61 protein-coding genes and 1 pseudogene (2 of these 62 cut by a window edge) are annotated in these 54,359 nt (G+C 69.2%); 23 read left to right on the forward strand and 39 right to left on the reverse strand.

Annotation, left to right across the window (positions count from 1 at the left end):
- Positions 1–139, forward strand: the end of a protein-coding gene (locus LWF15_RS08005) for a YciI family protein (RefSeq protein ID WP_232809753.1). The gene continues 422 nt to the left of window position 1, outside the view; 139 of the gene's 561 nt are visible here — the last part of the coding sequence; the start codon falls outside the window, past its left edge; its stop codon occupies positions 137–139.
- Positions 140–143: 4 nt separating this feature from the next.
- On the opposite strand, the gene LWF15_RS08010 is transcribed toward LWF15_RS08005, so the two are convergent.
- Positions 144–983 (reverse strand): SDR family oxidoreductase, encoded by an 840-nt coding sequence (locus LWF15_RS08010; RefSeq protein WP_232809754.1) that lies wholly within the window; start codon positions 981–983, stop codon positions 144–146.
- A 151-nt stretch (positions 984–1,134) separates the two neighbouring features.
- Here LWF15_RS08010 and LWF15_RS08015 point away from each other — a divergent pair, with 151 nt between their 5' ends.
- Positions 1,135–1,992, forward strand: coding sequence for a helix-turn-helix transcriptional regulator (locus LWF15_RS08015; protein ID WP_232809755.1), 858 nt, complete (start codon positions 1,135–1,137; stop codon positions 1,990–1,992).
- On the opposite strand, the gene LWF15_RS08020 is transcribed toward LWF15_RS08015, so the two are convergent.
- From LWF15_RS08020 to LWF15_RS08055, 8 genes are all read right to left on the reverse strand, one after another.
- Positions 1,964–2,959 carry an inorganic phosphate transporter gene (locus LWF15_RS08020; protein ID WP_269809828.1) on the reverse strand — a complete coding sequence of 332 codons (996 nt, stop codon included), beginning with the start codon at positions 2,957–2,959 and terminating at the stop codon, positions 1,964–1,966. The two genes, LWF15_RS08015 and LWF15_RS08020, sit on opposite strands and share 29 nt — an antisense overlap.
- 9 nt (positions 2,960–2,968) lie before the next feature.
- Positions 2,969–3,589, reverse strand: a complete 621-nt coding sequence (locus tag LWF15_RS08025) for a DUF47 domain-containing protein (protein WP_232809757.1) — start codon at positions 3,587–3,589, stop codon at positions 2,969–2,971.
- A 208-nt stretch (positions 3,590–3,797) separates the two neighbouring features.
- Entirely contained in the window at positions 3,798–5,192 is a 1,395-nt protein-coding gene (locus tag LWF15_RS08030; protein ID WP_232809758.1) for a hypothetical protein, read from the reverse strand.
- Positions 5,192–5,725: a SigE family RNA polymerase sigma factor gene (locus tag LWF15_RS08035; protein WP_232809759.1), complete on the reverse strand. Its 534-nt coding sequence runs from the start codon at positions 5,723–5,725 to the stop codon at positions 5,192–5,194. Before LWF15_RS08035 ends, LWF15_RS08030 begins: the two co-directional genes overlap by 1 nt.
- A gap of 115 nt (positions 5,726–5,840) precedes the next feature.
- The gene (locus LWF15_RS08040; RefSeq protein WP_232809760.1) at positions 5,841–6,245 is read right to left on the reverse strand and encodes a DUF6228 family protein; all 405 of its coding nucleotides are present in this window, start codon (positions 6,243–6,245) and stop codon (positions 5,841–5,843) included.
- Between the two features lie 4 nt (positions 6,246–6,249).
- Entirely contained in the window at positions 6,250–6,558 is a 309-nt protein-coding gene (locus LWF15_RS08045; RefSeq protein ID WP_232809761.1) for a YciI family protein, read from the reverse strand.
- A gap of 39 nt (positions 6,559–6,597) precedes the next feature.
- Positions 6,598–6,969, reverse strand: coding sequence for a hypothetical protein (locus LWF15_RS08050; RefSeq protein ID WP_232809762.1), 372 nt, complete (start codon positions 6,967–6,969; stop codon positions 6,598–6,600).
- A 1-nt stretch (position 6,970) separates the two neighbouring features.
- A complete protein-coding gene (locus LWF15_RS08055) occupies positions 6,971–7,312 on the reverse strand; it encodes a hypothetical protein (protein ID WP_232809763.1) in 342 nt (113 codons plus the stop codon).
- A gap of 160 nt (positions 7,313–7,472) precedes the next feature.
- Between LWF15_RS08055 and LWF15_RS08060 the strand changes: the two genes are divergently transcribed.
- The 3 genes from LWF15_RS08060 (at position 7,473) to LWF15_RS08070 (ending at position 9,664) form a co-directional block, all read left to right on the forward strand.
- Positions 7,473–7,880, forward strand: a complete 408-nt coding sequence (locus LWF15_RS08060) for a hypothetical protein (RefSeq protein WP_232809764.1) — start codon at positions 7,473–7,475, stop codon at positions 7,878–7,880.
- 108 nt (positions 7,881–7,988) lie between these two features.
- Positions 7,989–9,116 carry a GDSL-type esterase/lipase family protein gene (locus tag LWF15_RS08065; protein ID WP_232809765.1) on the forward strand — a complete coding sequence of 376 codons (1,128 nt, stop codon included), beginning with the start codon at positions 7,989–7,991 and terminating at the stop codon, positions 9,114–9,116.
- Positions 9,098–9,664, forward strand: coding sequence for a TetR/AcrR family transcriptional regulator (locus LWF15_RS08070; protein WP_232809766.1), 567 nt, complete (start codon positions 9,098–9,100; stop codon positions 9,662–9,664). The genes LWF15_RS08065 and LWF15_RS08070 overlap by 19 nt, the downstream gene beginning before the upstream one ends.
- A gap of 140 nt (positions 9,665–9,804) precedes the next feature.
- Here the strand turns inward: LWF15_RS08070 and LWF15_RS08075 are convergent, their stop codons facing one another.
- The 3 genes from LWF15_RS08075 to arsM form a co-directional block, all read right to left on the reverse strand.
- Positions 9,805–10,224: a nuclear transport factor 2-like protein gene (locus LWF15_RS08075; RefSeq protein WP_232809767.1), complete on the reverse strand. Its 420-nt coding sequence runs from the start codon at positions 10,222–10,224 to the stop codon at positions 9,805–9,807.
- A gap of 283 nt (positions 10,225–10,507) precedes the next feature.
- Positions 10,508–10,966 (reverse strand): arsenate-mycothiol transferase ArsC, encoded by a 459-nt coding sequence (locus tag LWF15_RS08080; protein ID WP_232809768.1) that lies wholly within the window; start codon positions 10,964–10,966, stop codon positions 10,508–10,510.
- A gap of 76 nt (positions 10,967–11,042) precedes the next feature.
- On the reverse strand, positions 11,043–11,924 hold the full coding sequence (gene arsM / locus LWF15_RS08085) for an arsenite methyltransferase (RefSeq protein WP_232809769.1): 882 nt from the start codon (positions 11,922–11,924) through the stop codon (positions 11,043–11,045).
- Between the two features lie 96 nt (positions 11,925–12,020).
- Here arsM and LWF15_RS08090 point away from each other — a divergent pair, with 96 nt between their 5' ends.
- Together LWF15_RS08090 and LWF15_RS08095 are read left to right on the forward strand one after the other, a co-directional pair.
- Positions 12,021–12,452 (forward strand): ArsR/SmtB family transcription factor, encoded by a 432-nt coding sequence (locus LWF15_RS08090; RefSeq protein WP_232809770.1) that lies wholly within the window; start codon positions 12,021–12,023, stop codon positions 12,450–12,452.
- A gap of 8 nt (positions 12,453–12,460) precedes the next feature.
- Positions 12,461–12,931: a GNAT family N-acetyltransferase gene (locus LWF15_RS08095; protein ID WP_232809771.1), complete on the forward strand. Its 471-nt coding sequence runs from the start codon at positions 12,461–12,463 to the stop codon at positions 12,929–12,931.
- A gap of 259 nt (positions 12,932–13,190) precedes the next feature.
- On the opposite strand, the gene LWF15_RS08100 is transcribed toward LWF15_RS08095, so the two are convergent.
- Positions 13,191–14,081: an alpha/beta fold hydrolase gene (locus LWF15_RS08100; RefSeq protein ID WP_232809772.1), complete on the reverse strand. Its 891-nt coding sequence runs from the start codon at positions 14,079–14,081 to the stop codon at positions 13,191–13,193.
- Positions 14,082–14,167: 86 nt separating this feature from the next.
- On the opposite strand from LWF15_RS08100, the gene LWF15_RS08105 reads away from it, so the two are divergent.
- Positions 14,168–14,644, forward strand: a complete 477-nt coding sequence (locus tag LWF15_RS08105) for a MarR family winged helix-turn-helix transcriptional regulator (RefSeq protein ID WP_232809773.1) — start codon at positions 14,168–14,170, stop codon at positions 14,642–14,644.
- A 205-nt stretch (positions 14,645–14,849) separates the two neighbouring features.
- Here LWF15_RS08105 and ligA read toward each other — a convergent pair whose 3' ends face one another.
- Positions 14,850–16,988: an NAD-dependent DNA ligase LigA gene (ligA, locus tag LWF15_RS08110; protein ID WP_232809774.1), complete on the reverse strand. Its 2,139-nt coding sequence runs from the start codon at positions 16,986–16,988 to the stop codon at positions 14,850–14,852.
- 198 nt (positions 16,989–17,186) lie between these two features.
- On the opposite strand from ligA, the gene LWF15_RS08115 reads away from it, so the two are divergent.
- Complete coding sequence (locus tag LWF15_RS08115) at positions 17,187–17,783, forward strand: dihydrofolate reductase family protein (RefSeq protein WP_232809775.1); 597 nt, start codon at positions 17,187–17,189, stop codon at positions 17,781–17,783.
- 351 nt (positions 17,784–18,134) lie between these two features.
- Positions 18,135–18,299 (forward strand): annotated as a pseudogene (locus LWF15_RS38080) (IS1380 family transposase); the annotation flags it as partial.
- A 149-nt stretch (positions 18,300–18,448) separates the two neighbouring features.
- Here the strand turns inward: LWF15_RS38080 and LWF15_RS08120 are convergent.
- The 5 genes from LWF15_RS08120 to LWF15_RS08140 form a co-directional block, all read right to left on the reverse strand.
- A complete protein-coding gene (locus LWF15_RS08120) occupies positions 18,449–19,012 on the reverse strand; it encodes a 2'-5' RNA ligase family protein (protein WP_232809776.1) in 564 nt (187 codons plus the stop codon).
- Positions 19,013–19,034: 22 nt separating this feature from the next.
- Positions 19,035–19,274: a hypothetical protein gene (locus LWF15_RS08125; protein WP_232809777.1), complete on the reverse strand. Its 240-nt coding sequence runs from the start codon at positions 19,272–19,274 to the stop codon at positions 19,035–19,037.
- A 119-nt stretch (positions 19,275–19,393) separates the two neighbouring features.
- Positions 19,394–19,741 (reverse strand): lipoyl domain-containing protein, encoded by a 348-nt coding sequence (locus tag LWF15_RS08130; protein WP_232809778.1) that lies wholly within the window; start codon positions 19,739–19,741, stop codon positions 19,394–19,396.
- 63 nt (positions 19,742–19,804) lie between these two features.
- Positions 19,805–20,617 (reverse strand): mycofactocin-coupled SDR family oxidoreductase, encoded by an 813-nt coding sequence (locus LWF15_RS08135; protein WP_232809779.1) that lies wholly within the window; start codon positions 20,615–20,617, stop codon positions 19,805–19,807.
- Complete coding sequence (locus LWF15_RS08140) at positions 20,614–21,471, reverse strand: SDR family NAD(P)-dependent oxidoreductase (RefSeq protein WP_232809780.1); 858 nt, start codon at positions 21,469–21,471, stop codon at positions 20,614–20,616. The genes LWF15_RS08135 and LWF15_RS08140 overlap by 4 nt, the downstream gene beginning before the upstream one ends.
- Positions 21,472–21,589: 118 nt before the next feature.
- On the opposite strand from LWF15_RS08140, the gene LWF15_RS08145 reads away from it, so the two are divergent.
- Both LWF15_RS08145 and LWF15_RS08150 read left to right on the forward strand, forming a co-directional pair.
- On the forward strand, positions 21,590–22,189 hold the full coding sequence (locus tag LWF15_RS08145) for a TetR family transcriptional regulator (protein WP_232809781.1): 600 nt from the start codon (positions 21,590–21,592) through the stop codon (positions 22,187–22,189).
- Between the two features lie 23 nt (positions 22,190–22,212).
- Positions 22,213–23,619, forward strand: a complete 1,407-nt coding sequence (locus LWF15_RS08150) for an amidase (protein WP_232809782.1) — start codon at positions 22,213–22,215, stop codon at positions 23,617–23,619.
- Between the two features lie 36 nt (positions 23,620–23,655).
- Here the strand turns inward: LWF15_RS08150 and LWF15_RS08155 are convergent, their stop codons facing one another.
- The 3 genes from LWF15_RS08155 to LWF15_RS08165 all read right to left on the reverse strand — a co-directional run bounded on the left by LWF15_RS08155 (position 23,656) and on the right by LWF15_RS08165 (position 26,489).
- Complete coding sequence (locus tag LWF15_RS08155; protein ID WP_232809783.1) at positions 23,656–24,534, reverse strand: calcium-binding protein; 879 nt, start codon at positions 24,532–24,534, stop codon at positions 23,656–23,658.
- 120 nt (positions 24,535–24,654) lie between these two features.
- Positions 24,655–25,914 (reverse strand): MFS transporter, encoded by a 1,260-nt coding sequence (locus LWF15_RS08160; RefSeq protein ID WP_232809784.1) that lies wholly within the window; start codon positions 25,912–25,914, stop codon positions 24,655–24,657.
- Positions 25,911–26,489, reverse strand: coding sequence for a TetR/AcrR family transcriptional regulator (locus tag LWF15_RS08165; RefSeq protein ID WP_232809785.1), 579 nt, complete (start codon positions 26,487–26,489; stop codon positions 25,911–25,913). The genes LWF15_RS08160 and LWF15_RS08165 overlap by 4 nt, the downstream gene beginning before the upstream one ends.
- A gap of 102 nt (positions 26,490–26,591) precedes the next feature.
- On the opposite strand from LWF15_RS08165, the gene LWF15_RS08170 reads away from it, so the two are divergent.
- From LWF15_RS08170 to LWF15_RS08190, 5 genes are all read left to right on the forward strand, one after another.
- Complete coding sequence (locus LWF15_RS08170; RefSeq protein ID WP_232809786.1) at positions 26,592–26,978, forward strand: nuclear transport factor 2 family protein; 387 nt, start codon at positions 26,592–26,594, stop codon at positions 26,976–26,978.
- Between the two features lie 38 nt (positions 26,979–27,016).
- Positions 27,017–27,802 (forward strand): helix-turn-helix domain-containing protein, encoded by a 786-nt coding sequence (locus LWF15_RS08175; protein ID WP_232809787.1) that lies wholly within the window; start codon positions 27,017–27,019, stop codon positions 27,800–27,802.
- Positions 27,803–27,861: 59 nt separating this feature from the next.
- On the forward strand, positions 27,862–28,374 hold the full coding sequence (locus LWF15_RS08180) for an NUDIX domain-containing protein (protein WP_232809788.1): 513 nt from the start codon (positions 27,862–27,864) through the stop codon (positions 28,372–28,374).
- A gap of 112 nt (positions 28,375–28,486) precedes the next feature.
- Positions 28,487–28,948, forward strand: a complete 462-nt coding sequence (locus tag LWF15_RS08185; protein WP_232809789.1) for an NUDIX domain-containing protein — start codon at positions 28,487–28,489, stop codon at positions 28,946–28,948.
- A gap of 49 nt (positions 28,949–28,997) precedes the next feature.
- Complete coding sequence (locus LWF15_RS08190) at positions 28,998–29,276, forward strand: hypothetical protein (protein WP_232809790.1); 279 nt, start codon at positions 28,998–29,000, stop codon at positions 29,274–29,276.
- 11 nt (positions 29,277–29,287) lie between these two features.
- Here the strand turns inward: LWF15_RS08190 and LWF15_RS08195 are convergent, their stop codons facing one another.
- Positions 29,288–29,614 (reverse strand): hypothetical protein, encoded by a 327-nt coding sequence (locus LWF15_RS08195; protein ID WP_232809791.1) that lies wholly within the window; start codon positions 29,612–29,614, stop codon positions 29,288–29,290.
- 413 nt (positions 29,615–30,027) lie between these two features.
- On the opposite strand from LWF15_RS08195, the gene LWF15_RS08200 reads away from it, so the two are divergent.
- Positions 30,028–30,207, forward strand: a complete 180-nt coding sequence (locus LWF15_RS08200; RefSeq protein ID WP_232809792.1) for a hypothetical protein — start codon at positions 30,028–30,030, stop codon at positions 30,205–30,207.
- Between the two features lie 52 nt (positions 30,208–30,259).
- Positions 30,260–30,553: a hypothetical protein gene (locus tag LWF15_RS08205; protein WP_232809793.1), complete on the forward strand. Its 294-nt coding sequence runs from the start codon at positions 30,260–30,262 to the stop codon at positions 30,551–30,553.
- Positions 30,554–30,596: 43 nt separating this feature from the next.
- Here LWF15_RS08205 and LWF15_RS08210 read toward each other — a convergent pair whose 3' ends face one another.
- On the reverse strand, positions 30,597–30,992 hold the full coding sequence (locus LWF15_RS08210) for a (R)-mandelonitrile lyase (RefSeq protein ID WP_232809794.1): 396 nt from the start codon (positions 30,990–30,992) through the stop codon (positions 30,597–30,599).
- A 107-nt stretch (positions 30,993–31,099) separates the two neighbouring features.
- Between LWF15_RS08210 and LWF15_RS08215 the strand changes: the two genes are divergently transcribed.
- On the forward strand, positions 31,100–31,759 hold the full coding sequence (locus LWF15_RS08215) for a TetR/AcrR family transcriptional regulator (protein ID WP_232809795.1): 660 nt from the start codon (positions 31,100–31,102) through the stop codon (positions 31,757–31,759).
- Between the two features lie 31 nt (positions 31,760–31,790).
- On the opposite strand, the gene LWF15_RS08220 is transcribed toward LWF15_RS08215, so the two are convergent.
- Complete coding sequence (locus LWF15_RS08220) at positions 31,791–33,542, reverse strand: sigma-70 family RNA polymerase sigma factor (protein ID WP_232809796.1); 1,752 nt, start codon at positions 33,540–33,542, stop codon at positions 31,791–31,793.
- Between the two features lie 252 nt (positions 33,543–33,794).
- Between LWF15_RS08220 and LWF15_RS08225 the strand changes: the two genes are divergently transcribed.
- Complete coding sequence (locus LWF15_RS08225) at positions 33,795–35,147, forward strand: alginate lyase family protein (protein WP_232809797.1); 1,353 nt, start codon at positions 33,795–33,797, stop codon at positions 35,145–35,147.
- An 89-nt stretch (positions 35,148–35,236) separates the two neighbouring features.
- On the opposite strand, the gene LWF15_RS08230 is transcribed toward LWF15_RS08225, so the two are convergent.
- The 6 genes from LWF15_RS08230 to LWF15_RS08255 all read right to left on the reverse strand — a co-directional run bounded on the left by LWF15_RS08230 (position 35,237) and on the right by LWF15_RS08255 (position 42,171).
- A complete protein-coding gene (locus tag LWF15_RS08230; protein ID WP_232809798.1) occupies positions 35,237–35,905 on the reverse strand; it encodes a LacI family DNA-binding transcriptional regulator in 669 nt (222 codons plus the stop codon).
- A complete protein-coding gene (locus LWF15_RS08235; RefSeq protein ID WP_232809799.1) occupies positions 35,902–37,965 on the reverse strand; it encodes a hypothetical protein in 2,064 nt (687 codons plus the stop codon). The genes LWF15_RS08230 and LWF15_RS08235 overlap by 4 nt, the downstream gene beginning before the upstream one ends.
- The gene (locus tag LWF15_RS08240) at positions 37,958–38,989 is read right to left on the reverse strand and encodes a hydroxyacid dehydrogenase (RefSeq protein WP_232809800.1); all 1,032 of its coding nucleotides are present in this window, start codon (positions 38,987–38,989) and stop codon (positions 37,958–37,960) included. The genes LWF15_RS08235 and LWF15_RS08240 overlap by 8 nt, the downstream gene beginning before the upstream one ends.
- On the reverse strand, positions 38,986–39,843 hold the full coding sequence (locus LWF15_RS08245) for a carbohydrate ABC transporter permease (protein ID WP_232809801.1): 858 nt from the start codon (positions 39,841–39,843) through the stop codon (positions 38,986–38,988). The genes LWF15_RS08240 and LWF15_RS08245 overlap by 4 nt, the downstream gene beginning before the upstream one ends.
- The gene (locus tag LWF15_RS08250) at positions 39,840–40,697 is read right to left on the reverse strand and encodes a carbohydrate ABC transporter permease (protein WP_408622842.1); all 858 of its coding nucleotides are present in this window, start codon (positions 40,695–40,697) and stop codon (positions 39,840–39,842) included. The genes LWF15_RS08245 and LWF15_RS08250 overlap by 4 nt, the downstream gene beginning before the upstream one ends.
- A gap of 136 nt (positions 40,698–40,833) precedes the next feature.
- On the reverse strand, positions 40,834–42,171 hold the full coding sequence (locus tag LWF15_RS08255) for an ABC transporter substrate-binding protein (protein ID WP_232809803.1): 1,338 nt from the start codon (positions 42,169–42,171) through the stop codon (positions 40,834–40,836).
- A 224-nt stretch (positions 42,172–42,395) separates the two neighbouring features.
- On the opposite strand from LWF15_RS08255, the gene LWF15_RS08260 reads away from it, so the two are divergent.
- A complete protein-coding gene (locus LWF15_RS08260; protein ID WP_232809804.1) occupies positions 42,396–43,472 on the forward strand; it encodes a LacI family DNA-binding transcriptional regulator in 1,077 nt (358 codons plus the stop codon).
- 3 nt (positions 43,473–43,475) lie between these two features.
- Here LWF15_RS08260 and LWF15_RS08265 read toward each other — a convergent pair whose 3' ends face one another.
- Both LWF15_RS08265 and LWF15_RS08270 read right to left on the reverse strand, forming a co-directional pair.
- Entirely contained in the window at positions 43,476–45,092 is a 1,617-nt protein-coding gene (locus LWF15_RS08265; protein WP_232809805.1) for a glycoside hydrolase family 43 protein, read from the reverse strand.
- On the reverse strand, positions 45,089–45,976 hold the full coding sequence (locus tag LWF15_RS08270; protein WP_232809806.1) for a sugar phosphate isomerase/epimerase family protein: 888 nt from the start codon (positions 45,974–45,976) through the stop codon (positions 45,089–45,091). Before LWF15_RS08270 ends, LWF15_RS08265 begins: the two co-directional genes overlap by 4 nt.
- Positions 45,977–46,113: 137 nt before the next feature.
- Here LWF15_RS08270 and LWF15_RS08275 point away from each other — a divergent pair, with 137 nt between their 5' ends.
- Positions 46,114–48,849, forward strand: a complete 2,736-nt coding sequence (locus LWF15_RS08275; RefSeq protein ID WP_232809807.1) for a putative Ig domain-containing protein — start codon at positions 46,114–46,116, stop codon at positions 48,847–48,849.
- A 73-nt stretch (positions 48,850–48,922) separates the two neighbouring features.
- Here the strand turns inward: LWF15_RS08275 and LWF15_RS08280 are convergent, their stop codons facing one another.
- From LWF15_RS08280 to LWF15_RS08305, 6 genes are all read right to left on the reverse strand, one after another.
- Complete coding sequence (locus LWF15_RS08280; RefSeq protein WP_232809808.1) at positions 48,923–49,315, reverse strand: PPOX class F420-dependent oxidoreductase; 393 nt, start codon at positions 49,313–49,315, stop codon at positions 48,923–48,925.
- Positions 49,315–49,956, reverse strand: coding sequence for a TetR/AcrR family transcriptional regulator (locus LWF15_RS08285; protein ID WP_232809809.1), 642 nt, complete (start codon positions 49,954–49,956; stop codon positions 49,315–49,317). The genes LWF15_RS08280 and LWF15_RS08285 overlap by 1 nt, the downstream gene beginning before the upstream one ends.
- Before the next feature lie 5 nt (positions 49,957–49,961).
- Positions 49,962–51,146, reverse strand: a complete 1,185-nt coding sequence (locus tag LWF15_RS08290; RefSeq protein ID WP_232809810.1) for an epoxide hydrolase family protein — start codon at positions 51,144–51,146, stop codon at positions 49,962–49,964.
- Positions 51,147–51,300: 154 nt separating this feature from the next.
- A complete protein-coding gene (locus tag LWF15_RS08295) occupies positions 51,301–52,740 on the reverse strand; it encodes a PepSY-associated TM helix domain-containing protein (RefSeq protein WP_232809811.1) in 1,440 nt (479 codons plus the stop codon).
- Positions 52,741–52,895: 155 nt separating this feature from the next.
- Complete coding sequence (locus tag LWF15_RS08300) at positions 52,896–53,579, reverse strand: hypothetical protein (protein WP_232809812.1); 684 nt, start codon at positions 53,577–53,579, stop codon at positions 52,896–52,898.
- A gap of 46 nt (positions 53,580–53,625) precedes the next feature.
- Positions 53,626–54,359, reverse strand: partial view of an alpha/beta fold hydrolase gene (locus LWF15_RS08305; protein ID WP_232809813.1) — the 3' portion only. 70 nt of this gene lie beyond the right edge of the window; 734 of the gene's 804 nt are visible here — the last part of the coding sequence; its start codon lies off the right edge, out of view; its stop codon occupies positions 53,626–53,628.

Genomic DNA, 54,359 nt, shown 5'->3' on the forward strand with positions numbered 1-54,359 from the left:
GTCGGATGACGGGGTGGCCCGGTTGGGTACGGCGCTCCTGGTGCAGGCGCCGGATGCCGATGCGGCGCTGGCTGTTCTGCCCGCTCAGGGGTACGCCGCGACCGAGGTGCACTCCTGGCGTTTCGGTGGGCGCCCCTAGGGTCTCAGCTCTCGCTGTTCCAGTCGGTGGAGGCGGCCAGGGTTTCCTGCGGTTCGATCTGGGCCAGGCGCTCGCGCAGGGCGCCGGTGACGAAACGGTAGGAGTCGCTGCCCAGGACCAGGCGCAGCGGTGCGGGTTCCTGGCCGGCGCTGTCGATGATCCGGGCGGCCATCTTCGCCGGGTCGCCCAGCGGGGGACGGCTGCGGTCCTTCGCGCCGCGGACCATGGCCGCGGGGGTGTCGTCGTAGGCCGTCATTGGCTCGGCCAGCTGCAGGCTGTCGAAGCGGAACTCGGTGCGCGCCCCGCCGGGCTCGACGATGCTCACGCCGATCCCGAAGGGCGCGACGTCGCGGGCCGTGCCTTCCATGAAGCCCTCGATGCCCCACTTCGCGGCGTGGTACAGCGAGGCGCCCGGGTTGGTGGCCAGGCCGCCGTAGCTGGAGATCTGGATCAGGCGGCCGCCGCCCTGGGCCCGCAGGTGCGGCAGCGCCGCCCGCACCACCTGGATCGAGCCCAGCAGGTTGGTGTTCAGCTGGGCCACCACCTGCTCGTCGGTCAGTTCCTCGGCCGCCCCGAACAGGCCGTACCCGGCGTTGTTGACCACCACATCGATGCGGCCCAGCTCGGCGAACGCCCGGTCCACGACGGCCCGCACGTTGGGGGTGTCGGTGACGTCCAGGTGCCCGACCCAGAACTGCTCGCCGTAGGTGCGCCGCAGGTCGTCCACCGATCCGGGCCGGCGCACGGTGCCGGCGACGCGCTCACCGCGCTCCAGCAGTTGTTCGGTCATCCGGCGGCCGAAGCCGCTGTTGACGCCGGTGATGAACCAGGTGCGAGATGCCATGTCGCTCGTTCTTCCTCTTCTGGCGCCCGCCGCCTCGGCGTGCGCTCGTGCCTTCACTCTGCAACCGGGCCGCCGGCGTCGGCAGATCCCTGTTGTTCCTGGTAGAAGCAGGGACAGGCAGGCCGCACGGTGATCGCCTACGGTGAGGGCCATGGCGACCAAGAGTGCTCTGGGGGACTTCCTGCGGGCCCGCCGCGAGCTGGTGCAGCCGGCCGACGTGGGCCTGCCCGGTGGCGGCCTGCGGCGCACGCCGGGCCTGCGCCGCGAAGAGGTGGCCATGCTGGCGGGGATCAGTGCCGAGTACTACCTGCGCCTGGAACAGGGCCGTGACCGCACTCCCTCGCCGCAGGTGGTGGAGGCGCTGGCCCGGGTGCTGCAGCTGGACGCGGCGGGTACCGAGCACCTGACCGGGCTGGCCCGCCCCAAGACCCGCAGGCGCCCGGCCGCCTCGGCCGATCGGGTGCCGGCCGGTCTCGAGATGCTCATCGGCACCCTGAACGTGCCGGCGTTCGTGGTCAACCGGTACCGCGACGTCCTGGCCGCCAACCGGCTGGCGGTGAGCCTGTCGCCGCTGATGCGCCCAGGCACCAACCGCCTTCTCACCTTGTTCACCGACCCGCAGGCGCGCGAGTACCACCCTGACCTGGACGAGAACGCGGCCAGCGTGGTGGCCCAGCTGCGCGCCGAGGTCGGCGCCGACACCGAGGACCCGCGGCTGCAGTCGCTGATCGGTGAGCTGTCCCTGAAGAGCCAGCAGTTCCGCCGGCTCTGGGCCCGGCACGACATCCGCAGGGGAGGCTCCGAGGTCAGCCTGATCCGCCATCCGCAGGTCGGTGAACTACGGTTGCGGCGCGAGAAACTGGCGGTGGTGGGTGCGGAGGGCATGCAGCTCGTCCTCTACCACGCCGAGCCGGGTAGCCCGACCGCCGACGCTCTCACCCTGCTCGCCACGCTGGAGGCCGCAGACCCGGCGCAGGTGCTCAGGCCAAGGGGTGCAGAAGCAGGCTGAGGCCCCCGGCCACCAGCGCCGAGGCCGGCAGCGTCAGGACCCAGGCGGTGAGGATGTCGCCCGCCACCCCCCAGCGCACGGCCGAACGCCGTTTCGTGGCGCCCACTCCCATGATGGCCGCGGTGATGGTGTGGGTGGTGGAGATCGGCGCGTGGAAGGCGTACGCGGTGGTGTAGAGCACCGACGAGGCCACGGTCTCGGCGACGAAGCCGCGCGCCGGGTCGAGCTCGATCACGCCGCGCCCGAGCGTGCGCATGATCCGCCAGCCGCCCGAGGCCGTGCCCAGGCTGATCGCGATAGCGGCCGAGAGTGTCACCCACAGCGGGATTCCCGCGCCCTCGGCGTGGTACCCGCCGGCCACCAGGGCCAGCGTCATCACACCCATGGTCTTCTGCGCGTCCTGCAGGCCGTGCCCGAACGACATGGCCGCGGCGGAAAAGATCTGGCCGGTACGGAAACCCCGCATCACGGGCGTGGGCCGGGCCTTACGGAAGGCCCACAGCACGCCGACCATGGCCAGGTAGGCCAGCCCGAACCCGACCAGGGGCGAGAGGATCATCGGGATCACGACCTTGTCCAGGATCACCGACCAGTGCACGGGGGAGGAGACCACCACCGCGGCGCCGGCCAGGCCCCCGATCAGGGCGTGCGAGGAGGACGAGGGCAACCCCAGCGCCCAGGTGAAGATGTTCCAGGTGATCGCCCCGACCAGGCCGGCCAGCACGATCAGCAGACCTGCGTGACCGTCGGGCGGGCTGATGATGCCGCTGCCGACGGTCTGGGCCACGCCGTGCCCCATCAGCGCCCCGACCACGTTGAACACGGCGGCCATGGCCAGGGCCTTGCGCGGGGTCAGGGCCCGGGTGGAGACGGCGGTGGCGATCGCGTTGGCCGCGTCGTGGAAACCGTTGGTGTAGTCGAACACCAGGGCCACGGACACGACCAGCACCACCAGGGTGAGGGTCAGTGACACCGGTCAGGACTCCTTGACCGCGATGGTCTCGACGTGGTGGGAGACCAGTTCGAAGGCGTCGGCCGCGTCCTCCAGGGCGTCGATGACCTCGCGCACCTTCAGCAGTTCCAGCGGCTCGTAGGCCCCGGAGTACAGCTCGGCCAGCATGTCCCGCCAGGCGTCGTCACCGACGTTCTCCAGGCGGTTGATCTCGACCCAGTACTCCTCCAGGCCCTCCATCGTGTGCAGACGGGGCAGGGCCCGGGCGGTGACCCGGGCCTGTTCCTGCAGGACCGCCAGCTGGGTCTCCACTCCGTCGGGCAGGCGGGCCGGGTTGGCCAGGACGAGCATGTCGGCGGCGGCCTCCATGTTGTCCATGCAGTCGTCCAGGGCCGAGGCCAGGGAGAAGATGTCCTCCCGGTCGAAGGGCGTGACGAACGTGCTGTTCAGCTTGCGCTTGGTGGCGTGGACGATGTCGTCGCAGGCGTGCTCGGCGTCGCGCATCCGCACCAGCAGGTCGGGCCGGTCGTCCGGCCCGGCATTGATCACGGCCTGCAGCAGCTCCGCCCCCTCGACCAGGGCGTTACCCGCCTGCACGAGCAGGTCGATGATCGTCGTGTCTCTCGGCGTGAGTCTGAACCGCATCTGCGCATCTCCTGTGTCCACCCGTGTCCGCGCTGACTGTAGCCAGAAACCGGACACAGTGGTCACTCGAAAGACGCGCCCCCATCAATCGTCGTTCATCCCCTGGTCACCTTGCCCGGTTCGGTGCCCGACTGTCCGGAAGATCCGGTGGCGGCCACCCGACCGAGGTGACCACCACCGTCCTTCAATTCAGCCCGAACTCGGGACGTCACGGAACCACGCGGGTCTCCGGTGTGTCCCCGATGTTCGCCCGGGAGCCCGCCAGGCTCCGCACCGGCGTGGAGCCCATCTCGGAACCGTCCGGCGCGTAGGCGGTTGCGATGGCCTCCTTGGCCGGGTCGGCGTCCACCGCGCCGATCCCCGCCTTCAGGTCGACCTCGATCGGGTCTTCTCCCTCGACCGTCACCGTGACCCGCTCGGCGCCCTCGGGGGCCACCACGATCGTCTCCTCGCTGGGACCGTGCTGTTCCTGGGGGTGGTAGGCGATCGGCCGGGAGTCGATCCCCTCGGCCGGAAGCAGCAGTCGCAGGCTGACCCCGCTGCCCTCGGAGCTCCAGTAGTAGGCGAAGGCCAGCACTCCCTGACCGGGCTGCTGCAGGGTGAAGACGTTCAGGTCCTGGCCCCGGAACGTCCCGGCGTAGCGCACTTTCAGGTCAGTACCCTCCAGGGGCAGGGCGGCCGTGTCCAGCGCGTCCTTCAGGCGGGCCCCAAGAGCCGCCGGGTCGGAAGAGTTGTCCCCGAGCGCTGCTTCGGCCTTGGCGGTGTAGGCGTCCATGTCCACGCCGCTCTCGCCCCAGGCCATGCCTTCGGACTCGATCGGAAGAGTCTTGCCGTCCTTGGTCAGGGTGGCCGTGATGGAGGGCGGGACTGCGTGCGGGGCGAGCACCTCCTCGACGAGCCCGCTGTCCTTCTTGCTGCTGGCGAAGACGCCGCCCTGCTCGACCGTGCCCTCGGCGGTGTAGCGGGCCTGGGTGCTGTTGGTCAGTTCGACGGTGTAGCCCACCGGGCCGACCATGACCGCCAGTCCTTCGGCGTCGTTGCTGACATCCGTCACTCCGCTGGCCGGCCGGGTGCCCTCGGCGCCCTGGCTCTTGGTGAGCCGTTTCGCGGAGGCTCCGCGCGGCCCGGTGAACCACGACAGGCTCGAGGCCTCGCTGGGCTGGTCCTCCAGCGACGCCGACGGGGCGGCGACATAGGCCAGTACCAGTCGCTGGTTGCCCACGTCCGAGGCGTACAGCAGCTTCGCCTCGCGGTTCTCGTGCGCGACGACCTTCGGCAGCATGGCATTCAGGAACTTCTCGTTCGTGGCCAGGGAGCCGCGCAGCGGGCTGTCGACGAGAGCCCGGCTGGGGACGACCAGGCTCGGCTTCTCCTGCTCGGAGGCGGGCGCCGAACGATCGGCCTGACCCGAGCCCAGGGCCTGCATACCGGCGGCCGCCCCGACCACGGCGACCACGGCCGCGACCGAGGTCGCCACCCGGATCCGCCGCGCCCGCTGGTTCTTTCGCTCGCGCTGCAGGAACGCAGGGTAGGGCTGCACCTCGTCGCCGGCGAAGGTGGCCTCGTCGGCGAGGGCCGCCCGCAGTTCGGTCTCGATGTTCATCACGGCCTCCGCAGAGCAGGGGTTGTCTTCACGGACGGGGTAGCGCCGGCCGGGCCGGCCGCCATCGTGCTGCGCAGGCGCTCCAGGCCCCGCGAGACCTGGCTCTTGACCGTGCCCACCGAACAGCCCATGGCTGCGGCGACCTCGGCCTCGGACAGGTCCTCGAAGTAGCGCAGGACCAGGGCCGCGCGCATCTTGACCGGCAAACGGCGCAGGGCGGCGATGAGTTGCTGACGCTGATCGATCCGCTCGTAGGGGTCGTGGTGACCCGGATCCACCGACAGGCTCGGGATCTCCCCGAAGCTGCGCCGGCGGCGCCACGAGATCGCCGTGGTCACCATCGCCCGGCGCACGTACTCCAGCGGGGCATCCATGCGCGAGACCTTGGGCCAGTGCCGGTGCACCTTCTCCAGGGCGCTCTGCACCAGGTCCTCGGCCCGGTCGCGGTCCCCGGTGAGCAGGAACGCGGTCCGGTTCAGCGAGCGCCAGTACTGCTGCACGAAGACCTGGAACCCGTCTTCGTCACTCGTCACGGTCGGCACCGTAAAGCACTCTCCAACCGTCATCGTGGGTACGCATCACCTCCTAAGAAACGTGCGTTGACCCAGGAAAGGTTGAGAGCCGATCCGCCGAAATCTTCAGCGCCCCTCAGGCGGGCCAGTCGAGCGTCTCGTCGAAGACCTCGGCCAGGCGGCGCATGTCCTCTCCGGCCGCGTGCTGCGACGTGGCCTGGAACGACCAGACCGGCTCACCGAGCACCACGTGCGACAGAGCCCAGGCCAACTGCACCCACCCGGTGTGCGTCGCGGTGATCTGCAGGCCGCCGCCGTGCGGGCTCCAGGTGCGCTCGCCGTCCCAGCCGCGGAAGTCCTCGTAGAGCGAGCGCAGGAAGGACGACGGTCCCTCTCCCTGCAGCAGCACGACCTGCACGTCGACCTGCACGAACGGACCGCTCGCGCGGACCCGCAGGCCGGCCACGGCGGGGTCGTCCGGACCCCAGGGGTAGTCCTTCTCGAAGTGCAGGACGACGTCGCCCTCGGCGCGGATCTGCATGGGCTCAGACGGTCGGCCGGAAGATCCGCATCGGCCGGATGCTCACATCACGCCAGACGTCGCCGGTCACGTACGGCTCGGCGTCGTACCAGGCCCGGAAGGCCGCCTCGTCGGCGAAGGCCACGTGCATGGACGAGCCGATCATGCGCCCGTCGTCATCGAGGATGGCGCCACCGCTGAGCAGTTCGCCCCGCTCGCTGAGGACCTGGGCGCCCGCGAGGTGTGCCTCCCGCACCGCCAGACGCCGCTCCAGCGCGTGCTCGTCCGTGCCGTCCCAGGCGGTGATCAGGTATTCGACCGACTTGGTGCTCATGGGCGCCAGCGTATTCGAGACGGAGCCTGACGAAAGTCCTCAGAAGTCCTGCCCGAGGATCGTCACCGCCATCCCCAGGGCCATCGCGCTGGTGGCAGCGGCGAACACCCGGTAGAAGGGCGGCGAGATGGTGGGCATGCCCTGCTCGCGCATGGCGTCGTTCACCCCAGCGGCGTTATCCCGAATGTTCAGGGCCACGACCAGCCCGCCGGTTGCCCCGGTGAGTAGGAACGGCAGAACGAACCATTTCAGCAACGACACGTCGAGATCGAAAATGAAACCGCTCAGGAAACCGATGATGGCGAAGAGCCAGGCCAGCGGAAGGGCGTAAGACAGTGCCCGGCTCGGCTGGGGCATGGCCCGGATCGAGCGCAGGTATGAGGCCGGCGTCAGGGTCTGGGTGGGCGGCATGTCAGAACCGTCCCGACAGGATGAGCCAGACGAACATGATCCCGACGGCCATGATGCCCACACCCAGCAGTCGGACGGCGATCAGGGGGAACACCACCGCCCCTTCCTGCTTCGACAGCTCGATCATCCGGGAGGCGTTACCCCGGAAGTCCAGGGCGTAGACCAGCCCGGCCAGGAACATCACGACGGTGAAAGGCAGCATGGACCACTGGATTCCGCCGTCAGTGGGCGTCGCAAAGCCGATGACGGAGATCACCCAGGTGGCCATGGCCAGCCAGAACAACGTCCTGATGGGTTGCGGCAGGCGAAGAACCATCCGGAAAGGGGCAAAGAACGTCTGCATGCCCGCAGACGCTAATCGGGCAATCTCCCCTCGCAACTCAAGATCGTCAACGTCCAGGTCGGTGAACTTCGGTCAAGCTCATCACTTCAGTTGGGCGGAAGGTGATCCGATGTCATGAGGTGACCGTGACCTCGTCGATGCAGTGGTCGAGGAGTACACCGTGGACGATCTCCCTGCAGGCGGCACCGTTCTTAGTGCCGAGGCAGTCCCCGTCTCCCCGCGTCGTCGCTGGCTGATCGTGACGGGCGCCGGGGTGGTGGCGGTCGGAGCGCTGATGGCCGGCCCGGCCACTGCTGCCGAACTGGTCTCCTTCATCGACCGGGCCCCGCGGAACGCGCAGGAGGTCGAGCGGATGGAGGTCTTCTACCAAGGTCGCTCCTACACCTGGGCTCAGATCTACAAGCTGCAGAAACAGGGCAAGGCCGGATACACGGTGGAGGAGCCGACCACCTACAACAAGGGTCAGGCCTTTGCCTTCGACTCCGCCACAGAGGCCGATGCCTGGGCCTGCGCCAACATCGCCGGCCTGGCGGCGCGACCGGTGTGCCAGTCACAGCCACCGGGCTGAGCAGTCCTAAGACCGCCCGGCCCTGCCTCGATCACTTCCTACGAGGTGTAGGATAAATCCATGAGTTCGATGGATACGTGGTCGCAGCTGGTCATCGGAGCTGCCGAAGTGGAGCGCACCGAGCGCGGTCTGCGGCTGCACCGCCTGCCCGCGTGGGTCCGGCGGCAGTTCGCAGACGGCCAGCTCATGGCCATGCAGGCTCAGCCCTCCGGCGTGCGTCTGGCCTTCACCACCACCGCCACCCGCATCGACCTGGTCACCCATCCGGTGCGCCTGGCCTACCGGGGGCTGGATCGCCCCCGCGGCAACATCGACGTCTGCATCGACGGCGAGCTCGTCCTGCGCGACCCTCTGACCGACGGGGACGTCAACGAGGTCGACCTGCAGACCGGCCAGACCACCCATCAGCCCGGACAGCCGCATCACACGCACCTGCGCGGCCTGTCCGCCGGCGACAAACGGGTGGAGATCTGGCTGCCGCACAACGAGAGCGTGGACCTCGTCGACCTGAGCGCCGACGCGCAGCTGCACCCGCTGACCACGCCGGCGCTGCGATGGGTGCACCACGGCAGCTCGATCAGCCAGGGCTCCAACGCCGCCGCCCCCACCCAGATCTGGCCAGTGGTCGCCGCCCAGCAGCTCGGCCTGAACCTGCGCAACCTGGGCTTCGGCGGCAGCGCGCTCGTGGACCCCTTCATGGCCCGCGTGATCCGCGACAGTCCCGCCGACCTGATCAGCGTCAAGCTCGGCATTAACGTCGTTAATCTCGACGGGATGCGCAGCCGCACCTTCGTCCCCGCCGTCCACGGCTTCCTCGACACGATCCGCGAAGGCCACCCTGACGTCCCCCTGCTCGTGATGTCACCGATCTACTGCGGCATCCACGAGAACACGCCCGGGCCGGGCGCTATCGATCCGGCGAGCCTGGGCACCGGCCAGGTGCGTTTCCTGGCGACCGGCCGGGAAGGCGACACTGAACTCGGGCGCCTGACACTGTCGGTGATCCGAAAACTGCTCGAGGACGTCGTCAAGTCTCGTTCGGATCGCAATCTGCACTACCTCGACGGGACGCAGTTGTACGGCGAGAAAGACGCAGTGCAGCTGCCTTTGCCCGACGCCCTGCACCCAGACGTCGCCACGCATCGCCTGATCGGCGAGCGTTTCGCCAAGCACGTGCGCTCTGAGCGTCCGGACGGTTCGCAGGAGGGGCAGCGGTCATGGCTCGCGCAGGCCTGAACCAGGAGATCGTCGAGGCGACCGCCGCCCAACTGGCCGACCAGGAAGGACTGGCCGGGCTGTCCCTGAGCGCGGTGGCCCGCCAGCTGAAGGTTCAGCCGGCGAGCCTCTACGTGCACGTGGCCAACCGGCCCGCCCTGCTGGCCGCTCTGCACCGCCGCGCCCTGGGCGACCTCGCCACCCGGATCAGCCACGAGATCGCCGGAAGGTCTGGGCTGGAAGCGCTTCAGGGACTGGCCGAGGCCCACCGCAGCCTGGCCCAGGAACACCCGGGGGCGTGGGCCGCACTGCAGCAGATCGCCGACGCCGACACCGCCACCTCGAAAGAGGCGGCCGAGGTGGTCCGGCTCAACATGGCCGTCCTTCGCCAGTACGACATCGCAGCAGACGAAACCGTTCACGCCACCCGGGTGATCGGTTCAGCCATCAACGGTTTCGTCTCCCTCGAACTCCAGCACGCTTTCGGCCACCGTGACGTCGATGCCGAAGCATCGTTCCAGCGGATGGTCAGTGCCCTGGACCGTGCGCTGCGCAGCTGGCCGTCGTGATGGCTTGCGGTACCACTTGAGGACGCTTGTGGGCCTGCATGTTTCGCTCTCACCAGTGCGTGGGAGGACTTCCGCGGCAGATCGCGCACCGATTGCCCGGGATCGCGGGGGAGCGGCTCACTCGCATCCGGACGTGTGAGTCACAAGGCGCGGACCGCCTCGACCAGCGGCCGCATGCGCTCGGCGTCGAAAGCGCTGAGCATGGCCACGATCCGCCCCTCCCGCACGGTGAGGCGATCGCGGCCGGGGATGTCGATCCGGCTGCCGTCCGACAAGGTGCCGCGGATCACGAGGTCTACCACGATCTGCGCGCCCTCGGACGTCACCACGGCGGACTCGGAGTAGTCCGGCATCAGCCTGGTGAAGAGGGCAAGACGCTGAGACAACGCCTGCAGCAACACGTCTGCGGGATAGAACCCGTCCGCCGGTTCGGCCGGCTCGTGCCGCAGCTCCACCTCCGGCCCCAGCCACTGACGCATAGCCTCCTGCGTCGCCGCCGGCCCCTGCGCAAAGGCCTGCTCCAGCTCGCCCGCGACCTCGGCCGCCATGGCTTCCTTCATTGCTGCTCCTCCGCCTCGCTGGAGGTCCAGCCTCGGGCCGGCGCCTGCGCCCGGGCAAGCTCCAGCGATCTGCTGAGCGCAGATGCAAGGTCGAACACTGAGACGGTCGCCCGAGCGCCGGCTTGAACGCTCGCAGGCCCGGCCTGCTCGGCATCAGTAAGGCTGCTACTGGGACGCCGATGGCGATCGAGTTGGTTGCGACGCTGGGGCGGGTCATGGGCGGGGCGAACCGGCTCCTGGTGCGCAGGCGCTGTACGAAGTGGTCCTGAGCGTGGCCAAAGGCTCAGACCCAAGGGGCGGCGCTGCCGCCCGCGGGCCCGGCTGCCGGGCTGCTTCCAGCCCCGGAGTCCAGCTGTGCTGCCAGGTCTTTCACGCGGGTGGTGATGTCGTCGCGGATCAGGCGCATGCGTTCCATGCCTTCGATGCCGCGCTGCGAGGGCTCGTCGGTCTCCCAGGTGATCACCGGCGTGCCGCCCACGGGTTCGACGCGGGCCTCGCTGCCCAGGACCACCACCAGGTCGGCGGCGGCGACCATGTCCGAGGTCAGGGCCTTGGGTGCCTGGCCGCTCATGTCGACGCCGACCTCGGCCAGCGACTGCACGGACTGGGCATTGAGTTTGGTGCCAGCATCGGTTCCGGCGGAGTCCACCTCGATGCCGGCACCGGCGTGCTGGCGCATCAGGGCGGCGGCCATCTGGGACTTGCCGCCGTTGCGGACGCAGACGAACAGGACTTTGCTCACGGCTGGAACTGCCTTCCGAGGAGGTGAGGGGCCGACGTCGCCTGGACGGGGGTGATGGCCATGGGTGGGGTGAGGCTCAGCAGCAACCGGTTGGTCCGCAGGCGGCCGACTCGTCTTGGCCGCTGCGATCGTTCTGGCTGATAAGCGTCAGCAGCTGGGGCGCGTCGCTGGGCTTGGTCGCGCGGATGATGGCGCCGTGCATGCCCGGGACCGCCTCGTGCGTGAATTCCACCGCGGCGTCGGTGAAACCGGCCGCAGCCAGTCCGTCGAGGTATTCGCTGCGGGACAGGGCGCCGGCGATGCAGCCGACGTAGCTGCCGCGTTCGGCCCGCTCGGCCGGGCTGAGGTGGTCCTCGGCCACGACGTCGCTGATCCCGATCCGCCCGCCCGGGACCAGGACCCGGAACATCTCGGCCAGCACCGCGCTCTTGTCGGTGGACAGGTTCACCACGCAGTTGCTGATCACCACGTCGATCGAGGCGGCCGGCAGCGGGATGGCCTCGATCTGGCCCTTGAGAAACTCCACGTTCGTGGCGTCGGCCTTCGCGGCGTTGGCGCGGGCCAGGGCCAGCATCTCCTCGGTCATGTCCAGCCCGAACGCCCGGCCGGTCGGGCCGACCCGCTTCGCCGACAGCAGCACGTCGATCCCACCGCCCGAGCCTAGGTCGAGCACCCGGTCGCCCGGCTGCAGGGAAGCCACCGCCATTGGGTTCCCGCAGCCCAGCGACGCGGCCAGTGCCTCAGCCGGCAGACCCTCCACGTCCTCACCCGCGTACAGGCCCGCCCCGAAGGAGCCGTCCAGGGCCATGGAGCCGGCCGCAACGTCCGGGCCACAACACGAGGCAGACGCCCCCTGCGCACCCGTGCTGGACACGGCGATCGCGGCTGCGGCGTACCCGGCCCGGACCTGCTCGCGCAGGTCCCCGGCACCATCGGCCCGGTTGATCGGTGTCGTCATGATCCCCACTCCTCGAAACGAGAGATAGACGCTTGTCGATGTCTGATCGTGGCTCAGGGATCGACAATCGTCAATGTCTTGACGCAGACTGGCTGCATGACGTCCGCGCAGACCGCCCGACCGCGCATCAACCTCCAGCCCTCGGCGGCCGCGGCCACGACCAAGGTCCAGGACGCGTCGTGCTGCACCCCCACCGGAACCGGGCCGATCCCCGGCGTCGAGGAAGCACAGAAGCTCGCGACCCTGCTCAAGGCCCTGGCCGAGCCCACCCGCCTGCAACTGCTGTCCTTGGTCGCGGCCCATGAAGGCGGCGAGGCGTGCGTGTGCGACCTGACCGCACCGGTCGGGCTGTCCCAGCCCACGGTCTCCCACCACCTGAAGATCCTGGTCGACGCAGGCCTGCTCACCCGCGAAAAGCGCGGCGTCTGGGCGTACTACACCCTCGTGCCCGAACGCCTGACTCAGATCACCGCGGCCCTGGGTGACTTCACCACGCCCCAGGCGCCGACGCCGCAGGCCGCCCAGTGATCGCTCCCATGACGTCCCAGCACGCCGGGCCGGTGCTGGCGATCTACCAAGCCGGGATCGACGAGGGCAACGCCACCTTCGAGACCACCGCGCCGGACTGGCCCGCCTTCGACGAGGCCAGACTGCCCGAGCACCGATTCGTCGCCCTCGAAGACGACACCGTCCTGGGCTGGGTCGCCGCCAGCAAGGTCTCCGACCGCTGCGTCTACGGCGGCGTGGTCGAGCACTCCGTCTACGTGGCCCCCGACGCCCGCGGCCGCGGCGTAGCCACCAGCCTCCTGGCAGCCCTGATCGACTCCACCGAAGCCGCCGGCATCTGGACCATCCAATCCGGCATCTTCCCCGAGAACACCGCCAGCCTGACCCTGCACCGGCGCCTCGGCTTCCGCACCATCGGCACCAGAGAACGCATCGGACGCCACCACGGCACCTGGCGCGACGTCATCCTCCTGGAACGCCGCAGCCCGCACATCACCTGAACCCGAAGTCGGCAAGGCGCTCGGCGAACTGTTCCGGCGTCTCGATCGTGATGCCCAATGCCTCGGCCCTTCGCGAAGGACTGTGCCGGTTCGGTCGCGACCTGTGCCGGCGTAGCCGTCGTCATGCTTGTCCTTCGCATCGCCAAAGGTCCAGCCCCAGGCTGCTGGCCGGGGCCGGGCAAGCTCGGCGCACGACACGGAGCCCCACCTACCCGCCCGAGGACCAGCGCGCCGGAGGTGGCGGTGCAAAGACGATCGTTCAGCGGCCGCCGTCGACGCGGTCGATGAAGTCGCCGACAGTGCTGGCAAAGGCAGCGGGCGCCTCCTGCGCGACGAAGTGCCCGACGTCGGGGATCGTGACCGCGGTGACGTCCTCGGCGACCTGGCGCATCGTCTGCTCGGTGAAGGGGGCGTTGATGCCGTCGACCGCGAGCACCGGAACGGTCAGTGGACGTGACCCGGCCAGGGTCCGCATCTGGTCCCCGCCGGTCAGGGAGGAGCGGTACAGCTCCTGGGTGCCGAGCCATCCGCCCGGCCGGGCATAGGTACGGGCGAACTCGTCGAGGTCGGCCTCGGTGACTGCGCCCGGCACCGTCGTCATCGCCGAGACGGCCCAGTCGAGCATCGTTCGCTCGTGGCCGGACAGGAACAGCTCCGCAACTCCCGGGGCGGCCAGGAAGCCCACGTGCCAGGAGCCGCCGTTCCTCACGTCTGCCAGCATCTCCCAGCCGTAGCCGGGCAGTGTGGTCTCGACGCCGGTGAGACTAAGAACGTCGTCGGGGTGCGTGGCCGCGAATGCGAAGACCGGCCCGCCGCTGATGTCCTGGCAGGTCACGTGCACGGGCCCGACGCCGAGGTGGGCGATCAGCTGGTGCAGGTCCTCCGCCATGGTGGTCAGGTCGTGCGCGCCGTCGGCGACGGCGGAGTCGCCGAAGCCGCGCAGGTCGACGGCGAAGACCCGGTGGGTGGTGGCGAGCAGCGGGATGACGTCGTGAAAGGCCCACCAGGACTCCGGCCAGCCGTGCACCAGCAGGATCGGGGAGCCGGTGTCGCCGGCCGAGACGTAGTGCAGCGTGGTGCCGTTGACGTCGGCGCTGTGGTGCGTGACGCCCGCCACCGAGGGGGAGGCGGTCGTGAAAGAGCTGGACATGCGGTGACTCCCATAATGGACAACCAGGTTGACTTCAGTGTTGGTCAACCAGGTTGTCCATGTCAAGGGAGATCTAGACTGCGGTCATGTCCTCAGGATCCGGCGCCGATCTCGCCCTGCTGCTCCTGGGCAGCTATCGCAATCTGGTGGACGAAGTGGTCCGGGAACTGGCGACCCGGGGATACCCCGACGCCCGGCCCTCGCACGAGTACGCGATCCGGGCCATCCGGGCCGGCGCCAACAGTGCCTCGGACCTGGCTCGCAGGCTGGCCGTCACCAAGCAGGCCGCGGCGAAGACGATCGCCGCGCTGGTCGAACGCGGATACGTCACCACCGAGACCGACCCCGCCGACGTCCGCCGCAAGAACATCCGGATCACCGATCACGGGATGGGGCTGATCGCCGAGGGCACCGCGATCTTCGACGAGGTGCGGGCCCGCTGGGAAGCGCGTCTGGGCGCCGACGAACTGGCCCGGCTGGAGTCGCAACTCGCACAGTTCGTCGGTGACTCGCCGATCAACCTCGACGCCCCGGGCTGGGCGGCGGGACAGGAACTGCGCTAAAAAGCGTTCTGCCAGCCGCTGGCGTCGCGAGGCGATGTCGGACGGCCATAACGAGCGCTCAGGTGTGCCCCCGGCATAGGCGATTAAACCGGCGGTCGCCTCGGATGCTGAGCTGACATCGCTGCCTGCGCGTCCTTTGCCGTGCACGGCCGGACCGATCCTGCGGTCGATCCGGCCGGTCCACAACGTTGCTCCGAGCTGCTCGCTATTCGTCCAGTGCCAGGAAGTCGGCCACGCGCTCGGCGAACTCGTCCGGGGTCTCGATCGTGATACCCAGTGCCTCGGCCTTGGTGTACTTGCTGGAGCCGCTCTCGGAGGCGACCAGCAGGCCGGTGGTCTTGGACACCGAGCCGCTGGACTTGCCCCCGGCCCGCTCGATCAGCTCGTTCATCTCGTTGCGGGACAACTCGGCCAGCGGGCCGGTCATCTTCCCGGTGACCACCACCGTCATCGGTTTGCCGTTCTCACCGGTCAGCGGCAGCAGGGCGGCTGCCTCAGCGCTGCTCTCGGCCGCCCGGGCCGCCGCCTCACGGCCGGACAGGCCCGGCTCGGTCATGTTCACCCCGGCCTCGCGCAGCTTCTGCACGACCGGCGCCAGCTCGGCCAGCTCCTCGACGATGACCGGGGCCTTCTCCGGGCCGATACCGTCGACCTCCTCGAGGTCGGCGGCGGTGGCGGCCTGGATGGCTTCCATGGTGCCGAACCAGCGGGCGATGCGGCGGCTCATCGAGCGGCCGGTGCCGCGCACGCCGAGGGCGGTCAGCGTGCGGGCCAGCGGCTTGGCCTTGGCCCCCTCGATCTCGCTCAGGACCTTGGCGGCCGAGGCCTCACCGATCCGGTCGAGTTCGAGCAGCTGCTCCTGGGTGAGGGTGAACAGGTCGGCGACGTCGGTGACCAGGCCGGTGTCGACGAGTTGGCGCACGAGCTTCTCGCCGACGGACTCGATGTCCCAGCAGTCGCGGGCCACGGCGTAACGCACGGCCTGGGGCAGGGCGCAGATGCGGCCCTGCTTGCAGCGCCAGCGTTCCTGGGAGCGGTCGATCTCGCCGCCGCAGTTCGGGCAGACCTGCGGCACCTCGATCTCGGTCTCGTTACCGGTGCGGGCGGCCGCGACGAAGCCCTCGATGCGGGGAATGACCTCGCCCGCGCGCAGGACCATCACGGTGTCGCCGATCATCAGGCCCTGGCGGGCCAGATCGTTGGGGTTGTGCAGGGTGGCGTAGCTGACCGTGACCCCGCCGACGAACACCGGTGCGACCCGCCCGCGGGGTGTGATGACCCCGGTGCGGCCGACCTGCCAGATGACCTCTTCGAGGGTGGTCAGGCGCGAGTCGGACGGGTACTTGTAGGCCGTGCCCCAGCGCGGCGCCCGCGAGGACGAGCCCGCGGCCTCACGGTCGGCGTACGCGTCGGCCTTGATTACCGCACCGTCGATACCGAAGCCCAGATCCGCCCGGGCCGCCAGCAGAGCGTCGATGTACTCCTGAGCCTGCGGCAGGGTGTCGACCACCGCGATGCCCGCCCTCGTGGTGGCGGCGGTGTGCACACCCAGCTCGCCCAGCAGCTCGATCGCCGCCGAATAAGCAATGTCTGCATTGGGTTTGGGGCCGGAGTAGGTGTCGGGCAGGGGAAGCACCTGGTAGGCGAAGAACGTCATGGGGATGATGTAGGTGCGGTCGCGTGAGCCGCGCAGAGCACCGGCGACCCCGTTACGCGGGTTGACGAAAGCCTTGTCACCGTTGGCCAGCCGCAGCTCGTTCGCCGCCTCGAACTGGGTGTCGGTGAGCATGACCTCCCCACGCACCTCCAGCGTCAGAGGCCGGGCCAGCGTGGCCGGCAGCCCGACGATGGCCGCGACAGCGAAGGTCACGTCTTCACCGTGCAGACCATCACCGCGGGTGATGATCTGCACCAGGGAACCGTTCTCGTACCGCGCCGCCAGCGCCAGACCGTCCAGCTTGGGCTCGACCACGTACCGCGGCTCGTGCCCCAGCCGCTTGGCCAGACCTGCGTGCCACTCCAGCAGATCGGCAGCCGAGAACACGTTGTCCAGCGACAGCATGGGCACGGTGTGCTCGACGTCGCCCGCCGCCCCGGCCACCACCTGTGTGGGGGAGTTCTCGACCTGCCACTGCGGGTGCGCGGCCTCGGTCGCGGCGATGTCGCGCACCAGTTGGTCGTAGGTGGCATCGTCCAGCACGGTGACGCCCGCGCCGCTCGGTGCGTCTGCTGCGACCTCGGTGGTGGCGTAGTACACGCCCGCCGCCGCACGAACCGTCTCAACCGCCTGCAGGTACTCGTCCCGCCCGAGCACCGTGCCCGCACCGATCGCCGTATCGCTCATCGCGACTCACCGCCCAGCAGCACAGCCGGGTGGTGAGGTGCCCGGGCGTCAGCACGAGCACAAGGACCAGCGGGGAGAGGCACGCGGAAGTTCATGACCCAGAACATAGAGGCACCCACCGACAAGATCGGCCAGGCCGCCCGCCGAGGTGCGTCGCCCCACCGATGAGATCCGTCGGGCCGGCCGGTCCAACCCACCATGACCCGGATCATCGCCGACATCTCCGTTTCCCTCGACGGCTTCGTCACCGGACCCGACGCCGGCCCGGACAACGGCCTCGGCACCGGAGGCCGACCCATCCACGCCTGGGCGTTCTCCGACGACCCGGACGACGCCCGCATCATGCGCGAGAGTACCGAACGCTCCGGTGCCGTCATCCTCGGCCGCAACCTGTTCGACGTCGTCGACGGCCCACAGGGCTGGAACGACGAGGTCGGCTACGGCGCCCGCGAAGCCGGCCGACCAGCCTTCTTCGTCGTCACCAGCACCCCACCCGCGTCCGTCCGGCTCACCGATCTGGACTGGACCTTCGTCACCACCGGCCTTCCCGACGCCATCGCCGCCGCCCGCCCCCACGCCGAGAAGGCGGGCGGCGACGTCGTCCTCATGGGCGGCGGCCGGCTCATCGGCTCCGCGCTCGCCGCCGGGCTGCTCGACACACTGGTCCTGCACCTCTCGCCGGTCGTGCTCGGATCAGGCACCCCGCTGTTCCTCAGCGGGCCGACCCGTCAGCTCACCCAGCGCAGTACCGTCGTCACCTCGACAGCCACCCACCTCACCTACGACGTCGGCTGAGGTGCCCACGAACGTCCAAAAACACCTACGCTCTAACACCTGAGAGAAGGATGAACTCTGGCCAGATCGGCATGGCTGGGCCGCATTCCGCGAACCTTCATGACCCTCAGCTCGGTCAGATTGGGCAGGTCGAGCAGTGGCGTGTAGTCGCGGTCCTGGGCCGCCAGCGTGTGTATCCACAGGTACTGCAGTCGCGGCAGGTCGCGCAGGAAGGCGAGGGAATCGATCTGCGCTCTCCAGTCGCAAACCCTCCACCGCCCAGCGTCAAGTCTCCGGAGACCCTTCGTCCGCCCGAGCGCTCCGGCTCCTTCGCCGCCAACGCCGCCTGGATGCTCCCCCACCACCACTGCAGCCCGAGCCCGCGACACGACCCTACGCCGTCAGATCGTCCACATCCCCGCCCGACTAACCCGCCCCCAACGACGCCCTGTCCTGCACCTACCCACCCACTGGCCCACCGCCACACCCTGGAACCGACTCTGGAGAACGTCTTCCAGACCTGACCCACACTCCACGGCCCGCCAGCACCCGACCCTGCCCCGGGAACCCCAAGACCGTCACGAGCAGACCACCGGAAAAGCTGGACAGACCAGCGACTCAGCTGTGCCCAGCCAACTACTCCTATCCCAAGATCAGCCCTCAGGGCCGATCCCGCGGATCGAGGCTTAGGGGCCAGACCCCTGAGGTTGCCAGGAGGCCCGGGGGCGGCCGGTGAGCGGAAACCGTGCCAGCACCCGTCGGGTACTGGCATCGGTCTCCGTCCACAGCAGTTCCCGCACCGTGAAAGACATGTCCAGAGCGGCGCCGCGTAGTCGTGCCCAACAGGCAGCCCCGGCGGCTGATGTCCGGGGGTGCACAACGGTGGAGTGAAACGGATACCCACTGCACCGCTGGGGCGGCAGAAGCAACTGGGCCCGAAGCGTCTCCAATTGGCCTTCTGTGTCGTCGATCATGACGATGACGCCTGCGCGACCTTCGTCCAAGCCGGAGAAGGCGCCGAGTCGGATCGGGAAAGGTGCTGTTAATGAGGTTGTCTGGGCGGCTCGATCGAGCAGAAGATCTGTGTCGAACGTCTCCTCGGGATAGGTGACGCTCACGTGGGCGGGCGCGATCCGGTACATCACCGGATCCCAGATCGAACGATGCTCGTCGACGGCACGCTGGGCCGGGCCGTCGAGGTGTACCGAAAGATGTCGCCGGGGAACGTCAGCCCCACGCTTGGCACCCATCGGGCAATTCTACGTGTTGTGGTCAGTCCCTGAGCCGAAGGGGCCCGCCAAATCCCATCCGCCTGACGAAGGCTTCCCGGGTGAGGTCCGAGAAGGCCATGACGTGCTCGACACCCGCGCCGGTGAAGTCGACCCCGGTGCGGAAGGGCTTCTGCCCACGGGGCTTGGCGATCACTGCGGCAAGCTCATCGGCCACCACTTGGGGATTCTGCTCCACCCCGGGTTGCGTGAGGCTGGGGTTGGCCTCCTCGTTGCTGGCCACGAGCGGGTCCAGGAACAAGTAGACCGCAGCAACCTCGGTGTCGGAGGCGTGAGAGGCTCGAGGGAAATGCTGTGCAGCTCTCGCAGAGTCGTCACGCGAAGTCCTTCGGGTCTGGGCGCTCACCGTGATCGGACGACCGCCAGAGCGGCACCGACCTTCACCGTCTCGTTCTCGCGCACCAGGATCTCCCGGATGACCCCGGTGACCGGCGACGGGATCTCAGTGTCGACCTTGTCGGTCGAGACTTCCAGCAGCGGCTCGCCCGCCCGCACCGAATCGCCCGGCTGTCTCAGCCAGCGAGCCACCGTGCACTCCGTGATGCTCTCGCCCAGAGTCGGCATCCGGACGGTGGTGCCCTCGCCGCCGCCGGTCAGGGGCTGTTCGGCGGCGGCAGGGGGCACTTCGGGCCGGCGGGTGGCCGGGGCAGGATCGGCGGAGCGACGCCGGAAGAATCCGAACAGAGCCATGGCAGCAGTCTGTCGTGCAGGCGACGCAATTGTCCCCATTCGAGGGGACTCATGATGAGCGTGCTAGATCTTCGTGGCTCCGTGATCCAGGGTGAGCTGCGCGCCCGTCATGGTCCGGGAGTCGTCGCTGGCCAGGAACAGCACACCGGCGGCGATGTCTTCGGGCTCGGAGATTGGCGGGTCGAAGAGGACCTGGCCCATGGCGTTCGCATAGGAGGGGTTGTCGGCGAACACCTTCTGGGCCTCGGCGCCCATCTCGCCCATGGGAGTGCGCACACCCCAGGGGTGCACGGAGTTCACCCTGATGCGGTAGGGCGCTAGCTCGAGAGCAGCGGACTTCACCAGTCCTACGACACCGGCCTTGGCCGCGCTGTAGTGCGACTGGCCGGGCAGGGACTTGATGCCTGCGACGGAGCTGGTCGCGATGATGGAGCCGCCGTTGTTGGCCTCGATCATCGCCGGTACCGCGGCACGCATGGTGTTGAAGACGCCGGTGAGGTTGATGTCGATCATGTCCTGCCAGCGCTGCGGGGACATTTCCCAGAACCGGCCCCAGGTGACGATTCCCGCGTTGGCGACCACGACGTCCAGGCGGCCCAGCTGGCTGACGCCGTCGCTCACCAGGGCTTCCAGGGCGGACAGATCCCGGACATCCGCGATGGCGTGGACGACTCGCCGGTCCAGCTTCTCAACGAGGGCCACGGTCTCGGCCAGGTCGTCAGGCGTGGGGGCGGGGTAGTCGGTGGCGGTGGGGGAGGCGCACAGGTCGGTGAGGATCAGGTCGGCACCTTCCCGGGCGAAAGCCAGCGCCTCAGCGCGGCCCTGGCCTCGTGCGGCGCCGGTGACGAAGGCGACCTTGCCCTGCAGCTTGCTCATGACGTGACTCCAGTCCCCAGGCCGCTACCGCCCAGGTCTTCGGGGAAAATGATGGCGACGCGGGAGAGGGTGCCGCCGTCGGTGGCCGGCAGACAGACGCCGGACATGTAGCCCGACTCGTCGCTGGCCAGGAAGAGAGCGACGTTGGCGTTGTCGCGTAGGACGGGTGGGCGGTCCAGGCGCAGGGGCATGGCGGCATTGGCCTTGTCCCAGGGCTGCAATTCTTCGTAGGACTTGCCCAGCACCGGTGCGTCGGGGGCCATGGCCAGGTTGGCGGACATGCCGTGGGTCGGGCAGAGCGCGTTGACCCGGATCCCGAACCGGCCGAGTTCGAACGCGAGCACCTTCACCAGGCCGTTCACACCGTGCTTGGAGGCGGTGTAGCTGATGAAGTGCGGGTAGGCCGCGTAGGACGAGGCCGAGCTGGTGACCACGATGTTCCCGCTGCCCTGGGCCTTCATCACCGGGGCGGCAGCCTTTGCGGCCAGGAACACTCCGGTCAGGTTGGTGGCCTGGACGGCGTTCCAGTTCTCCAGCGTCAGATCCTCGAAGGCAACGCTGCCGAAACCGATCTCGGCGATACCGGCGTTCGCGAACATGACGTCCAGCCGCCCCCAGGTGTCGGTGGCCAGCGCGACCGCCGCCTGCATGTCGGCCTCGACGCGTACGTCTGCCTGTCGCCAGACGGCCTGGCCGCCGGCTTCGCTCACCTCGCCGGTCACCTTCTCCGCGCGGTCGGCGATCAGGTCGGTGACGACCACCCGGGCACCTTCGGCGGCGAACAGCAGCGCCGACTCCCGGCCCAGGCCCGAGCCCGCGCCGGTGATCACCACCACCTTGTCCTGCATGCGCATGCCGACCTCCTTGTCGTTGCGTGCGGGGCCTTGGGGCCTCGCTTGACCAGGGACCATACACCTCAATGTCAGATACAGACAGTGTGGCAGAATCTGACATGTAGGTACGATCGGTGCTGTGAATGTGAGTCGCGAGAAGCTGTCCCTGGCCGAGCGCCGGCGCCAGGCCACCCTGCTGGAGCTCTCCGACATCGCCGCGGACCTGTTCGTGAACAGGGGAGTGGCGGCCACGACGGTGCAGGACATCGCCGACACCGCCGGCGTCTCCGCCCGCACCTTCCACCGGTACTTCCCGTCCAAGGCCGATGCCCTGGGCCCGTTCATCGAGCAAGGGCTGCTGCAGTACGTGACCCGGGTCGAGGCGCTGCCGGTGGGCACTGCCCTGGTGGAGGGCCTGTGCGATGCCCTGGCGGGCTCACTGGCCAGCCCGAGAAGCCCTCTGGATCTCGAAGTGACCCGCCTCGTGGTCTCCACACCGGAACTGAAACCTGCCTGGCTGCGCGCTCATGAGGAATGCGCGCTGGCCCTGGGGCCGATCCTGGCCCCGCACCTCGACCCGGGCACCGATGCCATCGCCCTGCGGTATGCCAGTGCGAGCGTGGTCACCGCGAACCGGCTGGCCGTGGAAAGCTGGATCGATCAGGGCGGCGAGCCCCGGGCCTTCCTGGAGCGGTGCCTGCGCCTGCTGACCCAAGGGGTACTTCTGCCCACGCGCTGAACGCGATGAGGTCTGATAGTGCCATGGACGACACCGACATCATCTGGGCCGATGCCGCCGAGCTGACCGCCGGCGCCCGCGACGGGCGGCTCACGGTCGCCCAGATCGCCGAGGCCATGATCGGGCGGATCCGGGCCGTGAACCCCGCGATCAACGCCCTGGTCCATCTCGACGAGGACCGGATCCACCGCGAGGCCGCAGCCCTTGATGCCAAACGTGCGTCCGGACGTCCTCTGGGTGCTCTTTTCGGTGTTCCCTACACCCACAAAGAACTGACGCCCGTGGCCGGAGTGCCCCACACGCTCGGCTTCGCATTCCTGAAAGACCGCTTAGCGCAACACGACGCAATCGTGGTCGAACGCATGCGCGCCGCCGACGGACTGTACCTGGGGCAGACCAACAGCAGCGAAGGTGGCTACAGCGCCATCAGTCACAACCGGTTGTTCGGCGCGACTCGCAACCCCTGGAACCTTGAGCTGAGCCCCGGTGGTTCAAGCGGCGGCGCCGCCGCGGCGGTTGCGGCGGGCATCGGGCCTATTGCTGAAGGTACGGACGCCGGTGGGTCTGTTCGCGTGCCAGCGGCTTTCAGCGGGGTGGTCGGCTTCAAACCCACCACGGGCACGATCCCGCACACGCTGCTGCCGCAGCGATTCGTCAGCAATCTCAGTCACGGGGTGCTGGCGCGATCGGTGGCCGACGTGGTCACAACAATGGACGTCTGTGCTGGCTACGACGCTCGCGATCCTTTGTCTCGCAACGGTTTGGGTGAACCTGCCGGAGCGGGCCCAGAGGGGTGGAAGATTGCCTATTCGCCGGATCTGGGGTTTGCGGAGGTGGACGAGGAGGTCGCGGCGATCTGTCGTTCGGCTGTTGATGCTTTCACCGAACTGGGCGCGGAAGTCGTCGAGGCGACGCCGGACTGGGAGCGTCTGCAGGAGGCAATCTGGATGGGCGTGTGTGTGCCGGGTTTCGCGGGGATGCGGGGTGCGCTCGAATGGCCGTCGATGCGGGGTCAGCTGGCCGACGAGCTGATCGACCTGGTGCTGTACGGCGACGACGTGACTCTGGCCGAGGTCGCCCGGGGCGAAGCTCTACGCGGCAAGGTCTGGGACGCATTCGCCTCGTTCATGACCGGGCACCGGCTGCTGATCAGCCCGACCACCACCGTGGCCGCCTTCGGCGCCGAGGCCTTCGCCCCAGACCGCTACAGCGGCAGTTCGTTACGCGACCGGCTGTTCGGCTGGACCCTGACCCACCCGTTCAACATGACCACCAGCCCGGCTATTTCGGTGCCGTGCGGCTTCACCCGCGACGCCCGTCCGGTGGGTCTGCAGATCGCCGGGCGGATGAACGCCGACCACGACGTGCTGGCCGCGGCGGCCGCGTTCGAGCGGGTACGGCCCTGGCGCGACAGGCGTCCGCCGATCTGAGTGGGCCTGGCCGGGGTGCCGGCCAGGCCCATCGGGTCAGTTGACGACGGTGTTGGTCCCGGCTCCGCCGGAGAGGGTGTCCTCGCCCGGCCCACCGGAGATGTAGTCGTCTCCGCTGTTGCCGAAGATCGTGTCGTCGCCGCTGTTGCCGTACAGCGTGTCGTTCTCGCGGCCGCCGTACAGCGAGTCGTTGCCCTGGTCGCCGGTGATGTAGTCGTCTCCGTCGTTGCCGTAGATGACGTCCGCGCCCTCACCTCCGCGCAGGTTGTCCGGACCGGCGCTGCCCTGGATCTCGTCGTTGCCGGCGTCGCCCCACACGTCGCCCTTCCAGCCCATGAGGGTGATGATGTCGTCGCCGAAGCCGCCCTTCACCATGGCCCCGGAACCGGCAGTGATCGTGTCCTGCCCGAAGTCGCCGCGGATGTCCGCGTCGATCTGATCGGCCCGCCCGGCGGTGTAGGTGTCGTCGCCGTCACCGAGGCGGATGTCGGTGATGTCGGCGCTGGTGTTGTTGGTGAAGGTCACCTTGTCGTCGCCGTCGTAGAGGTAGAAATCGGCGAGCGAGGCGTTCTCGACACGGGCCACCTCGCACCGGACCTTGGTCAGATCGGCGGCGTCCGGATAGGTGCAGCCCTCCTGGATCTCAATCTCCCGGGTGTCGTCGACGGTGTAGATCAGCTGGGTGCCGTCGGCCGACTCGTTCACCAGGATGTTCAGGGGGGTGTTCCAGGAGCCGATGCTGGCGTAGGTCAGGTAGTCGCGGACACCTTCCTCGTGGGTCTCCATGACGGCGATGACGGTGTTGCCGTCCGGTGCGGCCTGTGCGGCGGTGGCCGGCAGAACAGCGAAGCCGAGGCCCAGTAGGGGAGTGCTGAGGGCCAGGGCGGTCAGGCGACGGTTGTGGTGCGGGGACATGTGGGGGCCTCCAGGGAGTGGGGCGGTGTGCCCAGGTGGCAGAAAGATGCCAGAAAGACCCGATTTGGGCCGGGTAAACACAGGGAGACCAGGGTCACTTCCGGTTGATGGCGTTGCCCCTCACGAATCTGTCTGAGGTCCTGCCTCGTACGTCCAGAAAGACCGCACGGTCGCTCCGATCCCGGCCACAACCACGACGCAGGCAATGCCACCGGCCACCCATGAGACGGTCGGGGAGGTCAACGACGCCATGCCGCCCGCCCGCGCATCACCCAACCGCGGGCCGCCGGCCACCACCGTGACGAAAACTCCCTGCATGCGTCCCCTCATGTCGTCGGGTGCGAACGTCTGCAGGATGGTCTGCCGCAGTACGGCACTGACCAGGTCCGCCGCCCCCGCCAGGGCCAGCAGTGCGAACACCAGCCAGAGGTTCTGCCCCAGCCCGGCCAGCGCCACGCAGGCTCCCCAGCCGATCACCGCCAGGACCAGCGCCCGTCCCTGCCTGCGTACCCGGCCGATCCATCCGCCCAGCAGTCCGGCCACGACCGATCCCACCGCGATCGCCGCGTACAGCGGGCCCACGTTGCCGTCGAAGCGCTCTTCGGCGATCGCCGGGAACAGGGCCGTGGGCATGGCCAGCACCATGGCGCAGATGTCGACCAGGAACGACATCCACAGCATCGGACTACGGGCGATGAAAGCCAGCCCGTCGATGACCGACTGCAGCCCGAGCGTATTGCCCACTCCCGTGGGCGGAATCGACGGAAGCTCGAGCCCGGCCCACAGCGCGGCCGTGAACAGCACGGCGTCGGTGCCGTAGGCGAACAGGTAGCCGTGGGGCATCACCACCAGGGCGCCGGCCACCAGCGGGCCGATCACCTGGCCGATGTTGCCCATCGTGTAGTTCAGTGCGTTCGCGGCCGGCACCAGGTGCGGTTCGACCAAACGGGGGACGATTGCCCCTCTCGTTGAGGAGGAAACGGCGAACCCCGCAGCCTGGACGAAGATCAGCGCCAGGATCAGCCAGGGACTGCGGACGTCGAACAGCGTCTGCAGCAACAGGGACAGCGTGATGGTCCAGGTGACGGTGGCCGAAAGCAGATACAGCGAGCGGCGATCCACGGCGTCGGCCACGGCGCCGCCGTACAGGCCGAACATGACGACGGGCACGAGACCGGCCAGGCCGACCATGCCGACGTAGAACGAGGAGTGCGTGATGTCCCACATCTGCACCGAGACGGCGACGGCGGTGAGCATGGAGCCGACGAAGGCCGCGCTCTGACCGATCAGCAGACGGCGGAACGCGGGGACGGCCAGAGGGCGGGTGTCGATCCCGATCCGGCGCAGTAGTGAGGTTTTCGGGTTCGTGGTGGTGGTCATTGCCATCCTGTGAGAAGAATTTCGGCGTGCCGCTGCAGCGCGTGGTCCGAAGCCGGCGTGCCGGTCGTCATCACGTGGGCCAGCAGCGGCCCGGTCAGTTGCGCGCGGGCCAGCCCGGTCTCGGGCATCCCCGCAGCGTGTCCGCGCACCCGCTCCAGCACGGCGATCGACGGCGGTGCGAGCAGGTCGGCCTCGCGGACCAGTTCGGCCACGCGCGGATCGTGCTGCGCCTCGCCGATCAGGGCCCGGTAGGCCAGGCCCGGTGGCTCGGTGGCCAGGAACCGGTTCAGCAGTTTCAGATAGCTGAGCAGTTCGGCCAGGGGGTCGTGGCAGGGCCCGTCGTTCTCGACGACCAGGTCCTCGACCGCGTCCTCGGCGCAGGCCTCGATCAGGATCTCGGCCTTGCTGGACCACCAGCGGTACACCGTCGGGCGCCCGACCCCGGCCCGTTCGGCGATGTTCTTCATCGTCATCGCCGCGTAGCCGAGCTCGACGAGCAGGTCGTCGGCGGCCTCGAGCACCGCCTGCCGGGCCTGCTGGCTGCGCGGGCGGCCGGGGGAGGGGGTGGCGTTCACGAGACCATAATAACGTGTCAGCGTGTAACGAAATCCGCCGGCGGCAAAGTGGTACATCCTGGCCCCGCCGGAGCCTGGGGGCCCGCGCCTAGCGTGGTCGGCATGAGCAATCCACTGGTACAGCGCCTGATCAGCGCTCTGAACAGCCACGACCTCGACGCCGTCACCGCCTGCTTCGCCCCCGACTTCCACGCCGAGTGGCCGGCCCACCCCAGCCGGGACATCCAGGGGCCCGAGCAGGTGCGCCGCAACTGGGAAATGATCTTCAAGATGTCACCCGACATCACGATCGAGATGACGAACTCGGTCGAGGTCGGCGAGGAGACCTGGGGCGAGTGGCACTACACGAAGGCGGCCGGGCAGGAGCTGCGCGGCGTCATCGTCGTGACCGTCCGGGACGGCCTGATCCGGCGCTCGCGGTTCTACATGGAGCCGGTCGACGGCCCGGACGCCGCGACCCCGGGCGGACCGCGCCTGGCCCGCGACTGACAGCAGGACCGATTTTGCACGCCTGACACAATGGAGCCGTGCGGCGGGACGACGACTTCGGGACCGCGCTGCGGACCCTGCGGCAACGGATCACTCCCAGCGAGGCCGGAGCGCCGCCGTCGCTACCCGCCGCCCGGCGCGTGCCGGGCCTGCGCCGCGACGAACTGGCCGCCGTCGTCGGCATCTCCGAGGAACACGTCAAGCGCCTGGAACAAGGCCGCCGCCGCCCCTCGCCCAGCGTGGTCGACGCCCTGGCCCGGGCCCTGCGGCTGACCTCGCTAGAGCACGACCGCCTGCGTGCCCTGGCCGGCTTCGCTGCCGCGCCGGAACCCGACGGCCTCGTGCCGCGTGAGGTCACCGAGCCGGCCCGCCGCATGCTCGACCGCCTCACCGAGGTCGCCGTCTGCATCTGCGACGCCACCTGGACGGTCCTCGACGCCAACAAGCTCTGGCACACCGACGTGTGCACGGTGCCGGACACCCCCGGCCGCGCCCGCAACGTGGTCTGGCGGGCCTTCACCGAGACCGGCCCCTCACCCTTCCTCGAGCCCGAGCAGCTCAGCGGCTTCCGCGCCACCGTTGTGGCCGAACTGCGCCAGGCCGCCCGCCGCTACCCCGCCGACACCGAGCTGACCTCGATGATCAGCGACCTGCTCACCCGCAGCCCCCAGTTCGCCCAGCTCTGGGACGCCCCACCGACCCAGGACGGCCCCGCCGACCGACTGCGGGTGCCGAGCCCCGTGCACGGCCACCTGTACCTGGACCTGGACGTGATGGTGATCAACCCCGGGGATCTGCGCGTAGTGGTCTACACCGCTGCCTGAGGCCTACCCCCAGCCAAAGGCGCTCGCTCCCGGCGTGGGCTCGGCTAGCGTCCTCGCCCATGAGCCCTGCGCAGCTTCCGCCGGCGGAGTACTACGCAAGCTTGCCCAAGCACATCGCCGCGGCAGGGGCTGTCATCCACGACGGCGCCGGACGGATCCTGCTCGTCCAGCCGGCCTACCGCGACGACACCTGGGAGATCCCCGGCGGCGGCCTCGACGCGGGGGAGGACCCATTGCAGGCCGTCGAACGCGAAGTCAGGGAGGAACTCGGCCGCGACCACACCCCCGGCAGGCTCCTCGTTGTCGACTGGGTCCCTGAACAGAGCGACGGGCGTCCACCCTTGGTGAACTACGTCTTCGACGGCGGTCTGATCACTGCCGAGCAGACCGGCACACAACTGACGCTGAACGCCGACGAGCTCATCGCATGGCACCTGGCCGCTCCCGACGAATGGGACACCCTCCTCGCCCCGCACATGGCCCGCCGTCTGCGGGCTTGTTCGCGGGCCCTCGCCGAAGGCACCACGCTCTACCTCCAGCACGGTTTCGAACCCGCTGCGCACCACATCTGAGGTCCCACTGCGTGTGGCCCAGGTACGGCACCGACCAGCCAGTGGCCACGGCCCTGATCCCTGTCGATTGCCGCTCCTGGCGGTCGCCTGATCCGAAAGGAATTCGCTGGCAATGCCTTTCCAGTCCACCGTCGACGTCCACATGATTCTGCGCCGCCCCGACGGGTGGGTCCTGCTGGCCGAACGAGCAGGCGGGTACGCCTCCGGCCTGCTGAACGTGCCCGGCGGGAAACTCGAAGCAGGCGAGGACGTCGTCACCGCGGCGGTCCGGGAAGCACGCGAAGAGCTCGCCGTCGACATCGACCCCGCCGACGTGCAGATGGTCTCGGTCATCCACCAGCGCAACCCCGACGGCGAGACCCGCGTCGGCTTCTTCTTCGCCACGGACACCTGGTCCGGTCAGCCGGTCAACGCCGAACCGGACAAGTGTGGCGGCCTGGTCTGGGCCGACCCCACCGACCTACCCGCCCACACCATCGCCTACAGCGCTGAAGGGCTGCTCGCCGCAGCGGCGGGGGAGTCCTTCCGCGTGTACGGCTGGGCGGACGGCCAAGACCACATCACGTTCGGCTGACCAGGCGGTCGGATCCCAAGGTCAGACCTGGGCAGTGGTTTCATGACGCATGGAGATTCGCGCCATCGATCCGCGTGACAGCGAATGGGAAATCGCGGACCCCGTCTTCCGTGTGCACGTGCTGTCCCGCCAGCAGCAGTACGCGGGCCGTGGGGAGGGCGCAATCTGGTCCCAGGAGTGGGAATTCACCGACGCAGATGTGGAGGCGGTCATGAACTGGGTCGCCGAGAACTGCGCCGCAAACGACGGATACGTCGTCTACCTGGTGGTCCGCGACTCCTTGAACAGGCTGGGCCAGCACGAGCTCACCTACCGCGCGCCCGCCTGATGCCTGCCGCATCAGAGATATCCGTCCACCTGAGCCGTGCCGCCCGGGTTCTGCCGGACGACTGGTGCGTTGTTGGTGGCATCGGTGCGGTTTCGTCCCGATCCGGAGTCGCCCGTGTCCTTGCCGGACAGGTAGTCGGAAGCCTTCTGCAGGAATTCCGAGTTGATGACGCCCTGGGCGTGGAGGGCCCGAAGGTCTTTGGTGGTCAGGTCTCCCCAGGGAGCGTTCTCCAACATGGCTCTCCACCGGGCCGAGGCCAGGTCAGTAGCAACGCCGGGAAACAATTCTCCGTGGGCGGGCGGCCACTTGAACTCCATCCCGGTGGCGGCAGTGATCATGTCGATGTCCGACTGCCTCAGCGGAGGGTAGGGCAGAGGGACCCTTGTGGGTTCGTTCCGCGACGGCGGTGCTGCCGAGATCGACACGTTGATGTTCATCTCGCCGTGCCTTTCCAGGTGGGGAGACCTTCGGGGCCGAATCGCGCACCGCCCGCGGCCTCCTCGACCAGGCGCTGTCAGCTGTGCTGGGGGAAGTGGATGGTCGGCGCAACCAGCGCCTGGAGCACCTGTCGTCAGGGGGAGTGTGTCCTTGAGTTCTCAGCCCTACGTCCTACCCAAAGAGATGCCCGCCTGGGGTCACCGGAGGGTGGGTGCCGCAGCGCCCTGGCCAGGCTCCGGCCGGGGAGGTGTAAGGCAGAGGTGTACCTGTGCCGTCTACGGTTGCGGGCTACCGGCTGACTCGAGGGGACCTGGTGAACGGTGCAACGGATGGGCTGTCGTGGCAGACGCGCTGGCCCGGCATGCTGAAAGACGTCGAGATCATCCAGGGCACCATGCTCTGCCGGGCCGGAGCGTACGCCGGAGGGCATCGCTGGGGGCAGGAGGATCTCGCGGCAGCGCACACCGCCTACCCCGACCAACAGGTCGCTTAGTTCTGACCGGCACGCGCTGTGCATTGGGGGCCGCCGAAACGGTGGCGGCCGAGTGTCAGCCCCGGCGCCGAAGGGCCCCGAACCGAGGTGGCGCGAGCCGGACGGGCATCTGTTCACCGGTTGGCTGCTGCAGTGGCCCGGCATCGTCGACCGCGTCGAGATCTGGGACGGGACCCTCGTGTACGAGCTACGAGGGTTCAGCGAGAAGACGGAGTGGACCGACGCTGACGTGGAGCACGCCCGGCGGGTCTACCCGGGACAGCCCGTTGCGGTGTCCGACGGGCAGGGCCTCTTGTTCATCGGACCAGCCGCCGAGCAACTGGCTGCGGGCAGGCCGATTTCGTGACGGCGTCCTGTTCTGACGGAATGCCCCCGAGCTCGAGAAACCGTTAGCGCACGCCGTACTCGGCGTCGGTCACGTGCTGGAGCCAGGTCACGACCTGCCCGCTGTCGTCGGCCTCCTGGATGGCGATGTGCGCCATGAACCGCTCCGGGGTGGCGCCGTGCCAGTGCTCCTCGCCGGGTTCGATGTAGACGACGTCGCCCGGGCGGATCTCCTGCACGCCGTCGCGGGTGGCCACCAGGCCCACGCCGTCGGTGACGTAGAGGGTCTGGCCCTTGGGGTGGTGGTGCCAGGCGGTGCGGGCGCCCGGGGTGAAGCGGACGTGCGCGCATGCCACCGAAGACTGCTCGTCGGGGTTGCGGACGCCGTCGATGTAGACGGTGCCGGTGAACCAGTCTGCCGGTCCCGTCGCCGTCTGACCGCTGCTCTTCGTGAACTTCATGGTGTCTCCAGGGGGATCTTGAAATAGCGGATATGGCGTATCCGCTTGAGGGCAAGCGTAACACCTAAGCGGATGGATCGAATCCGCTTAGGTGTTAGCCTGGCGGCATGCCCAGCCCTGGCCAGCGGTCTCTTCGCAAGGACGCCGCCGAGAACCGCGAGCGTCTGCTGGCCTCCGCGGCGCAGCTGTTCGCCGAGCGCGGCCTGACGGTCACGCTGAACGACATCGCGCACCACGCTGGGGTCGGTGTGGGCACGGCCTACCGGCGCTTCGCCAACAAGGAAGAGGTCATCGACGCCCTCTTCGAGCAGCAGCTGACGGCGATGGCCGAGGTGGCCCATGAGGCCCTGAGTGACCCCGACGCGTGGAACGGCCTGCTGATGTATCTGGAGCGGGCCCTGCACATGCAGCACGGTGACCGGGGTCTGGCCGAGATCATGAACAACCCGGTGCTCGGCGATGCGCGGGTGCAGGATGCCCGCGACCGGATCGCCCCGATCATCGCCGAGCTGGTGGCGAAGGCCAAGGTGCAGGGGGTCGTACGCCCCGACTTCGAGCAGTCCGACCTGGTTTTCATGCAGGTCGCGCTGTCGGCCGTCATGGACAGCGCCCGGGACATCGAGCCCGAGCTGTACCGCCGCTACCTGACCATCTTCCTCGACGGAATCCGCACCGAGCGCGGGCAGTTCACGCCGTTCCCGGTGGACGCGCTGACGGCGGAGCAGACCCATCGCGCGATGACGAGGAAACGACGCCCGACTGCCTGACCGCACCCTTGAGCAGGGGCGCGGCCACGGCTTAGCCGGCCAGTCGGCTCAGTTGCGGCACGGTCGTCGGGTCGGCCGGGTTCTTGCGGGTGGCGTACTGCGGTACGGGCGTGGTGTCCTCGCCGTTGTCCCGGGTCAGCCCGTACCGAAGAGGGCCGTCGGCGGCGGGCGGGGTGAAGAGGTCGTCGCGGATCTGCTTCCTGGACACCAGGTGGATGTACAGGTTGTAGTCCGCGCCTCGCTCGTTCTGGTTCAGGGTCACCGTGCCGTCGAGGTAGTAGTACTCGAAGTGCCACATCTGTTGCGCCTTGGGCGGGAGCACGTCGAAGCCGTCCGCGTCGTTCCCCATGTGCGTCGCGCCGGCCTCTGCGCCGGGAACGGCGTCGTCCATGCGCATCCCGCCGCCGGAGGCCACGTGAAAGAGCTTCCCCCGCAGTCCGGTCCAGCTGGGCGGGGCGACGGGGCCGGAACGCTCGTGGTAGGGCAGTTGGTACTCGACCCGGATGTAGCCCTGCCCCTTGTACGTGACGTTCTGGCCGCGGTAGATCAGGCTCACCACCTCGGCGCGCGGGTCGTTGTCCTGGCTGGCGGTGATGTTGACCCCGGTCTGAGGCCGGTCCGGAAGTGGCGCCGGCCGACGGGCCTTGTTCGGGGCCTTGTCGGCGGCGTCGACGACGCTGCCGTACAAGCCACGTGGCTGCGCAGCGGGGGTCTCTCTCGGGGTAGCGCGTTTGGTCGGGGTGATGCGGGGCCGGGGGCTGGCCGTGGGCGTGCGGGGTGAGGAGGTGGGTGAGGGGGAGGCTACGACGGCCGGTGGAGTCGGGGCAGGCTCATGCTGCTGCAGGTAGAGGGTGCTGCCCACCCCGGCCGTCAGCACGGTCAGGCCGGCCGTGGCCAGCGCCAGGGGCTTGGTCAGGAAGCCGTGGCTCACCAGGGCGCCGGTACCGATGGTGTGCGCGCTGACGGTGGCCGCGGAGCCTGCGCTCGTGGCCTTCAGCAGCCAGATCGCCCCCAGGCCCACCGGCACCGGCGTGAGGAACAGCGAACGCATCAGCTTCTCTACCGGTATCAGCCCGCCCGGCTGAATGCCGCAGATCGGGCAGTCGCGGCCGAGATGACGGGCGACCCGCTTGCGCCACAACGGACTCGGTGAGCCGTCCCAGTCGTCCACGATGTGACCCAAACTGGCGCAGCGCGAACGGTGACGCACCGCGGCCACCACGGCCCGGGACGTCTCCAGTTGGGCTCGTAGGCGGTGCAGGCGCACGGCGACGTGCGACGGCGAAAGTTGTAACGCGGTCAGCAGGTCGTCGCGGGTCAGTTCGCCCATCAGTTCAAGACACCACAGCGACAACAGGTCCCGGTCGTCCGGGTCGAGCCAGCGGACGGCCTCGGCCAGGTCCTGCCGCTGAGCGTCCAGCCCCAGCCGCAGGATGGTGACGTCGGCGAAGTCCGGCTCGGGAACCGCCTCGGCCGGGGCCAGGGGACGGGTGCGTGCGCGTAGCGTCTGCCGTTCCTGGATGCGGTTGCGGATCTGCCGGACGGCGATCGCGGCCAGCCAGGACCGGAAACGCTCGGGATCGCGCAGAGCCGGCAGGTTCCCGACCGCCCTCAGCAGCGTCTCCTGCACCACGTCGTCCACGTCCGCAGGCTGGTCCAGCGCCCGGCCGACGATGTTGTACAGCAGCGGCAGGTACGCCGCGACGAGCTCCTCCAGCGCACCGGTGTCGCCGGCCTGCGCGGCCTCGACGACGGCGGCCGGGACCACCGGGGCGGTTCGCATCGACATACACCTGCATCTGGACCGGTCGGAGAGGGCACGGGCGGAACATCCTGCCTCAGGTCCGACGTCGAAAAAACCTCACGGTTTTGTGTTGTGACCGTGGTCCTGACCGGTCTCCAAACGGGACCTCTCGTTCCCGAGCCCTCTCGGGCGTCCTCAAATTTTGTGTAATCCCGAGTCGGCGGTGCGGTCCCCGAGTCACGGGTGTCGTTCGAGCGCACCCCATCCCTGCAACCGCGAAAGGCACGTCCAATGCGACCACCAGCCACCGTCAGCCGCCGTCACCTGCTCCTGGGAGCAGGATCGGTCGGGGCCCTCGGCGTCGTCGGCGCCGTCGTGGGAACGGCATCGGCGGCCCAGCCCACCGTCACCACCGTCACCACGGCGGCTGCGGTTCCGAAGCCGTTCGCCCACCCGGGTCTGCTGCACACCACCGCCGACTTCGACCGCATCAAGGACAAGATCAAGGCCAGCGATCCGCTGGTCACGTCGGGATGGCAGCGACTGACCGCCAACGGCCGGGCCCGCGCATCGTGGTCCCCGCGCCCACTGAAGACGGTGGTCCGAGGGGGCGTGGGGCAGAACTACGCGCAGCTGTACCCCGACGTGCACGCCGCGTACCAGAACGCGCTGCGCTGGCAGATCAGTGGCGAAACTGCCCATGCCGACACGGCCGCGAACATCCTGAATGCCTGGTCCTCCACGCTCACCCAGGTCACCGGCAACGCCGATCGCTTCCTCGCAGCCGGCCTGTACGGCTATCAGCTGGCCAATGCGGCCGAACTCCTTCGCGGGTACGAAGATTTCGACCTGACCGGGCTGCAGGACCTGCTGAAGAACGTGTTCTACCCGCTGAACGACCAGTTCCTGACCCACCACAACGGCGCCAGCATCGCCAACTACTGGGCCAACTGGGACCTCTGCTCGGTCGCCTCCGCCATGGCCATCGGCATCCTGTGCGACGACCGCAGTCTCTTCGACCGGGCCGTGACCTACATGCACAGCGGGCCCGGCAACGGCTCGATCCCGCACGCCATCCCGTTCATTCACGGAAACCTCGGGCAGTGGCAGGAAAGCGGCCGCGACCAGGGGCACACCGTGATGGGCGTGGGCCTGATGGGCACCATCTGCGAAATGGCCTGGAACCAGAAGGTCGACCTGTACGGCCACGATGACAACCGCTTCCTCAAAGGCGCGGAGTACGTGGCGAAATACAACCTCGGACAGGACGTCCCGTTCACCACCTACCAGTGGGGCACCGGGGTCAGCGGCGCGCTGCGCACACAGCCGGTCATCTCCTCGGCCTCGCGGGGCCAGATCCGGCCGGTCTGGGAACTGGTCCTCAACCACTACACGCAGCGGCGCGGGCTCAAGGCCCCGCACGTGGCGGCGATGGCCCAGAAGGTCAGGGCCGAGGGTGGCGGTGGCGACTACGGCCCGGCCAGTGGAGGTTTCGACCAGCTCGGGTTCGGCACGCTGATGTTCACCCGGGACAAGAGCACGGACATCCCGGGAGCCGCTGCGCCGATTCCGACGGCCACGCCCGGCAAACCGCGTCGTCGGCGCCCGAGGTGGCGGGCTCGCCCCACTGCCAGCCCGTCCTGACGTCGGTTCGAAAGCGGGCCTCGCGGCGTTTCCGGTTCGCGAGGCCCGTTTTTGGACGTCTGTGGGCACCAATCTGCTTGCGGCACCTATTATCTGTGGTCAGGTCCCGAAACAGATATGTCAAGGCGGATCCGGCGAGGTGCCTCGGCGCGGGGCATGAGGGCCAGGCTCAGAGCCTGACAGCCGCTTTCGCGGTGAAGCCCGTGTGGGCGGGACGGGGCGTCTTCGAGCAGAACCGTGTCGATGGGGAGCGGTTCGCCGTGCACGGCGACGGCCCGGCCGCCGGTCTCCTCGAAAGCTGCGAGCTCCTGGCCGTACCGTTCGCTCGTTCTGCCCACGGCCACGATGGCTAGGACGCGCTGACGGCGCAGCTTCGGCATCACGTCTGCCGGGGCGTGGGAATCGGTTGCGGTGCCGACCATGGTGACGAGCAGGCCATAGTCGCTCGCGGCGTCCAGAACTCCCGCGGCGACTGCAGAAGTGAAGGGGGCAGCGAGATCCGCGACGAGCAGCGCAACGCAGTCGCTGCGCCCGCGGGCCAGGGTCTGAGCGTGAAGGTTGGGGATGTAGCCCAGTTCCCGGGCGGCGGCGAAGACGCGTTCGCGAAGCAGGGGGCTCGGGGCCCGGCGGGTTCCTGGGTGCAGGGCGCGAGAGGCGGTGGCGGGGGAGACGCCGGCCCGGGCGGCCACATCGTGCAGGGTGGGGGCCCGGCCTGGCCCCGCCGGCATGGCGGCGGGGTGGCCGGGCGGCACGGTCATGGCTGGAAGAGGCAGGTCGCCGATCGCGCGGCCAGGCGTCCGGGCTCGGCCGGGACCTGCGCGATCTGCTCGGTGAAGACGACGGCGCCGAGGTCGACCGGGGCGGAACGGTGGTTGACCACGACGACGGCGTTGCCGAAGCGCGCCACCTCCACCCCGCGCGTCGGTGGCACAGGTGAGGGGCCGGTACCGATCAGCGACTGGACGGGTGTGACGTCCAGCAGGACCAGTGGGTGCATCTCGCGCCGGCCGTATCTCGGCGGAACGATCGGCATGGTGCTGGTGCTGTAGGCGTATCCGTACTCGAAGCCGAACGAGATCACCTGCCCGTGGCCGACGCGGCTGCGGGCCAGGGCGGTGCGCCCGGATCCGATGTAGGTGGCCAGCGGTTCGTTCTGGTGTGTGAAGGCCACGGTGGACCAGCCGTGCGGGATGACGTCCTCGTCCCAGGCGATCGCGTCGAACTCCACCGCCTCCTCCTGCACGCCGAAGACCCGCTGGGCCACCGGGCAGTCGGGGCCGTGCAGCAGCGTGCCTCCGGCCTCGACCCAGGCGGCGAGGGCCTCGTCGAATCCGGGGTGGGGCAGAAGCGGCTCCAGGGGATCGGCGGGGACGGCGAGCACCCGGTAGGGCGTCAGCGCCCCTTCGGCGATCTGGTCGGGGTGGACGACGTCGGCGTGCCAGCCCAGGTCGACCAGTTGCCGGTGCCAGCCGAGCAGGTCGGTGCGGGTCCGCCCGTCCGGGTCCAGGCTCACCGGTTCGAGCAGGCTGGTGGCGGCGGGGAAGAGGACGGCCGTCTCCTGGGCCCGGAAGCCCTGCAGGCGGGGGATGACCTGGCGGGCCCAGTGGTTGGCGGTGCGCAGCGAGTCCTTGAACACCGTGTCGGTGCGGTAGAGCACGCCGCCGTCGTCCAGGCCGCTGTAACCGTAGACGTGCAGGGCGTCGGCGCCGTTGGCCACGTGCGTGGCCACGGCCTCGGCCGGGGAGACCACCTCGTAGACATCGGCGTTCACATGACGTCCGAGGTAGAGCCCACCGGTGAAGGGACGGTGGCCGTTGGCGCCGCGGGCGATCGAGGCCTCTACGGCCAGAGCGGCTGCGTTGGGCCGGTTCTCCGCGTCCAGCGGTGCGGCCAGGAAGAGCACCGAGTCCAACTGCTGGGCGCAGCGGAAGACGTCGAGGGCTCGGCCGCCGGTCTGCCATTCCGGGTGCCCGGGTGGGTTGAAGAAGTATCCCCACTGGTGCAGGACAGGTTCGACGAAAAGTGGTGTTTTCAGTTGGTTCCAGTGCTGGCGCATGGTGGCCAGGTACTCCTGGAGCACGTCGGCCAGGTACAGCTGGTTGTCCACCCACAGGCGCCAGCCGGGGGTGTTCTCCTGCCGGTCCTGCAGGGTGGGCAGGGCGCGCCCTACCCAGCTGAGTTCTTCCGGGCGCAGCCAGCGTTCGTGCGGTCGGAGATTGTCGAAGGAGTCGGCCTGCAGACCGTAGGCGAGCCCGAGGGCGGCCGGGTCGTTGTCGTAGCGGCGGGCCAGCCAGGACAGGTGGTGCCGGGTGCCGCGTTCGTCGAAGCTGGGCCGGGGCAGCGGCTCGAACATGGTCTGCATGACCACCCGGCCGTCGTCGCGGCGATGCATCCGCTTCCCGTACAGCTGAAGCAGCCCCTCTACGTGTTCCACCATCGTCTGCTGGGCCTGTGGAGCCAGGTAGTCGTAGGTGCCCATGAGTGAGCCGTCGGGCAGCACCGCCTCGCGGCCGCGCACGGGCGGAGTGTCGCGGATGGCGGGGTAGAGGTTGTCGCCGCACAGGTACAGGGCCAGGTGCGTGTGGTCGAGGCCGTGGCGCTCGGCCTCGTCCATGATCAGTTCCTGTCCGGCCACATACGGGCTGGCGGGTTCCCCGCGGTAGCGGGCGAAGAAGTCCTCCCAGGGCTTGGAGTCCAGATTGACACTGGTGAAACCCAGATCGGCGATCTCGGCGACGCCGCGGCGCAGAGCCTGCTGATCGCTCAGGAACGGCTCGAAGAAGTTGCCGAACCAGAGACCGAGGAACGGCTCAGACATCGTTGCCTCCGAGGACGGCCGCGATCCCGTGGGTCCGGGGCGCGGGACGAGTCAGGTTGTAGCGGGCCAGTTCTTCCAGGACGCTGCGGCCCAGGCGGGTCAGTTCGCTGCCGGTGGATCCGGCGACGTGCGGGGTGAGGGTCACGTTGGGCAGGTTCCACAGCGGGTGGTCGGCGGGCAGCGGTTCCGGTTCGGTGACGTCGAGGACGGCGCTGATCCGCCCGCTGCGCAGTTCCTCCAGCAGGGCGTCCTGGTCGACGACGGCGCCCCGGGCCGTGTTGATCAGGGTGGCTCCTGTGCGCAGGGCGGCCAGGCAGTGCCGGTCGATCATGCCGATGGTCTCGCCGGTGACCGGCACGTGCAGGGACACGACGTCGCTGTGGCGCATCAGCTCGAGCAGCCCGCACGAACGCATCCCGAGGGCGGCGGCTTCCTCGGCGCTCAGGTAGGGGTCGTGCACGAGCACCCTCAGTTCGGTGCCGCGCAGCAGTTCGGCGACCCGCCGGCCGGTGCGCGAGGCACCGATTAGGCCGACGGTGCGCCGGTAGTTGCCGGTGTCGAGCAGGTCCACCTCGCGGTCGATGAGGTCGCGCCGGGTGCGATAGATCCGCTCGGCGGCCCGCACCCGCTTGTTCGCCAGGATGATCTCGGCGAACGCGTACTCGGCGACGGGAACGGCGTTGGCCTCGGCCGCGCTGGTGACCAGAAGCCCGTTGCTCAGGGCGGACTCGTGGCTGATGATGCCCTCGGTTGCCCCACCGGTGTGCAGTACGGCCCGCAGGCGGGGCGTTCTGTCCAGCACGTCCTGGCTCAGTGGGGGGCAACCCCAGCCGGTGATCAGCACCTCCACCTCAGCCAGGCCGGCGGACGCCTCGGGTGTGTCGAAGTCCTCCAGCACGGGCAGTTTCAGCTCGGCCAGGTCGGTCAGGTCGTCCCAGACGCCGTCGAAGAGGTTGCCGGCCAGCCGGGCCGGTCGCATGGCCAGCGCGGCCACGGGGCGCCGGTGCGACGGGAGATGGTTCATTTGAGGGCTCCAAGGGTTACGCCGGTGCGCCAGAACCGCTGCAGGGAAATCATCACGGCCGCCAGCGGAATCACCGACAGCAGCGAACCGGTGATGACGATGCTGGTGAAGTCGACCGTGCCGGCGTTGCTGACCTGGCTCTGGCGCAGCCAGTTGTACAGGCCCAGTGAGAGGGTCCAGGTGTCGGAGTCCTGGAGCATGGTCACGGGCAGGAAGAAGCCGTTCCAGGAGGCGACGAAGGCCAGCAGGAAGACGGTGGCCCCGGCGGTGGTGAGCATGCGCAGCACGATGCTGAAGAAGATGCGCACTTCGCCGGCGCCGTCGATCCGGGCCGCCTCGATCAGCTCGGTGGGTACGGCGGCCTCGATGTAGACCTTCGACAGGTAGACGCTGAAGGGGTTGATGAAGGTGGGGATCAGGACGGCCCACATCGAGCCGACCAGGCCGATCTTGGAGAACAGGAGGTACAGGGGCAGGGTGAGCATCGAGTAGGGGATGAGGAACGAGCCGACCACCAGGGCCATCGACAGGGAGCGGCCCCGGTAGGAGAACCGGGCCAGGCCGTACCCGGCGGCCAGGGCGAGCAGGGTGCCCACGGCCGAGCCGAGCCCGGCGTACAGCAGCGAGTTCCCGGCCCAGCGCAGGAAGATGCCGCCGTCGTAGTCGAGGATCTGGCGTAGGTTGCCCCACAGTTCGAAGTCCCCGAACCACAGGCCGTTGGTCAGCAGCAGGTCGTTGGAGTTCTTGGTGGCGTTGACCAGCAGCCACCAGACCGGGGCGATCGAGTACAGCAGGTACAGGGTCAGGCCGATGCCGACCAGGCGCCGGGTGGCCGGCGAGACTTCGTTGATCACAGGGACTCCCGGGCCGAGAAGCGGTAGAAGAGCGCGGAGACCGTTCCGACGACCAGGGCCAGCAGCACCGAAAGGGCTGCGGCGTAGTGGTAGTTGCCCTGGGTGAAGGCCAGGTTGTAGATCATCATGATCGGGGTGAAGTCGGCGGTGACGGTCTCGGGCGAGGTGACCCGGAAGACCAGGGGCTCGGCGAAGATCTGCAGCATGTGGATGATCGCCAGCATCCCGGTCAGGACCAGGGCGCTGCGTACGTAGGGGATCTTGATGGACCAGGCGATGCGCAGCTCGCCGGCGCCGTCCAGGCGGGCGGCCTCGAACAGTTCCCGCGGCACCGAGCGCAGCGAGCCGTAGATGATCAGCATGTTGTAGCCGATCCCGACCCAGGTGAGCAGGTTGCCGATGCTGATCCACAACAGGCTGCCGGAGAACATGTTCACGTCGGCGCCGAACCACTCACCGGCCTGCGTGATCGGCCCCAGGCGGGGTGAGTACAGGTAGAGCCAGACCAGCGTGGCCACGATCGCGGGGATCATGTAGGGGATGAGCAGGCCCAGCCGGAAGAGCCGGGCGCTGCGGGCGCCGGCCAGGTCCAGGAGCAGGGCGGCCAGGAGGCTGAGCCCGAGCATGAGCGGGATCTGCACCAGGGCGAAGACGAACACGCGCAGGATGCTGAACCAGTAGTCGCCGTCCGACAGGGCCCGGGTGAAGTTGTCCAGACCGACGAAAACCGTTCGGGAGCCGCCGAGACCGTCGGTGGCCAGCTGCTCGGCGAACAGGCTCTGGTACAGGGCGTAGACGAACGGGGCGAGGAAGACGAGGGTGAACCCGGCGAAGAACGGCGCGGTGAAGGCCATTCCCTTGAGCCCGGTGATGCGGTTGCCGCCCGGGCGGGAGCGGGTGGGCCGTCGGGCCGGGGGAGGCGGCGGTACCGCATCCCCCGGCCGCGATCCGGCCGGCGCCCGGGTCGACTGGGTGCCGAAAGTCATGCGCTCAGCCCTCCGCCACCGAGACGCCCTGCTGCTTCAGGTCTTCCACGATCCAGGCCTGCAGGGACGGGGCGATCTCGGTGGCCTTGATCTGCCCGGCCACCGCCTTGCCCCACAGGTCCTGCAGCTGGGAGAAGGCGCCGGCCCAGTTCGGCCCGTAGGTCCAGTCGCCCAGCTGCTGTTCGGCGGCGGTGTCGACCACTGTGCTCCACCGGCCGGCGTGCTCGCCCAGCAGCTTGGTCGGCTCGGTGAGTGAGGTGTAGGCGGTGCCGTCCTTCACTGCGGGGTAATAGGCCAGGCCGGTGTCCGGGTCGGCCAGGGCCTTGAGCGACTCCGGGCCGGTGGACAGCCAGTGGGCGGCGAAGACGGCCGCGTCGGTGTTCTTGGTCTTGGCGTTGACGGCCAGGGCGCGGGTGAAGGAGGCGTTGCTGTCGGGGCCGCCCTGCCACTTCAGGTTGGGGGCCGGTTCCCAGGCGCCCAGGGACTGTTTGAGGTTGCTCTGCATGCCCTTGACCTGCCAGGTCGACAGCTGCCGGGAGGCGATGTCGCCCTTGTCGTAGCTCTGCATCATGGCGGCGTACTCGGCGTAGGAGATCTTGCTGAAAATGCCCTCTTCGAGGCCGCTCTGGAGGATCTCGGCGGCTTTGCGGGTCTGTGGGCCGTCCACGTTCACGTGCCAGGTGCCGTCCTTGAGGCTGTACCACTGGGCCCCGGCCTGCCAGGCCATGTAGATCAGGGTGGTGGGGTCCTCGCCGGCCAGGTTGTAGATGGAGACGCCCTGCTTCTTGAGTTTCGTTCCGGCGTCGAGGAATTCCTCGAAGGTGGTGGGGTAGTCCAGGCCGTTGCGCTCGAAGACCTCGGAGTTGTAGAGCATAAAGGTGGGGATGCTGGACAGCGGCACCGCCCACTGCCGGTCGCCGGTGGTCACGGCCGCGTTGGCGGTGTCGCTGTAGTCGCCCGCGATGCTGTCGTAGTAGCCGCTCAGGTCCGCGGCGATGCCCTCGGAGACGAACGAGGCCAGGTCGGCGGTCTGGGTGACGAACAGGTCGGGCCCGGATCCGGCCTGGAAAGCGTTGCGGATGTTGGTGTTCAGGTCCGTCTTCTCGACGAACTCGATCTGGATTCCCTGGTCGGCGAACTTCTGGTTGAACTGGTTCACCGCGGGTTCGACGGCGGCGTTGTCGTGCCACAACTGCACGGTCGTGGTGCCCCCGGACCAGGACTGCGGCACGTCCTTGGCCGTCGAGGGGGATCCGGACCCGGGCGACTCGCCGCCGCAACCGGTCAGCAGGAGCAGGGCTGTGGCGGTGGCTGCGGCCCACCGCGCTGTGGATGTCTGCACCGTTGATCTCCTCATCGAGACAGTAAGCGTTTACTGCCCCGTACAGTAAGGCTTTACCATGGGAGTGGTCCAGAGGGCTGGAGAGCCCGGACGGACAGGACGGCGAACGGGCCGTCGGCCCGGACCGGCGACCAGGACGACCGAGGCGACACAGCAGGCAGAGCGGACGGCCCAGGCAGCCCAGGCCGCGCAGACAGGCACAGCGACAGAGCAGGAGATCGGGCGTGGAGGGCACCACCAGGCGACGACGCCGGGCCACCGAGAGCGTGACCATCCGCGACGTGGCCCGGGAGGCGGGCGTCTCGACCGCGACCGTGTCCCGGGTGCTGGCCGAGAACTACCCGGTCGCCGCCGCCACCCGGACCCGGGTGCTGGAGGCGGTCGAGCGGCTCGACTACACCGCCAACCCCCACGCGCGAGCCCTGTCCGGCGCCGCCCCCGGCCCGATCGCCGTGCTGCTGGGCGACATCACCGGCCCGTCGTTCGCGGCGATCGCCCAGGGCGCCGAGCGGGAGGGCCGCGACGCCGGGCGGTTGTGCCTGGTGGGCACCACCGACGGTGACCCGGAACGGGAACTGGCCCTGGTCGAGATGATGCGCGAGCAGAAGGCCGCCGCCGTGATCCTGCCCGGCGGGGTGTGGGGCACCGAGGAGTTCCACCAGCAGATGGCCCGCTACTCCAGTTCTCTGCGGGCCTCGGGCGGGCGGCTGGTGCTGTGCGGGCGCCCGGCCCTGGCCGACGACACCGACGCGATCAGCATCCAGTACGACAACGAGGCCGGGGCTGCGGCCGTGGCCCGCTACACCGCCCAGGCCGGGCACCGGCGCTTCCTGCTGCTGCCCGGCGCCGAGGGCTTCTCCACGGCCGAGGAACGGCTGATCGGCTACCGGTCGGCCCTGGCCAAGGCGGGGGTCGGGCCGGACGGGATCGTGGTCAGGCACGTCCCGTACAACCGTGACCAGGCCCGTCGCGCCGTCCTGGACGTGCTCGACGCCACGCCCGCGTCCGATCGCCCCACGGCGGTGCTGTGCGGGGCCGACGTGATGGCCGCCGGTGTCCTGGAGGGGCTGCGCAGCCGTGGCCTGCGCTGCCCGCAGGACGTGTCGGTGACCGGGTTCGACGACGTGCCCGGGGCGCGGGACATGAACCCGGCGCTGACCACGGTCCGGGTGCCGTACGAGGAGATGGGGGCCCGGGCGGTGCGGATGGCCCTGTACGAGGAGTCGCCGGCCCGGCCGGTGCACCTGAAGACCGAACTGATCGTGCGCGACTCGGTCGGCCCGGTGCCCGGCCGGGCCTGAGGGTCAGCCGGGCACCGGGTAACTCACGTCCACCCGGTCGAAGGCGGCGCTGAAGGTGGTGCCGTTGTGGTCGTCCGCGCGCAGCGCGGCCATCGCCCCGGTGAAGCGCAGCAGCCCGGCGCAGTCGTCGGAGACCGGGCGCGAGGGCAGCCGGGCCACCTCGGCCCAGGTCAGTGCGTCGTCACTGAACTGCAGGCTCACCCACCGCCGGTTCAGCTCGGAGCGCAGATGCACCGGGCCGGAGGGCGCGGGGTGCTGGATCCCGGCTGTCACCAGCCCGCTGGGCGAGCTGCTCTCGGCCGTCACCACGCGCCGTCCCTCGTCGTCCAGGCTCAGATGGATGTAGTGGTAGCCCAGCGCGTCGTACCAGATCGCCAGCCCGGCCCGCTGGCCGACGTCCGTGGGCTCGGCCTCGACGACCGTGGTGACCACGGCCCGGGACTCCTGCAGGCGGGTGGCCACCACCGACTGGTCGAACCGGGAGGCGGGGAACTGCCCGCCCACCAGGTGCAGCCGGCTCGAGCGCAGGTCGAGCCAGTCCGCACCGGCCGGCCGGCGCAGCGTGGACCACACGGTGGTGTCGAGCTCCGGCTGGTCGAACTCCTCCACCAGCCCGGCCGCGACCGACGGACCCGAGGGCTGGGATGGCTGGGAGGGCTGGGCCAGCGTCGAGGTCACGTACTCGCGGGGCAGGACCGAGCCGGTCGGCTCGCCCCGGTCATCGGCCAGGCGCAGCCACCCGTCCTCGGTCCAGGTGACACGCTGCAGGCAGGTCTCACGGCCGGTGACGCACAGCCGTCCCTGCTCGTCGGTCACCGGACGGGAGGCGAGATGCACGAGGTACCAGGCGCCGTCGTCCGTGCCGATCAGTTCGCCGTGCCCGGCCTTCTGCAGGCTCGCCCCCGGATCGTCGCGGCTGGTCAGCAGGCTCGGCCACGGGTCCCACTCGTAGGGGCCCAGGACGTGACGGGACCGGGCCATCGTGATGCCGTGGTTCCAGCCGGTACCGCCCTGGGCCAGCATCAGGTAGACCCATCCGCCGCGCCGGTAGAGGTTCGGGCCCTCGATCAACTCCGACGAACGCAGCACCACCCGCGCCGGACCGATCAGCTGCTGCTGCTCACAGTCGTACTCCTGCACGCTGATCCCGCCGAAGCGGGCCCGCCCGGGCCGGGGATCCCACTGCACGCAGGCCAGCCAGTGCCGTCCGTCCTCGTCGTGGAAGATCGAGGCGTCGAAACCGCGCGAGCCCAGGGAAATCGGCTCCGACCACGGACCTTCCGGTGACTCGGCGGTGACCAGGTAGTTGTCGAGGTCCTTGGCGGCTGCGCCGCTGGTGCGCACCACCGTGTACACCACCCACAGACGGCCGTGGGCGACGCTGATCGACGGAGCCCAGATGCCGCCGGAGTCCGGCACACCCCGCAGGTCGAGCTGCTCGGGCCGGGTCAGGACGTGCCCGGCCACCTGCCAGTGCACCAGGTCGGGGCTGGAGTGCAGACGCACGCCCGGGAACCATTCGAAGGTACTGGTGGCCAGCAGGAACTGGTTGTCCCAGCGGACGATGCTGGGGTCGGGCTCGAAACCCCTGAGGACGGGGTTGTGGACGTTGTGGTTCATCGCACCTCTTCGGGGAAGGGGAGTTCGCGGACAGCAGCAACGGCAGCGGCCAGGGCCTGCGACAGCGGCGCGACGTGCGGGTACCAGGTGCGTTCCCACTCCAGGGACAGCGGGCCGCGGTAGCCGCCGGCGCCCAGCAGGTGGGCGGCCTCGGTGAGCGGCACGGCGCCGGTGCCCTGGAGGACGGGTGTCAGGTCACGCGGCGAGGCCACGTCCTTGATCTGCACGTATCCGTGCCCCGCGCGCAGCACGGGCCCCAGAGCCTGCCAGGTCTCGGGCGGGGTCTCGCCGACGCGCCATGGGTGCAGCAGGTCCCAGATCACCCCGCCGCCCTGGGCGAACAGGGCCGGATCGACCAGGTCGATGATGCGGCGCAGGTCAGTGCCGCGGGGATGGGAGTCGTGGGTCTCCAGGACGACCCGCACACCGAGGTCGCCGGCCACGCGGGCGGCCCGGGCCAGGCACTCGGCCGCCGTCGCCTCGTCGCGACGGCGATCGCCCGCCGGCGCCGGCACGCGGTCGAAGGGGGCCGGGGCCGCGGGCAGGCCGGGAAAGATCCGCACGTGGTGCGCGCCCAGGTCGCCGGCCAGTTCCAGATGGCCGATCAGTTCGTCCATCACCGGCCCGGTGCTGTGTGCCTCGCCCAGGCGCACCCCGGTCGCCAGGGACAGCAGGCTGATGCCCCGATCGCGCAGGTCCTGACGCAGTCGGTCGCGATCGGTACGGGGCATCGCCGGCGTGTAGGGGCCCTCGGGCGGGCACCGCAGTTCCAGCCAGGACACCTTCAGCCCGGCCAGCAGGCCGAGCACGTCGTCCAGGGGTTCCTGCGGTGCCCCGAGGGTCGATGCACCTATGGCCCAACGGGTTTCAGTAGCACTCGTCACTGACTGCTCCTCGTTCTGTCCGGCGGGCCGACCGCTCGGCTCGCAGCCCGGCCGCCCGATCCGAATAGTAAACGATTACTGCTACGGTGACCGCGTCGGATCACGTTCCCCGCAAATCACGGACGAAGAGGTTCTTGATGCCACGACGTCACTCCACATTCCCCACGCTCCCGCGCCCCGCACGCCGGCTGCTCCTGTCCGCGTTCGTCGCCCTGGGCCTGCTCGCCGGCCTGGTCACGCCCGCGCTTCCCGCATCCGCCGCCGAGCCGACGCTGCCGGCCATCCGGAGCACCACCAGCCAGGCCGGTTTCCTGCACCCGGGCATCGGCCTGAGCGCCGCCGACGTGAACAACGCCCGCACCCAGGCAGCAGCCGGGGTCGAGCCGTGGGCCGGCTACTACCGGGCCATGTCCCAGTCTCGCTACGCAGCAACGAACTACGTCGCCGACAACGCCGGGCCCACCGATCGTCAGCCCAAGTCGGACGCCTACAACGCGGTGTCCATGCGACAGCGTTCCAACCGCGACTCCATCGGCGCCATGACCCAGACCTTCATGTACCTCTTCACCGGGCATGAGGTGTACCGCCGGAACGCCCTGTACACCCTGCGCACCTGGAGCAGCCTGGACCCGGCGAAGTACGCGAAGTTCCCCGACTCGCACATTCACACCCCGGTTCCCATGTACCAGTTCGCGGTCGCGGCCGAGTTCCTGCGGGCCACCGACCCGGAAAACGCTGACTACGAGGGCTATCCCCTGGCCTGGACGGCCGAGGACAACCAGCGCTTCACCGGCAACTTCCTCACGCCGAACCTGAACACCTTCCTGACCTCACCCGACCACTACCTCAACCAGCACAACTACGGGGTGATCGGGGCCCTGGCGGCCGCCCTGTTCATGGACGACGCCGACCTGTACCAGCAGCGCGTGGAGTGGTTCACGGTCAACTCCGGCTTCGACGGCGTGGGTGACTCCAACGGGTCACTGAAGGCGCTCTTCCGCAAGATCCCGGCCAAGGATCCGCTCAACCCCTACGGCAAGGCGTTCGTCCAGCACCAAGAGATGGGCCGCGACCAGGCCCACGCCTGGGGTGACGTGATCAACTTCGCCCAGCTGGCGCGGATCCTGCACACCCAGGGCACCCGGGTCGACCCCCAGCGCGGAACGGTCAGCCGGGCCAAGAACGCGGTCACCCCCTACGCCTTCATCGACCGGCGCATCCTCGAAGGCAGCGAAGTCTTCTACCGTTTCATGAGCGGCCAGGACGTGCCCTGGATCGACACCACCGGTGGGGCAGGCTCCCTCTCGCCCGCCTACCGGGGCCGGCTCTTCGACGCCATGCAGGAGATCTATCTGCAGTACCGCTACGTGGCCAAGGTCGACGTGGCAGCCCAGGCCCCTGCTGTGGCCCAGGCCTGGGAGCAGCGCGACGGACCACTGCACTGGCGCGGAACCGTGCAGGAGAACTTCAACAACGGCAGCTACTACCAGGGACAGGAGTACTGGCTGGCCTTCCCGCCCCAGCTGGCCAAGCAGGACCTCACCGTGCCCGGGCCGGGGGAGTCCAACCGGGTGACCGCGGCCGACCGGGCCCACCTCCTGGGCAAGGGGGCCAGAACCCGAAAGGACTCCGGTGGCAGCTACCTTGAGCTGAACGCCCGATCCGGACGGGCAGGGGCGGCCATCCGTAACATCTTCTGGTACAACACCAAAGCCTCCTCTCTCGTCGGCCTGCTCGTACGTTCGGACGGGCCGGTGAACCTTCGGGCTGCGGCCACCATGGACGGGAAACCCTATGCCAGCGTGCCGGTTCCCGACACCAAGGGAGCGTGGCGGTACGTGTGGTGGGACATCGGGACCAACGAACTGGCGCAGTCCGCAGTAGGAGAGAACATCCTCTTCCTCGACGCGACCGGCACCGGCACGCTCGACGTGCGCACCCTCGTCCCCTCCGCCAACGGCGTCATCACGCCGCCCACCTTCCAGACGGGGCGTTCGCTGTCTCTGACCTACGTCGCCGGTGAACAGCTGACATTCGAAACCGGTTTGGAGGACGACGGTTCCGTCAGCGCCACGCTCGAAGGCTCCCCGGCCGGGGTCGAGGTCTCCGCCGACGGCAAGCTCACCTGGACGCCCCCGGTCAAGGCCGCGGGCAAACACACCTTCCGGGTGGTCGCCGACGACGGCACCACGGTCACCGCCCTTCCGGTCACCGTGACCGTGGCCAAGGACCGGGCCGCCGCCGTGACCCAGATCGCCGCCGGTGCTGACTCGGACACCGTGTGGACCGCCGGATCACAGCAGGCCTTCGATGCAGCCCTGGCCGGCGCCCAGGGAGCCGTCAACGGTAGTGCCGGCGAATTCTCGGTCGCCTTGGAAGCGCTACGCCGGTCGGTGCTGGCTCTCGAACCGCTGAACCCCCGCCTGAGTGACGGAACTGTCGACTTCACCAAGGTGACCACCTCTGCGCAACTGGCCCCGCACGTCCTCAAATCACTGGTGGACGGCAGCAACCATTCCCACTGGGGCGACCTGCGCATCCCCGCCGTGACGTTCGACGCCGGAGCCGGGTACCGCCTGCGCCTGGACCGGGTCGGCCTGCAGGCCCGCAACACGTTCCCCAACCGCAGTCAGGGGACGAACGCCTACGGATCCGACGACGGGCTCACCTGGACCCGGCTCACCACGTCGGAGAACACCGGGAACGACGCATCGGTCGAGTATCTGGACGTGGATCCGCAGTTGCGTCAGAAAGGTTTCCGGTACGTGCGACTGCAGGTGGACCACCCCGGAGTGCCCACCGACCCGGCCTATCCGGGCATCTGGTCGATGGCCGAGGTCCGGTTCGACGGCGAACGTCTCCAGACGCGATGAGATGAAAGACGTCCTGACTCGGAACCTTGCCGCTTCGAGTCAGGACGGCCGCGCCCAGGCATCACGGCGCACGTCAGCGGCTGGGGCGGTGCAGGTGGTCCACCGTGATGGTCAGGACGACACGCTGCTGGGCCCCGCCCCCGAATCCCGGATAGTCGCGGCCCAGGTACTTGTTCGACAGGGCGTTGATGTGTTCGCCCGTGGCGTCGGGCTCGACCGAGATCACCTGGCCCCGCACCGCCCAGGAACGCAGCGGCTGGTCCGGGTGGGCGAGCCCGACGGCCACCCGGGCATCGGCCTGGATGTTACGAGTCTTCTGGTGTGTGGCAACAGTGTTGATGACGATGTGCTCGCCGTCGGTGCCGACCCAGGTCTGGGTGACCTGGGGAGAACCGTCAGGCATCAGGGTGGTCAGGAAGCAGATCGCTCGGGAGTCGAGAACGGTGCGCAGGTCGTCGGGCAGCATCAGGGTGTCCTGTCAGGCTTGTCAGTCTTGTAGAGCAGGTCGATGATGTCCTCTTCCGGGCCGGGAGAGGACAGGTCGGCGTGGCGCAGGCCGGCCAGGGCGATGGTCAGGGCCCGGCGCCACAGGTCCGGCGCCGTGTCGTGCGTGGTGTCCAGGAGGCTGCCGACCATCAGGTAGACGGCGGCGAAGTCGGCGGCCGTCACCTCGGGGCGAAGCTGCCCGGCGGCGACGGCCCGGGCGATCATCCCGGACACCAGGTGGGTCATCTGCTCGCGGCCGCGGCGCACCAGGTCGTACGGCTGCCGGCGTCCGCGCAGCAGTTCGGCCAGGCCGCGATGCCCGGCCTCCATCTGCAGTTGCCGCTCCAGGAAGTCGCTGAGCCCCTTCCAGGCGTCGGGGTCGGCCGCACATTCCTGCGCCAGAGCCGTCACCGCGTCGATGTGCTCGGCGAACAGGGCATCGATGAGGTCGTCCCGCTCGGGAAAACGGCGGTAGATCGTGCCCATGCCCATCCCGGCGGCCCGGGAGATCTCCTTGTACGAGACGTCCAGCCCGCCGGTGGCCATCAGGTCGTAGGCGGTGTGGAGCAGATGACGCCGGTTGCGTTCAGCGTCTCCGCGCAGAGGCGGCGCATCGGTCATGGGGTTCAGGGTAGGGATGCCGCCACCTGGGTCTGCGCTCGCAGCGGGGCGAACGTGGCACGGATCTCCTGGATCAGGTCGTGCGGCCTCTCCAAGGCTGCGAAGTGCCCGCCGTGCGGCAACTGGGCGTAGTGCACGACATTCTCGTAGCGCCGTTCGATCCAGCGCCGCGAAGCCTGAACCGCCTCCCCGGGAAAGATACTGAAGCCGGCCGGTACCGGGTTGGGCTCGGGGGCAGCGAAACTCGCCGTGGCACCGCGCTGGGCCTCCCAGTACAGGCGCGCCGAGGACGGGCCGGTGTTGGTCAGCCAGTACATCATCACGTCGTCGAGGATCTCGTCGCGGGAGATGACGTCCTCCGGGTTGCCCCGGCTGTCGGACACGTCCTGGAACAGTGTGTAGATCCAGGCGGCCAGCCCCACCGGGGAGTCGGCCAGCGAGTAGCCGATGGTCTGCGGCCGGGTGGCCTGTTCCTTGCTGTAGCCGTCCAGTTCGCTGCGGTACCGCTCGCCCATGGCCACCATGCGCTGCTCCTCGGCCGTGGCCTCGGCGATCTCCTCGGGGGTGGGAAACACCATGGGCAGGTTGAAGTGCAGCCCTCGCACGCGTTCGGGGGCCTGACGGCTGATCTGCTCGATCACCGCGGCGCCCCAGTCGCCGCCCTGGGCGAACCAGGACGGGTACCCCAGGCGCAGCATCAGGGTGATCCAGGCGTCGGCGATGCGGGCCACGTCCCATCCGGTGGTGCGGGGCCGTTCGGAGAAGCCGAAGCCGGGCATGGAGGGGATGACCAGGTGGAAGGCCTGGCGGGAGTCGCCGCCGTGCGCGGCCGGATCGCTGAGAGGGCCCAGGAGGTGCCGGAACTCGAGGATCGAGCCGGGCCAGCCGTGGCACAGCAGCAGCGGCACGGCATCGGGTTCGGGGGACAGGACGTGCAGGAAGTGCACGTCCAGGCCGTCGATCTGGGTCTTGAACGAGCCTGCCGCATTGATGTCCTGCTCGGCGCGCCGCCAGTCGTAGCCGGTGGCCCAGTGCTGGCAGAGGTCACGGATGCGGCTCAGCTGGGGACCCTGGCTGCCGTCGGGCACGGTCTCCTGGTCCGGCCAGCGGGTGGTCAGCAGCCGCTGGTGCAGCGCCTGCAGGTCTGCCTCGGCAACGCTGATGGGGAACGGCTCGACGAGCGGATCCATGGGTTTCTCCAAGGGCGGGGCGGGTGGTGGACCCATCATGACATGAAGTTGAACCACCGTTCCAGTTGGAATAATGGTTCAACTTCACTGCCGGGTTCGCAGCTTCCTAACGGGAGAAGGAGCCGGCGCTCATCTGGGCCATCGATGTGCCCTCTCAGTTGGTGACGGCGAAAGTGCTGCGCAGCCGAGGAATCCGCCGCAGCAGAAGCTGATCCACCAGTAGCACCAGGACCAGCGAGGCGCCGAACACGGGCAGGAAGACACCCAGAGCAGCCAGCAGCAGCGCCACCCACCAGGTGCTGCGGATGGGCAGCTTGCCGCGCGGTGCGCCCAGGCCGGAACCTGCAGGGCGGCGGCGCCACCACATGGTCGGGCCGGTGACGCACAGAACCAGCACGCCCACGCAGAAGGCGAAGCTGACCCAGAAGTTCAGCAGGCCGAAGCGGCGTCCCTCGTGCAGGGCGATTCCCTGGGAGACGGCCTGGGCCAGCTTCGGGTAGTCCTGGTACCCGTACGTGGACACGACCTGTCCGCCGAACTGGTCGACGTGCACGGTTTTTTCGTGACCCGGGTCGTGAAAGGCGTAACCGATGACCGAGAAGACGTCACCATCGTCCTCTGGTATTGCCACTGTCATCGGATGCCGGAGCCCCTCGCGGGCTCCCACCAGCAGAGCGGTGTCGATGTTGGCGACGCTCTGACCGTCGGCCACGCTCGTCGGATCCGAGGTAGGAACCTCGTCCTTGCCCAGACCCCAGGGCACGTCGACTTTGTGGCTGTGCGGCAGGGATTCGTCCAGGGTGGACGTCGGGCTGGACTGTGCTCCCGGGTCGTTGCTCCACAAGCCGCTGCCGTGCTCAGCCGTCCAGTTCTGCACCTGGGTTCCCCAGATGCCGGTCCAGGGAAGGCCGGTCACGACCAGCAGGAGCAGGCCCACACCGGTAACAGCGCCGATCCAGCCGTGCCGGTTGCGCAAGGCCGATCCCTTGGCGCGGGCTGCGAGCCGCCGGAGCCGGGCCTTGCGGCCCTTGAGGAAGATCAGGTAGCCGGTGACGGCCATGACGATGGCCCAGCAGGAACCCAGCTCCATCACGAATTCGCCCACTGAGCCGGCCATCAGGTCGCCGTGCAGGCGGATTGCACCGCCGCTGAGGGTGGTGTCGGGGTTCAGGTCGCCGAGTACCTGCCCGGTCCAGGGGTTGACGAACACGTCGCGGCTGGAGCCGTCGGGCATGACCCCGGAGAAACGGGACGCCAGATCCGGGGACGTGGGTTCGGTCGCCGAGGCGATGCTCAGGTCGGGGTAGGCCTTCTGCACCGCGGTGAGCTGGGCGGCGTAGGGGGTCTGTTCCTGGCCCGCCTGTGGTTGCACAGTCATGACGTCGGCGTGCAGGGCCGGCTCGATCTGGAAGCGCAGCAGGTAGATGAGACCGGTGACGGCCAGGACGGCCAGCACGGGGATGACCAGGAAGCTGGCGTAGAAGTGCCAGCGCCAGAACGCCCGGAACCAGCCCTGCTGGCCTTTCGTGCGGGTGCGCGTCGGATCGGATGGACGGGGCTGGTGCGGGTTGTGTTGTGCGGTTGCGGAAGTCACGGGTGGCTCCAAAGAGCATGCGTAAGGACGCGACCGGTCGGGTCGCGTGAGCAAGGAGACGCGGCGTCGGGGCGGGCTGGGCGAGAAAGAACAGAGGACGGCCCGGGTCGGCGCGCGAGGGAAGCCGCTGGGGGATCCAGCGGTACAGGAGAGGGTTAGACGGTGCGGGCGGGCGGGCCGCGGCGGCCGAGCGTCGCGACGAGCACGCGCTCACGCAGGCGTTGCTGAGAGAGGTTCACCCAGGACCGGGGGGCCTCGTCCACCTCAGGGCGCACGCCGGTGGCCAGCAGGGCCAGGATCCGGTGGATGCGCCGTCCGAGGTGCAGTTCGGGCGGGCGTACGTGGGCCAGCAGGCCCAGCAGGACGAACAGCGCCCGTTCGCCGTCGGACAGGATCGCGCCGACAACCAGGGCGGCCGCGATGTGGGCCAGCAGCATCAGGGGGCTGGGCAGCAGCGGCATCACGTGGCCGGTGCCGGCCTCCGCCATGTCGGCCATATTGGCCATGCCTGGCGCGGATGTGTGCTGGTGGCCTTGGGGCGAGGGGACGTCAGCCGGGCCGGATGTGTACCAAGAGGTCACGACCAGCGCTGTGTGCATCATGGCCTGGCCCGCAGTCATCAAGGTGACCAACTGCAGCCCACCGGCACGACGGCCCAGGGTCAGCGACAGCGGCCACGCCGTGACCGCGATCAGCGCGGCGACCAGCGGCCAGGAGGGCAGGTCGCCGCCGGCCAGAACGTGACCGGCGCTGGCTGCGCCCCAGGCCAGCGATGCCACCAGCACGCCACGCCCCCATCGAAGACCAGCCGTCATCGGCGGTCGCGGGGGTGCGGGCATGCGCTGATCGTAGCGAGATCGGTGCCCGTTCCGGTGCCGGCCGGCTTCAGTTGGTGAAGAACGTTCTGAGTACCGGACCGAGCACGCCCGGATCGGCCACGTGGCCCTCGACCGGAAGAGCCAGCCGCCGGGCGTCAGGCAGAGCGCCCGCAGCGGCGTCCGCTGCCGCACCGAAGAAGTCGACCGGCAGCCCGGCCATCTGCGGGTCGACCGTGACACCGGTGGTCAGGAGCACGGGCTGCCGCACCAGGGCAAGGCGCTTCGCCGGGGGCCGGCCGTCGCCCAGGCAGGCCGCGTCGTGGCGGAGCGTCGGTGCCAGCGCGCGTAGCGCGGCCCACACCGGGGCGGCCTGGGCGCCGGCGATGTCCTGCTCGGAGGAACCGGCCAGCCGCATGAACAGCCTGAGCGCCTGATCGAGGTCACCGGCCTCGAGCGCGGCGTCGAGGTCGAGCCGGTACGCCTGCCAGGCCGAGACCATCGCCTCGTCCACCTGGTACGGCACGTCGTGGACGGCGATCCGCTCGACCGGAAGCCCGGCCGCGGCCGCCTCTAGCGCGAGGGCCCCTCCGCTCGAGGCCCCGAACAGGTGCGCTCGCCCTCCGGTGGCGTCGATCACCGCAGCCAGGTCGTCGATTTCGCGCTCGAGGGCGTAGGGCCGGCGGTCGTCGCTGTCACCGCGACCGCGACGCCGGTAGTTCACCACGGCGAAGCTGTCGGCCAGGTGTTCGCCCAGCGGCTGGTTCTCTGAGCTGTCGTCCAGGCCGCCCCCGACGAGCACCA

The organism is Kineosporia rhizophila, assembly GCF_021277265.1.
GTDB classification, from domain to species: domain Bacteria; phylum Actinomycetota; class Actinomycetes; order Actinomycetales; family Kineosporiaceae; genus Kineosporia; species Kineosporia rhizophila.

Coding starts and splice junctions, on each gene's coding strand:
- LWF15_RS08010 (WP_232809754.1), bottom strand. CDS start 983: ATGGCATCTCGCACCTGGTTCATCACCGGCGTCAACAGCGGCTTCGGC.
- LWF15_RS08015 (WP_232809755.1), top strand. CDS start 1,135: ATGGCGACCAAGAGTGCTCTGGGGGACTTCCTGCGGGCCCGCCGCGAG.
- LWF15_RS08025 (WP_232809757.1), bottom strand. CDS start 3,589: ATGCGGTTCAGACTCACGCCGAGAGACACGACGATCATCGACCTGCTC.
- LWF15_RS08030 (WP_232809758.1), bottom strand. CDS start 5,192: ATGAACATCGAGACCGAACTGCGGGCGGCCCTCGCCGACGAGGCCACC.
- LWF15_RS08040 (WP_232809760.1), bottom strand. CDS start 6,245: ATGCAGATCCGCGCCGAGGGCGACGTCGTCCTGCACTTCGAGAAGGAC.
- LWF15_RS08045 (WP_232809761.1), bottom strand. CDS start 6,558: ATGAGCACCAAGTCGGTCGAATACCTGATCACCGCCTGGGACGGCACG.
- LWF15_RS08050 (WP_232809762.1), bottom strand. CDS start 6,969: ATGCCGCCCACCCAGACCCTGACGCCGGCCTCATACCTGCGCTCGATC.
- LWF15_RS08055 (WP_232809763.1), bottom strand. CDS start 7,312: ATGCAGACGTTCTTTGCCCCTTTCCGGATGGTTCTTCGCCTGCCGCAA.
- LWF15_RS08070 (WP_232809766.1), top strand. CDS start 9,098: ATGGCTCGCGCAGGCCTGAACCAGGAGATCGTCGAGGCGACCGCCGCC.
- LWF15_RS08075 (WP_232809767.1), bottom strand. CDS start 10,224: ATGAAGGAAGCCATGGCGGCCGAGGTCGCGGGCGAGCTGGAGCAGGCC.
- arsM (WP_232809769.1), bottom strand. CDS start 11,924: ATGACGACACCGATCAACCGGGCCGATGGTGCCGGGGACCTGCGCGAG.
- LWF15_RS08090 (WP_232809770.1), top strand. CDS start 12,021: ATGACGTCCGCGCAGACCGCCCGACCGCGCATCAACCTCCAGCCCTCG.
- LWF15_RS08095 (WP_232809771.1), top strand. CDS start 12,461: ATGACGTCCCAGCACGCCGGGCCGGTGCTGGCGATCTACCAAGCCGGG.
- LWF15_RS08100 (WP_232809772.1), bottom strand. CDS start 14,081: ATGTCCAGCTCTTTCACGACCGCCTCCCCCTCGGTGGCGGGCGTCACG.
- LWF15_RS08105 (WP_232809773.1), top strand. CDS start 14,168: ATGTCCTCAGGATCCGGCGCCGATCTCGCCCTGCTGCTCCTGGGCAGC.
- ligA (WP_232809774.1), bottom strand. CDS start 16,988: ATGAGCGATACGGCGATCGGTGCGGGCACGGTGCTCGGGCGGGACGAG.
- LWF15_RS08115 (WP_232809775.1), top strand. CDS start 17,187: ATGACCCGGATCATCGCCGACATCTCCGTTTCCCTCGACGGCTTCGTC.
- LWF15_RS08120 (WP_232809776.1), bottom strand. CDS start 19,012: ATGGGTGCCAAGCGTGGGGCTGACGTTCCCCGGCGACATCTTTCGGTA.
- LWF15_RS08130 (WP_232809778.1), bottom strand. CDS start 19,741: ATGGCTCTGTTCGGATTCTTCCGGCGTCGCTCCGCCGATCCTGCCCCG.
- LWF15_RS08135 (WP_232809779.1), bottom strand. CDS start 20,617: ATGAGCAAGCTGCAGGGCAAGGTCGCCTTCGTCACCGGCGCCGCACGA.
- LWF15_RS08140 (WP_232809780.1), bottom strand. CDS start 21,471: ATGCGCATGCAGGACAAGGTGGTGGTGATCACCGGCGCGGGCTCGGGC.
- LWF15_RS08150 (WP_232809782.1), top strand. CDS start 22,213: ATGGACGACACCGACATCATCTGGGCCGATGCCGCCGAGCTGACCGCC.
- LWF15_RS08155 (WP_232809783.1), bottom strand. CDS start 24,534: ATGTCCCCGCACCACAACCGTCGCCTGACCGCCCTGGCCCTCAGCACT.
- LWF15_RS08160 (WP_232809784.1), bottom strand. CDS start 25,914: ATGACCACCACCACGAACCCGAAAACCTCACTACTGCGCCGGATCGGG.
- LWF15_RS08170 (WP_232809786.1), top strand. CDS start 26,592: ATGAGCAATCCACTGGTACAGCGCCTGATCAGCGCTCTGAACAGCCAC.
- LWF15_RS08180 (WP_232809788.1), top strand. CDS start 27,862: ATGAGCCCTGCGCAGCTTCCGCCGGCGGAGTACTACGCAAGCTTGCCC.
- LWF15_RS08185 (WP_232809789.1), top strand. CDS start 28,487: ATGCCTTTCCAGTCCACCGTCGACGTCCACATGATTCTGCGCCGCCCC.
- LWF15_RS08190 (WP_232809790.1), top strand. CDS start 28,998: ATGGAGATTCGCGCCATCGATCCGCGTGACAGCGAATGGGAAATCGCG.
- LWF15_RS08195 (WP_232809791.1), bottom strand. CDS start 29,614: ATGATCACTGCCGCCACCGGGATGGAGTTCAAGTGGCCGCCCGCCCAC.
- LWF15_RS08210 (WP_232809794.1), bottom strand. CDS start 30,992: ATGAAGTTCACGAAGAGCAGCGGTCAGACGGCGACGGGACCGGCAGAC.
- LWF15_RS08215 (WP_232809795.1), top strand. CDS start 31,100: ATGCCCAGCCCTGGCCAGCGGTCTCTTCGCAAGGACGCCGCCGAGAAC.
- LWF15_RS08220 (WP_232809796.1), bottom strand. CDS start 33,542: ATGCGAACCGCCCCGGTGGTCCCGGCCGCCGTCGTCGAGGCCGCGCAG.
- LWF15_RS08225 (WP_232809797.1), top strand. CDS start 33,795: ATGCGACCACCAGCCACCGTCAGCCGCCGTCACCTGCTCCTGGGAGCA.
- LWF15_RS08230 (WP_232809798.1), bottom strand. CDS start 35,905: ATGACCGTGCCGCCCGGCCACCCCGCCGCCATGCCGGCGGGGCCAGGC.
- LWF15_RS08235 (WP_232809799.1), bottom strand. CDS start 37,965: ATGTCTGAGCCGTTCCTCGGTCTCTGGTTCGGCAACTTCTTCGAGCCG.
- LWF15_RS08240 (WP_232809800.1), bottom strand. CDS start 38,989: ATGAACCATCTCCCGTCGCACCGGCGCCCCGTGGCCGCGCTGGCCATG.
- LWF15_RS08250 (WP_408622842.1), bottom strand. CDS start 40,697: ATGGCCTTCACCGCGCCGTTCTTCGCCGGGTTCACCCTCGTCTTCCTC.
- LWF15_RS08265 (WP_232809805.1), bottom strand. CDS start 45,092: ATGAACCACAACGTCCACAACCCCGTCCTCAGGGGTTTCGAGCCCGAC.
- LWF15_RS08275 (WP_232809807.1), top strand. CDS start 46,114: ATGCCACGACGTCACTCCACATTCCCCACGCTCCCGCGCCCCGCACGC.
- LWF15_RS08280 (WP_232809808.1), bottom strand. CDS start 49,315: ATGCTGCCCGACGACCTGCGCACCGTTCTCGACTCCCGAGCGATCTGC.
- LWF15_RS08285 (WP_232809809.1), bottom strand. CDS start 49,956: ATGACCGATGCGCCGCCTCTGCGCGGAGACGCTGAACGCAACCGGCGT.
- LWF15_RS08290 (WP_232809810.1), bottom strand. CDS start 51,146: ATGGATCCGCTCGTCGAGCCGTTCCCCATCAGCGTTGCCGAGGCAGAC.
- LWF15_RS08300 (WP_232809812.1), bottom strand. CDS start 53,579: ATGCCCGCACCCCCGCGACCGCCGATGACGGCTGGTCTTCGATGGGGG.